Below are 57671 nucleotides of genomic sequence, written 5' to 3'. Positions count from 1 at the left end.
CCCGAGGAGGTTGCCTCCGTCGCAGCATTTCTTGCGGGCGACGGTGCTTCCTACCTCACCGGGGCCGCAATCCCGGTCGACGGTGGTTACACGGTCGCGTAAGCGTCACCGGTCCGAAACTCGCGCGCGCGACGACACTCCGGCCGGTCGTCAGAAACAAATGGGGAGCCAGCTATGAGTCGTCGCAACAGCATCGCCATTCTGATGGTCGTCGCGACTGCCGCCGGCGGGCCCGCGCATGTGTCGGCTCCGCCCGCGCAGGCCGCGCCGGCGCCTGAGGTGGAGTACATGTACGACGTATCGGTACGACGGCACTACAATTTCCCCAACGCCGATCCGATTGGCTACGGCCACGGGATCTGCGACAAAGTCAGTCGCGGCGAAGGTTACGCCCAGGTGATGGACGAGGTGAAGGCCGACGTCACCCCCAACGACGAGTTCGCGGCAAACTACCTGGTGTCCTACGCAGTCAATCTCCTCTGCCCTGACCAGATTTGGCAGCTCAGAAAGTCGGCGGCGCATTATCAACCACCGGCGGGTTGATCCCGGTGTTGCAGTCTTTACGGACACGATCCAGCTGGGAGCAATCGGGTCAAGGCTCGTGGCGGGCGATGAGGGGCCAGCGATTTTCGCCTGCCATGGCCTGCGGTCTGTCCGATCGGAAACGGTGGGCGAGAAGTCTGCTGTCTAGAACGCCAGCTCACCGGCTTCGAACCGCCGGCGGAACTCCTCGGCTTCTGGGCCCGTGAAAACAATCCGCCCGTCGGGATAACTGACCATCCCCGAATACTCCGGCAGTTGCGCCGGAGTGTCATCGGCGAGGATGAGCATAGCCTGATCCCGATCGGTGTCCGTCAAAGGGCGGGTCTGGACGGTAAACTCGACCATATTGCCATCTGGATCATTCATGTAGATCGACGTGATGAACTCGTGCTCGACCAGGCTGACCGCGACCCCGTGATTGAGCAGGCTCTGCCGCTTCTTTTCCAGCTCCTCGAGCGTCTCGAGGCCGAACGCCACGTGCACGATGTACCACGGAAGTCCAAGGCCGGTCGAGTATCCGGTCTTCCAGTCACCATCCTGCAGTCCATTCAGGTGCAGGTCCCATATCGCCAGGGTCGAGCCGTTCCCGCAGTCGTAGAACATGTGCTTGGTCCAGCCCGTGCCCGACCCGCCGATGGCTTGTCGCTTTACCCCGGCGATTAGCTGGAAGCCCATCGCCTCCGTGTAGAACCTATGAGCTCGGTCGAAATCCTTTGTAGCGATGGCAAAATGGTGAATACTCATCAGTTCCTCGTGGTGGTGTGATCGCTGCTTGGCCGGCCGGGCGGGTTCCACAGCCGACACGACGTCCATCGACCGGGTACCGGATAGGGCACGTTAGGCATTTTGTGACTGTCGGCCTCGGCAACCGCCGCTGGCTCATCGTCCGAATTCGTAGGACGACGTCGACGGCGAAGGTACTGCAGTGTCTCGGGCCGGCCCGCCACCGCGCGTCGACCGCAACCCCGGTTTGCCGTCATTGGCATAAACTAACACTGATCGGTTATTTTGGTCAAACGTTCCTCCCCGCGCGGGCACTCAGGCAAATGCACCTGGTCCTCAGGTCTTGCCGGCTCGGTCTCGGGGGGAAGGCGTGGGCGAAAGCCGCATGAGGATTAACTGAACGACGATTGGTTGTATAGTGCCGGTGGGCAGGGGAAGACGATGACAGGCAATGACGCAATCGCACCGCTTGCGGGTGTGCGGGTGCTCGAACTGGGCAGCTACATCGCGGCACCGACGGCTGGGCGGATGCTGGCCGATTTCGGCGCTGAAGTTATCAAGGTGGAGCGGCCGGTGAGTGGGGACGAGCTGCGAAACTGGCGGCTCTACGCCGGCGACACGTCGATGCTCTACCGCACCATCAACCGCAATAAGAAGTCGATCGTGCTCGATCTCAAGAGCGCCCGGGCCCGGGACATCGTCTTGGATCTGGTCCGGCACTGTGACGTGCTGCTGGAGAACTTCAGGCCGGGAACGCTCGAAAGGTGGGGTCTGGGCCCGGAGGAACTCGACAAAGCCAGTCCCGGCCTGATCATCACCCGCATCTCGGCCTTCGGTCAGACGGGGCCGCTATCAGGCCGACCGGGGTTCGCGGCGGTTGCCGAAGCGTACGGGGGATTGCGGGAACTGGTTGGTGACCCGGACCGTCCGCCGGTTCGCGTAGGGGTCTCTATAGGCGATTCGATTGCCGGCATCTACGCCGCATTTGGCACTGTGATGGCGCTGTTCCAGCGAGAGCGCGCGAACGTCTCTCTAGCCGAGAGGACCATTGACGTGGCGCTCAGCGAATCGGTGCTCTCGGTCATGGAGTCACTGATCCCCGACTACATCGCTTACGGTGTCAACAGGCAGCGGGTGGGCGGCCGCATGGAAGGCATTGCGCCGAGTAATGCGTATCCGTGCGCCGACGGGACGAGCATCATCGTGGCCGGCAACGGCGATGCGATCTTCGCACGCTATATGCGCCTGATCGGTCGCCCGGATCTCGCGGAAGATCCCGAGCTGCAGACCAACGCGGGCCGATGGAGGCGTCGTGACGAACTCGATGAGGCCATCAGCCGGTGGACGATCCAGCATGATCGCGACATGGCGCTGAAGCTCTTGCAGGCGGCGGACGTTCCGAGCGGGCCCGTATACACCGCCGCTGACATCTGCACGGACGAGCAGTACGCCGCGCGGGACATGATTCAGCACTTCGAGATCGACACGGGTTGCGCCGAACCGAAATCAGTGGGATTTCCGGGCATAGTCCCGGTGATCGGTCGTGCGTCGCTACCGATCCGCAGCGTGGGACCTGACCTGGGCGAACATACCCACGAGGTGCTTTCGTCACTGCTCGGAATGAGCGATGACGCGATCGCGGAGCTTGCATGACTTCACCGCCGCGAGTTGGGCACTTCAAGCTGCGTGACGTGACTTTGCGCGACGGGCTTCAACTTGCCGGCAAGGCTCTGCCCACAGAGCGCAAGGCGCAGATCGCCAGAGGCCTGCTCGCGTTGGGCATTCCGGCGCTGGAGATTGGCTCGATGGCCCGCGCAGACCTCGTCCCACCGCTCGCCGACTCGCTGGACCTGATCGCGATGCTGACACCCGAAGAGCTGCTGCGGTGCTGGGTATGGGTGGCAACCCCGCGCCATGTCGAAAAGGCGGCCGCCGCTGGGGCGCGCAACTTCCAGTACTGCTTTTCCGCCTCGGACTCGCACAACCGGGCCAACATCGGACGCGACACCGAGGACAGTCTTACCGCGATGCCGGACGCTGTCCGGCTCGCGCACGCGGTGGGCGGAAGCATTCAGTTGTGTATCGCCACGGCCTTTACCTGCCCATTCGAAGGCGCTGTGGATCCCGAGCGGGTAGTCGGTATCGTTGCGGACCCTCGCGCCGACGGGGCGGACGACGTTGTGGTCTGCGATACCGTGGGCCAGGCCGTTCCCGGCCAGGTGGTCCAGCTCGTATCGGCGCTGCGTACACGAACACCACAGCGCCGCATCGTCTTTCATGGACATGACACCTGGGGAATGGGCGTAGCCAACAGCCTCGCCGCGGTCGCGGCCGGCGCGACCATGGTCGACGGTTGCCTGGGCGGTCTCGGCGGCTGTCCATTTGCCCCCGGCGCGAGCGGAAATACGGCGACCGAGGATCTGCTCTTCGCCAGCAGACCCGACTGGTTTACCCCCGCCACGTTGGCTTCGATGGTCGAACTGACCGACAGTCTGCTCAGCGAGATCGGCGAACCTAATCGGTCACGAACGGCTCAAGGAGCGCGTTCCAAAGCCAATGCCTTCGACTGGGTGATTCGGTGAGTCCCGCACCCCTTGAGACGTTGTAACCGTTGACGGTCGACGAGAACTGCGGCTCGGTGTTGCCCCACCGAGCGATGGGTGCGGGCGCTTCCGGCTGCGCGAAGGCACGGTCTCGTCGACGCGGAGCGGAACTCAGTCTGTCCGCGGCTGACGTCCGGCTCGACGGCGTGTGGTGCGTTGCGCGGGGGCAAACCCGCCGCCCACCGGGCCTGCGTCGAAGTCGCCAGGAGAGCGGCCAAGCCGAGGCTCGGCTTGTCCGGAGGAGCTGGCCGGAGCCTCGGCATCGGTTGCGCCTACGGGCGACTCGGCCGCGGTGCGGTGAATAGTCTCCATGATTCCCACCAGGACCACGTCGAAGAGTTCGTCGTGTGACGAGCCGCGCGTGACGGCAGCCAACTGCAGATGCGGGTGGCGGGTGTCGTGAATGGTGTTCAGCACGGCCTCTCCACTTACCTGGCGCACGGCAGTCCCGATGACAAACCTCTCGGTGGCCTCGTAGAGCGGCAAGATGACCTCCGCCGGCACCCCACGACTGACCAGTTTGCGGGTGATGACCTCCAACGCTTCGGCGCGCACGCCGAGGGTGCGTCGTTTGACGATGATCGGGATGAGGCCGGGATGCGCGAGCAACAGGTCAAGGAGTTGCCGGGCACCGTCGAGCATCCAGCGTTTCCAGTCGCTGCCGTCCGACCTGACGTTGATGGGTGTTCGGGCCAAGGCGAGTTCGGTGACTTCGACCAGTATCGCTTCCTTGTTGGCGAAGTGGTAATACAGCGAAGCCCCATTCACCTTGAGTTCGGCCGCCAGTCGCCGAATGCTGAGCGCCTCCAGGCCGTCGGAGTCGATGATGCGCAGCGCGGCCTCAAGCGCTACCTCGCGCGAGATCAACGGAACCTTGGGGCGGGCCATCTATGTCCTTGTAGGCGTGGGCGAGCGAAACTCCGGCGGCCGGTACGCCTCGTCGTCTGGACCCGAAGCCAGTAATCCCACGGTCTGAGTCCATACTGCGGAGCGCATCGCGCCGGTGCGGTTACAACGTCGATGTGCCACGGCGCGTAACGAGCTTAACCAAGCCTAGCTAGATAACACCACCTCGGATGGCGGACTTCACAGCGGGCGCCTCGGCCCCGGCTCACCCCGGGGACGAATCGCCGCACGTCAAGGTATCGCTTGGTGTCACCATTCATAAGCAAGGAGATGGTTCGGGAGCCTCCTAATCAACTGGCCGCCAACGTCACAACGCATCGACGAACCGAAGTGAGCGCCGCCCGACGCCATGCGAAAACTGTCGTCTCGTGCAGCGGCATCTACCGCAGGCGTGGCTGCACAGGATGTCCAGCCACGCGACGGACCAACAGTTTCGCGAAATACTTGAACATCCAAATCCATGACTGTTAGATTACAGCGACATAAATCAAAGACAGTTTGGTTTCCGGGCGACGCCGGCCCCGCCCTCCGCCGGCGGCGGGTCTTGCCGGGCCCGGGGTACTAATCGCTCGACAGAACAGAAGGCAAAGAGATGATCTCATCAGACACCGTCGCCAGGCCGGTGCGCGGTATCGGTGGCTTCTTTGCGATGGCGTTGGACACCTTGGTGTGCATACCCCGTAGACCCTTCGCTTGGCGCGAGTTTCTCTATCAGTCATGGTTTGTTGCGCGAGTATCCCTGCTGCCGGCGTTGATGTTGGCTCTCCCGTTCACTGTGCTGCTGGTGTTCACCTTCAACATCTTGCTGATCGAATTCGGCGCGGCCGACTACTCCGGCACGGGTGCGGCGTTCGGCACCGTCACGCAATTGGGGCCTATCGTGACCGTTTTGGTTGTCGCCGGCGCGGGCGCCACATCGATGTGCGCGGACCTGGGCGCCCGCACCATCCGCGAAGAGCTCGACGCGATGCGAGTGATGGGTATCAACCCGATACAGGCGCTGGTGGTGCCACGGGTGTTGGCGGCGACCTTCATCGCGGTGTTGTTGTCGTCGGTGGTGATCTTGGTTGGCATCGTCGGTGGGTTCTTCTTTTCGGTCTTCGTCCAGCATGTCACCCCAGGCGCCTTTGCCGGCGGTATGACGATCATCACCCATTTGGCCGACGTGGTCATCTCACTGGTCAAGGCGGGTTTGTTTGGCCTGGCCGCAGGGCTAATCGCTTGTTATAAGGGCATTTTCGTCGGCGGGGGACCCGCTGGTGTGGGCAACGCCGTCAATGAAACCGTCGTCTACACCTTTGTGGCGTTGTTTGCCATCAACATCTTGGCCAGCGCGGTGGGAATCGAGGCCACGCTGTGAGCGCAAGCGCGGTGAGTACCCAGTTCCCGCGGCTTCGCCGTGCGATGCGCACGTGGGCCACCGGCTGGAATCGCGTTGGCGTGCAGACCCAGTTCTATGGCATGACCCTTGGGTCGATACGAACCGCATTTACGCAGTACCGGATCGAAATCTTGCGGTTGATTGCCCAGATGGGCCTGGGAACCGGGGCGCTTGCGGTGATCGGTGGCACCGTCGTGATTGTCGGATTTCTGACGCTATCGACCGGAGCCCTGGTGGCCGTCAATGGCTACAACGAATTCGCCCAGGTGGGTACCGAAGCGTTGACGGGATTCGCGTCGGCTTATTTCAACGTGCGTCTCATCGCCCCGTTGACCGCCGGTGTTGGGCTGGCCGCCACCATCGGAGCCGGTGCGACCGCGCAGTTGGGTGCTATGCGAATCAACGAGGAGATCGACGCTTTGGAGGTGATGGGGATCCGCGCCATCGCCTACCTGGCGTCGACGAGGGTGGTGGCGGGAATCATTGTCGTGATCCCGCTGTACTGCGTGGCTATGCTGATGTCGTTTCTTGCTGCCCGCGTTGGCACCACGGCCATCTATGGGCAGTCAACTGGTGTATACGACCATTACTTCAACACGTTCCTCGACCCTGTCGATCTCATCTGGTCGTTCCTGTTGGCGCTGACCATGGCCACTGTGATCATGCTGGTGCATACCTATTACGGTTTCAACGCATCGGGCGGGCCGGCCGGCGTGGGAGAGGCTGTCGGCCGCGCCGTGCGCACCTCGTTGGTGTCGTCTGCGCTGGCGGTGTTGCTGGTTTCGCTCGCTATCTACGGACAGTCCGGCAACTTCAACCTTTCTGGATAGCGTATGGAAGCCAGAAGAACCCGCGAAGGATTGAGCCGGATCCGGCCGGCGTGGTGGACGCTGATTCTCCTCGTCTGTTTGGTTATCGCGCTCTGGTTGTGTATGGCGTTGTTCGCCGGAACGTTTCGCAGTTTTGTTCCGGTTACCCTGACGTCGGACCGCTCCGGTTTGGTAATGGAGTCCGGCGCGAAGGTCAAGATGCGCGGAGTGGTAGTGGGGCGGGTCGCCGGCGTCGAAGGCGGCCGGCAGGCGGTGAGTCTGAGACTCCAGATCTTCCCGGACGATGCCAAGCGCATTCCCGAGAATGTGGGGGCCGAGATTCGGGCGACGACGGCCTTCGGCGCCAAATACGTCGAATTGTTGCCGCCGCAGAATCCAAGCCCGCATCGCTTGGCGCCCGGAACGGTGCTGCGGTCACGAAACGTCAGCATCGAGGTCAACACCGTCTTCGAGAGTCTGGTCGGAGTGCTGCATCAAATTGACCCGCCAAAGCTCAATGCCGTGTTGGGCGCGCTCGCGGAGGCGGTGCGTGGCGAGGGCGAGCGGATAGGGACCGCGACAACGGATGCCAATCAGGTGCTGTTGGCCCTCAATCCCCGAATGGACACCGTGCGGCGGGATTGGAGCTCCTTCAAAGGGTTCAGCCAAGCCTATGCTGCCGCCGCTCAAGACATTCTGACGACCATGAACGCAGCGAGTACCACAGCCGCAACGATCAATGACCAGGCCACGGCTCTGGACGCGCTGTTACTCAACACGATCGGCTTCTCCCGCTCGGGGACGGATTTGTTAGCGCCCAATGAGAACAACTTGGTGGAGTCGGTCAACGCGCTCGAGCCGACAACCGGCCTGCTCCTCAAGTACAACCCCGAATATACGTGCCTGTTGGAGGGCGCAAAATGGTTCCTCGACAACGGGGGTGCCGCCGCGTTGGGCGGTAACGGGAAATCCGAAATTGCCGACGCTGCACTACTTTTCGGAAAGAATCCCTATCGCTACCCGGATAATCTGCCCATTGTCGCGGCCAAAGGCGGACCGGGTGGTAAGCCTGGGTGCGGGTCCCTTCCGGACGCCACCAAGCAATTTCCGGTGCGGGCGTTGATCACCAATACCGGCTGGGGCACCGGAATGGACATCCGCCCCAACCCGGGCATTGGCACGCCTTGCTGGGCGGATTGGTTTCCGGTCACGCGCGCCGTGCCACAGCCGCCAAGCATCCGACAGTGTCTGCCCGGACCTGCTCCCGGACCTATCGCTTACCCGGGGGCGCCACCATACGGGGCTCCACTGTTTCGGCCGGACGGTACCCCCTTGTGGGCGCCGCCTCCGCCGGGTGCGCCACCACCGCCGGTGCCTGGAGTGTTGAATCCTCCGCCGCCGTATGGCACGGGAACCGGACCCGCGCCCGAGTCGCCGGCTCCCCAGGGGGTGCCCGACTCCGCGTCCGTCTCCGCCATAGCGCCGCCGGACCTACCGGCCTCCTGACCCTCAACACCACCTAAGGACACAACGGTGAGAAGCAAACTGGGGAGCGTCGTTTGGCGCCTCGGCATCTTCATCACGGTCTGCTGCCTGGGGACCTTCGTATTGCTGGCGTTATTTGCCCAGCTGCGATTCCAGGACGAGAGCACCTACACCGCCGACTTCAGCAACGTCAGCGGCCTCCATGAGGGCGACTTCGTCCGCATCGCCGGCGTCGAAGTGGGGAAGGTCAACCACATGTCTTTGACCCCGGACAATCTCGTTGCCGTCCAGTTCTCTGCCGATAAATCCGTGGTACTGACCGACGCGTCACGGGCGGCGATCCGTTACGACAACCCAATCGGCGGCCGCTTCATGGAACTGCTCGAGGGCGCCGGCACTGGCAGCCCGATCCATCCCGGTCAAACCATTCCCGTGAGCCGCACAGAACCGGCGCTGGACCTCGACGCGCTGTTGGGTGGCTTCCACCCTTTGTTCCGGGCGCTGGATCCCGACCAAGTCAATGCGCTGTCTGGACAGCTGATCGACGCATTTCAGGGACAGGGCGCCACGATCAGCTCCTTCTTGGCGCGCACTGCGGCCGTCACCGGAACGCTGGCCGACCATGACGCGCTGATCGGCCAGGTCATCGTGAACCTCAACACCGTGCTCGGATCATTGGGCAATCAAAGCGGCCAGTTCGCCAAGGCGGTCGACTCGCTGTCGCAGCTGATCGCCGGGCTAACGTCACGCAAGACAGATATCCGGAACGCCGTCGCATATGCCAACGCCGCCGCGGGCTCCATCGCCGGGCTTCTCGAGCAGGCCCGGCCGCCACTGAAAACCGATGTGGCGCAGTCTGATCGGGTGACGAGCCTCGTGTTGGCCGACCATGACTACTTCGATGATCTACTCAACACGCTGCCTGACGCATACCAGAAGTTGGCACGCCAGGGCCTAAACGGCGACTACTTCGCATACTACCTGTGCGACCTCCTGATCAAGGTGAATGGTAAAGGTGGACAGCCCGTTTACATCAAATTGGCCAGCCAGACAACGGGACGGTGTACTCCCAAATGAAGTCCTTTTCGGAACGAAATACCCTGCTCATTGGCGCCGTTGGGATAGTGCTTGTCGCTGCGATCGCCCTCATGGCCCTGGAATACAAGCGCCTGCCCTTCGTCAACAGCGGAGAGCAATACTCGGCCTACTTCGCTGAAGCCGGAGGACTGAACACGTCTTCCGCGGTGCAGGTGTCGGGCTTGCGGGTGGGCCAGGTGACCGACATAGAACTCGACGGCCCACGTGTACGAATCACTTTCACCGTCAACAAGAACGTACGGCTGGGCCGGACCACTGAGGCGGCTGTCAAGACGAAAAGTCTCCTTGGCGCCAAGGTTCTGGAGGTCACCCCTCGCGGTGACGGAACGTTGACGGAGCCGATCCCCTTAGAGCACACCACGTCGGCCTACCAACTACCCGATGCGTTGGGCGATCTGGCCACCACCATCCACGGGCTCAGGACCGACCAGCTCAACGAGTCGTTGGCAACGCTGTCGGACACCTTCAAGGACACCGCACCTGATCTGCGGGCCGCGGTGGCGGGGACGGCGAAGTTCTCCCAGACGCTCGACCAACGCGACAAGCAGCTGCGCGGCCTGCTGGAAAACGCGAACAAGGCAACATCGGTGCTTGCACAGCGCAGCGACGAGGTCGTCGGGCTCATCAAGAACACCCAAGCTCTTCTTGCTGAGCTGGGAACGCAGAGAGCCGCTTTAGAACATATCGCGGGCAACATATCAGCACTGTCGCGTGAAGTTACAGGTTTGGTCGCGGAGAACCGAGCGACCCTCAAGCCCGCGTTGGACAAGATCAACGGGGTTCTGACCATCATCGACAATCGCAAAGAGCGCATCCAGAAGTCCATCAAGTTACTGAATTCCTACGCTATGTCGTTAGGCGAGTCGGTGGCCTCGGGACCGTACTTCAAGGCCATCCTCGTCAATCTGCTGCCCGGACAGTTCATTCAGCCCTTCGTCGACGCCGCGTTTTCTGATCTGGGGTTGGACCCTAACGTGTTGCTTCCGTCGCAACGCATCGATCCGCCGACCGGGCAACCCGCCACTCCGCCGTTGCCCGTTCCGTACCCGCGCACCGGCCAGGGTGGCGATCCGAACATCAACCTGCCCGACGCCATTACGGGCAAGCCGGGTGACCCTCGCTACCCGTACCGCGAACCACTGCCGGCACCACCGCCCGGTGGTCCGCCGCCGGGGCCGCCCGCCGCCGCGCCACCCGGGCTGGCCTCCACTCCTGCACTCACGCCGTCGCCAATCTATGTGCCGGCGCCCGGCGAGGTGCCTCCGCCGCAGCCGCACGGGCAGGGCTGACATGACCTCTCGCAACCTGCGCGTCGGCCTGGCGATCGGGCTGGGGACCATCCTGGTGGCAGGCACGGCGGCGGCCGCCACGCTGCCCACGGCCGACCGGACCCACGTGGTGGCCTACTTCGACAACAGCAACGGCATTTTCCCCGGAGACGAGATACGCATCCTCGGGGTGCCCGTGGGGAAGATAGACACCATAGAACCGCAGCCTGACCGGGCCAGGATTTCTTTCTGGATCGACGACAAATACCGCGTCCCCGCTGATGTCAAGGCAGTGATCATCTCGCCTCAACTCGTCACCGCGCGCGCGATCCAACTGACGCCCGCCTATACCGGCGGGCCCCGGCTGCGCGACAACGCCGTAATCCCGCAGAACCGCACGGCAGTCCCGGTCGAGTGGGATGACGTGCGGCAGCAGCTGGAAAAACTGACCCAAAGTCTTCAACCGACCGAACCCGGGGGGACTAGCCCGCTGGGAGCTCTCATCAGCACCGCGGCCGACAATCTCCGTGGCCAAGGCGCAGACATCCGCGGCACGATTATCAAGTTTTCACAGGCGGTTTCGACGCTGGGTGAGCACAGCAACGACATATTCTCAACCATCAAGAACCTGTCAATCCTAGTTTCAGCGCTGCAAAGCAGCACCGACCTGATGGCACAACTCAACCGGGACCTGGCATCGGTGACCTCGCTGCTGGCCGACGATCCCAATAAGGTCGGTCAAGCGGTGAGCGACATCAACAGGGCCGCTGGTGATGTGCAGAGCTTTATCGCCGACAATCGCGACTCGCTGGGGACCACGGGCGACAAGCTGAGCACCATCAGCAAAGCGGTCGCGGAAAGCATCGACGACATCAAGCAAGCGCTACACGTCACGCCAAATGCGTTCCAGAATTTTGTGAACATCTTCGAGCCGGCTCAGGCCTCTGCGACCGGTGTTCTGGCGGCCACCAACTTCGGCAACCCTATTTCGTTCCTGTGTGGTGCCATTCAAGCGGCGTCGCGGCTGGGAGCCGAACAGTCTGCCAAGCTGTGCGTACAGTACCTGGCGCCGATCCTCAAGAATCGCCAGTACAACTTCCCGCCCCTCGGTGAGAATCTGTTCGTCGGTGCGCAGGCGCGCCCCAACGAGGTTACTTACAGCGAAGATTGGATGAGACCCGACTACCGACCCGCACCGCCGCCCGCCAGCGCGCCGTCCCCCGAGCAGCCAACTCCACCAGCAGAAGCCACGCCGCCGACGGCACCGGAATCGCCGCCGGCGGTGGCGGCGGGTGCATCGCCGGGGCAGGGAGCGTCCCCGCCCGCGCCTGATGTCGCTGCCGGGCTACGCGATCTCATGGTCCCGTCGGGAGGCGGATCATGAATCGATTCGCGCGCTCCCGCGTCGGGTTGGGATTGCTTGTAGCATTGCTCACCGCGGCGTCCGGATGCGGCTGGCGAGGCGTGAACTCGCTCCCGCTGCCCGGCACCGAGGGGCACGGGCCCCGTTCTTACAAGGTCCAGGCCCAGTTGCCGGAAGTCACTAATCTACAACAGAACTCGCGAGTGCGTGTCGGTGACGTCACCGTCGGGAACGTCAGCAAGATCGAGCGCCAAGGCTGGCACGCGCTGATCACGATGACGCTCAACGGTGACGTCGAACTGCCGGCCAACGCCACGGCCACCGTCGGACAGACGAGCTTACTGGGCACACTACACGTTGAACTTGCCCCCCCGAAGGATGTGGCGCCGAAGGGTAAGCTCCACGACGGTTCGCTGATCCCGTTGCGAGCCGGGGGTTTCTACCCCTCCACCGAGCAGACTCTGGCTGCGGTCTCGGCTCTGTTCAACGGCGGCGGGCTGGGCCAGGTCCAAGACATCACCAAGGCATTTAGCACCGCGTTCGCCGGTCGTGAGCAAGACTTGAAAAGCCTTATCACCCAGCTTGATCAGTTCATCGGGCACCTCGATGAGCAGAAGCATGACATCATCGCCGCCACTGATAGTTTAAATGGCCTCGTTGGTCAATTCGCGGATCAAAGACCCGTGCTGGACAAGGCGTTGCGTACTATCCCCGACGCGCTGGCGGTCCTCAAGGAACAGCGCGAGGACCTGACTAACGCACTGGACCAGTTCGGCAAATTCAGCGCCGTGAGCGCAGACGCTATCAACAAGACCAAGGAGAACATCGTCAAGGAGCTCTCCGATATCGGTCCCGTATTGCAGTCGTTGGCCAACGCCGGTCCTGCGATGACCCGTTCACTGAGCATGCTGTCCACGTATCCGTGGCCCAAGGAGCAGATCAATAATTGGGTGCGCGGCGACTACGTCAACCTGACCGGCATCTTCGACTTGACGTTAAGTCGACTGGACGCGGGATTTCTCACCGGCACCCGGTGGGAGGGCAAATTGACGGAGGTGGAGATGCGGTGGGGCCGCACCATCGGCCAGATACCCAGTCCCTACACCGCGGGTAATCCACTGGTAGTTCCCTACAAGGTTGACCAGGGGCCCTGACGTGCGACTAGATCGGCGCATCAAGATCCAGCTGGTGGTATTCACGGCAATCGCCGTGATTGCCGGGGCCATCATGATCTTTGGCTACATCAAGGCTCCCACGCTGCTGTTCGGAGTCGATCGCTACACCGTCACGCTGCAACTGCAACGTGCGGCCGGACTGTACAAGAACGGGAATGTGACGTACCGCGGCAGCGAAGTGGGGCGCATCAAAGAGGTCCAGCTCACCGATTCCGGTGTCCAAGCTGTGCTTTCGCTCAAGTCGGACATCAAGATTCCGTCGAACCTCGAGGCCCAGGTGCACAGCCAGTCAGCGATCGGGGAGCAATACGTCGCGCTGTTGCCGCGTGACGCTACCTCACCCCCATTGAAGAACGGTGATGTGATCCCGGTCAGCCGGACCTCGGTCCCCCCGGATATCAATGGGCTGCTCGATGCGGCAAACCGTGGGTTGCAAGCCATTCCACGGGGCGACCTCGAGACCGTCATCGGTGAGAGCTATACCGCCGTGGGCGGCTTGGGGCCCGAGCTGTCCCGAATCGTGAAGGGCTCTACCACTCTTGCCAAAGACGCCCGCCAGAATCTGGATCCCTGGATGACGCTGATCGACCAGGTGCAACCTGTGTTGGACTCGCAAACCGAATCGTCGGATGCCATCCAGTCGTGGGCGGCGAATCTGGCGGTGATCACCTCGCAGCTGCAGAAGCGCGACGGCGAGCTGGCGAGCTTCTTACATAGCGGCGCGGCAGCGGCTGATGAGGCGCGCCTGCTGGTGGAGCGGCTCAAACCGACGCTGCCGCTGCTGCTCGCGAACCTGGTCACCGTCGCGCCAGTCGCCGTGACCTACCAGCCCGCCCTCGAACAACTGCTGGTCTTGGTGCCACAAGGAGTGGCAGACCTGCAAGCCGGCCTGGTCATGAACCACAACACCAAGCAGAGCTACAAGGGCCTGAACCTAGACTTCAACCTCAACCTGAACATTCCCCCGACATGCGCCACCGGGTTCCTGCCTGTCCAGCAGCAGCGCACGCCCAACTTCGAAGATTCTCCGGATCGTCCCCCGGGCGATCTCTACTGCCGCATCCCGCAAGACGCGCCGATGACCGCAGTCCGGGGGGCACGCAACTACCCATGCCTGACCCGCCCGGGCAAACGAGCTCCGACGGTGAAGATGTGCGAAAGCGACGAGAATTACGTGCCGCTCAACGATGGCAACAGTTGGAAAGGTGATCCCAACGCGACCTATACCGGTCAAGACGTACCGCAGCTGCCGCCGGGCACGCCACCCGCTCAGGGGGGTTCGCCGGGATCGCCGGCGCCCGTACCGATTCCGGCCGCCTCTTATGATCCGGCCACCGGTACCTACACGGGCCCCGACGGGCACACATACACCCAATCCGACCTCGCCCAAACCGCACCGAAGGACAGGACATGGCAGACGATGCTGTTGCCGCCGACAGGGAACTAGGCGCACCCACCGATACCGACGACAGCGGCCAGGATGCCGACCACCGCGACGCCGGGACGGACTCGTTCGGTGCCGAGGCGGAAGCCGATGCCGTCGATCAGGGCCCTCCCGCGAGACGCATGACCGGGTTCCGAACCACCGTCGCGGTGGGGCTTGCCGCCATTGTTGCTTTAGGAATAGTGGCCGGCTGGCTAAGCGTGAGCGCCCATCGGCTACATCAACGCGAGGAACAAGGTGCCGAGTTCTTACGCGTCGGTCGCCAAGGCGCGCTGAACCTGACCACGATCAGCTACGCCGATGCCGACAGTGCGGTGCAGCGCATACTCGACATATCAACGGGCGCCTTCCGTGACGATTTCAAAAAACGATCGGGGCCGTTCCTCGACGTGGTGAAGCAAACGCAGTCCATCACGGAGGGCACCGTCACCGAGGCGGCCCTGGAATCCATGCAGAACGACCACGCCCAGGTGCTCCTGGCGGTGTCGGTACGGACTACCAGCCCCGCTCAACCGCCGCAGGAACCGCATTTGTGGCGGATGCGGATAACCGTCCAGAAGGGCGGCGACGGCGCCAAGATGTCCGACGTCGCGTTTGTGCCATGACCCCGATCAGAGAGGCCGTGACTGTGCTCACCCAGACCAGAGATGGCTTACGCGCGAAGCCTGCGGAGAGCGACGCGGCCGGCGCGAGTGATCAAGCTGACGATGCAGGGGCTACAGTCGCCGAGGCGGCTTCAACGGCACCGGGCCCGGAGACGAAGTCAAAGCGGCGGCGGCGGTTGGCGGCTCGCCGGATGATCGCGATCGGTGTATTGCCCTGCATAGCAATGGCATTAGGTATCTTCGCTGGCTACGCGAAGTGGCAGTACGGCGCTTCGCGGGATTCCCAGGCCGCCGGAACCCAGGCGGTGCAGGCAGCCAAGGACGGCGCGGTGGCGCTGTTGGGATATCAACCGGACACGGTCGAACGAGACCTGACGGCCGCGCGCGAGCGGCTGACGGGTGGCTTCCGCGAAGCATATACATCGCTGACGCACGATGTCGTAATCCCCGGCTCCAAACAAAAGCACATCTCGGCCGTCGCAACAGTCCCGGCTGCGGGCCTCGTATTGGCAACCGAAAAGCGGGCTGTGGTACTGATTTTCGTTGACCAGGCGACCACCATAGGCAATAGCCCGCCGACGAACACCGCATCCAGCCTGAAGGTGACGCTCGACAGAGTCGCCAATCGTTGGCTGATTTCGGGCTTCGATCCGGTTTAGCCGGGGAACGCAAGGTATGGGTGATGATCATCTGTAGGGAAGAACCGGTCGCCGCAAATGGTGGCGCCCCCGTCGGGGGTTGGATAGACGTGAACTGCCTATCGCCGACCGGTCCAGACCTGACATACGCACAGTTGATCCCGCTGTTGTGCGGCAAACCATGACTCGGGCACGGGCGGTCGAGATCCTGGCCGGTATCACGCTGGCTGCGGGCTCGATGACGGTCGCGCCGGATGCGCACGCGGACAATAAGCGCCTCAACGACGGTGTCGTATCCAACGTCTACACCATTCAGCACCAGGCCGGATGTACGAACGATGTGAAAATCAGTCCTCAGTTGCGCCTGGCCGCCCAGTGGCACACCGACGACGTGCTCACCAACCGAAATCTGGACGGCGACTTGGGTTCTGACGGTTCCACGCCACAGGACCGCGCCAACGCCGCCGGTTTCAGCGGCAAGGTGGCCGAGACCGTGGCGATCAACCCGGCGTTGGCGATCAGCGGTGTCGAGTTGATCAACCAGTGGTACAGCAACCCCTCCTACATGGCCATCATGCAGGACTGTAAGAACACCGCGATCGGTGTCTGGTCCGACAACAGCGTGAACCGCACAGTCGTTGTAGCGGTCTACGGGCAACCGACTTGATCTCTGGACCGGCACGGACCGGCGCACAACATGATTTCGCAGTTCTCGGTAGAAAGAACGGAAGTGAAACGAATTGGATCCCAACCCGGATTACGACGCAAGTGACGAACTGGAATATGCCGTCGACTGGTTCGCCTGGATCCTCAGAGGTGTCCACCCCCCGCCGGCGTACCCGCCCGCATAGCCCGCAGAGGCGGCTGGGTGGACGCGTGGTGCCCGCGCGGTACGGCTGGCACAGGTGTCTCGCGGTCGTCGACGCATCCCCAAGGGGCCCGGCAAGGCGATCACCTACCGGGTGGTGTGCGGCCCCATGTTGATCAGCACCTGGGCACCGCAGTCCTTTTCGAATTTCACAAGAGGTGAGTTAGATGGAGCTATATCGCTGGTTGCGACGTTTCGCGTTGGCGGCTGTGGTCTCACTCGGGTTGTCGATGGGGCTGGTCGTGCCGGCCCGGGCGGCGGCGGAGTACCTCATGGTGCCGTCGGCGGCGATGGGCCGAGACATTCCGGTGGCCTTCATGGGCGGCGGGCCCCACGCGGTGTTCCTGCTCGATCCTTTCAACGCCGCGCCTGATATCAGTAACTGGGTGGCGATAGGGGGTGGCATGAATGCCTTCGCCGGGAAAGGCATTTCGGTGGCTGCGCCAGCCGGTGGAGCCTGGAGCATGTACACCGACTGGGAGCAGGACCACAGCAAGCAGTGGGACACTTTCCTTTCCAGCGAGCTACCCGATTGGCTGGCAGCCAACAAGGGCTTGGCCCCCGGCGGGCATGGAGTCGTCGGTGCTGCGCAGGGCGGCTACGCCGCGCTGGCTCTCGCCGCCTTCCACCCCGACCGGTTCCGCTACGCCGGATCAATGTCGGGGTTCCTCACCCCGTCACAAACGTTTCTCAACGGCGCGATAACCGCGGGCCTACAGCAATACGGCGGCGTCGACACCCGCAACATGTGGGGGCCGGCGCAGCTGGGCCGCTGGAAGTGGCACGATCCGGATGCGCATGCGCAGCTGCTGGCCGACAACAACACCCGCCTCTGGGTGTTCAGCCCGAGGACACTCACCGCGGCGGATCCGGCCGCGATGATCGGCTACGCCGACCAGGCGCAGGGGAGTAACCTCACGTTCTATTCGCACTATCGCGACGTCGGTGGCCAGAATGGGCACTTCGACTTCCCCACCGCCGGCGATCACGGCTGGTCCACTTGGGCGCCGCAATTGGCCGCGATGTCCGGCGACCTGTCGACGACCATCAGGTAAGGGGCGACAACGCCGCCCATGCTCCTTTCGGCTCAGCCAGCGCGCGGCCGCGGCATTGACAGTTCCCGTGGGCCCGCATACCTTACAAACCAATCTAAGCTTGGTTTCTGATGAGAGGCACGAATGACCGCCACCGTCACCCGGCCGGAGATCTCGGTTCGTCAACCCGAAAAATTCTTCGTCAATGGGTCGTGGATACGCCCCTTCTCCGGCACTCAGGTTGAGGTAATCGATTGCGCCACCGAACAACCGGTGCTGCGCTTCGCGGCGGCAACAGCGGGGGATATGAGCGCCGCGATACAGGCCGCGCGTGATGCATTCGACCGCGGCCCGTGGCCGTCGCTGCCCGTCGCCGAGCGGGCTGATTATCTACGCCGCATCGCGGCGGGAATCGACGCCCGCGCCTCTGACCTCAGCGCGGTGTGGAGCATGCAGAGCGGGGTATTGCATGCCGTGGCCCGCGACTACAACGCGTTCAGCGCCGACGTGTTCAACTCGTATGCTGCCCTGGCCGGGACTTTTGGGTGGGAGGAACGACACCAGCCGACCGCGGGCGGGTCTTCCGGCTATCTCGTGCGCGAGCCGGTTGGTGTGGTAGGTGCGATCGTGCCGTGGAATGGGCCGCTGTCCCTGATCGCCCATAAGGTGGCGCCCGCATTGCTGGCCGGGTGCACCATCGTGCTCAAGTCCTCTCCCGAAGCGCCGGCTGAGGCCTGGATCATGGCCGAAATCGCCGAGGAGGCCGGGTTGCCGCCCGGCGTCCTGAACGTGATAATGGCCGACCGCGACGTATCGGAGATGCTGGTAACCGACGCTCGCGTCGACAAGATCAGCTTCACGGGATCCTCGGCGGCCGGCAGGCGCATCGGCGCATTGCTTGGTGGCCGCATGGGCCGGATGACGCTCGAGCTGGGTGGTAAGTCGGCCGCAGTGGTGCTCGACGATGCCGAGGTGACCACCGTGGCCGCGGACGTCGCCGCCAACATCTGCTTCCTGACGGGGCAAGTGTGCGCGGCACTGACTCGCGTGGTCGTGCCCAGGCACATGCACGATGCGGTCTCGGAGGCGCTGTCGACAGCCCTTGCCGCGGTGCGCATCGGCGATCCGTTCGACCAGGGTGTGGCGATGGGCCCCCTGGCCGGTGCCCGTCAGCGTGCGCGGGTAGAGGGTTACCTCGAGCAAGGCCTCGCCGAGGGCGCCACACTTGTCAGCGGTGGGCGCCGCCCCCCGGATCTCGATCGGGGTTTCTTCATCGAACCAACGATCTTCGGCCACGTCGACAGCTCGTTGGCTATCGCCCAGGAGGAGATCTTCGGCCCGGTCCTGACGGTGATCCCCTATGACACCGAAGACGACGCGGTCCGGATCGCCAACGGCACACCGTTTGGTCTCAATGCTTCGGTGTTCACCCCGGACGTGGACCGCGCTTACCGGGTCGCGCGCCGTCTCCGCTCGGGAACCGTTGGTCATAACGCCACACGCATGGATTTCGGCATCGCCTTCGGCGGCATGAAGCAATCCGGGGTGGGACGCGAAGGCGGCCGCGAAGGGCTGCTCGCGTATACCGAGGCCAAGACGGTGATCTTGGACGGCGAACGTTCTGGCGACTGAGATGTGATCGCCGCCGGTCCCGTGGCGCACTCGCATGATTCGGCGGCGTCGTGTCCTGTCCGGTGGCCGCCGCGGGGATCGCGCGGTGGGGAGCACGCCAGCCTCGACTAGCGTCGCTGGGTTCGATCGATCGCCAGACCAAGCTTTTCGAGGTCCCACATTGCCGGGGTCACGCCTTCTGCGCGTAGCAGATGCTTCTGCACACGGGCTGTCGCCTCGGTCAGCGGAAGCGACGACCGGATGTCGATGTAACGCGGCATGGCGAAATAAGGCACTGCAGTCCTGAGGAATTCGAAGATTTCCTCAGGACTTGTGGTCGCGCCCGCCTCAAGCACGATCGATGCCTTGATGTCGTCTTCGCCCAGCGGTGAGGGCACCGCCGAGACCGCGACCTGGGAAACCTTGCTGAATTGGCCGATGGCCGCTTCCAACTCGAAAGACGACACGTTTTCACCACGCCGGCGCAGCGAGTCTTTCTTGCGGTCGACGAAGGTCAGCACGCCGTCGCTGTCGATGATCGCCATATCACCGGTGTGATGCCACGAGTTGCGCCAAGCGGCGGCGGTGGCCTCAGCGTTGTTCCAATATCCCGAGTAGATGCAGTGAGCGATCCGTGGTCGCACGACTATCTCGCCCGGCTCGCCGGGGGCCACGTCGCGATCGTGGTCGTCGACGATCCTGACTTCGACATGCGGACCCGGCCGCCCGAGGGTTCCCGGTCGGCGGGTTTCGGTGAGGGAACCGAAGGCAATCCCGAGGCCCTCGGTCTGGCCGTACATCTCGGCGCCGACGCGGCCGCCGAAGCGTTGCTCGAAGCCGAGCTGGGCGTGCAGCGGAAGGCCTGGGCAGGCAACCAGGCGAACCGACGACAGCGGGGCATCGCCAGGTTTGGCTTGCTGCGCGAGTACCGCCATCGCCATTGGTGGCAAGAGCCAAAGCAGTGTTGCTGATTCCTCCCGCGCGCGGCGCATGAATGTGCTTGCGGAAAAAGACGTCTCGAAGCACACGGCGCCCCGCGGGGCGACGAGGCCCTGCATCAGCACATTGTGGGCTGCCCCGTGGAACAGTTGTAGCGGCGTCAGGATCCTGTCGTCCGCGGCGAGCCAATGGTGTTCGAGGAATACCTTCGGTGCCACCGTGTAGTAGGCATTGCTGAGCATGCAGCCCTTCGATGGACCGGTGGTGCCCGAGGTGTACAGAATCGACACGAGGTCCGCGTCGGTCAGATCGACCGCTGGTGCTTCGTCGGCGGTGTTCTTCAGCGAAAGGTAGGGAAGAACGGGAATTGCGAGATCGGCATCATCATCGTCGAGTTGGTCGACCAGGACGATCTGCTCGAGGGCTGTCTGGTCGAGCAGCGGGGTAAGTGACCGCAACCCAGCGCGGTCAGTTATCGCCACCCGGCTTTGACTGTCCCGCACCTGGTAGGCAAGGAATTCGCCCTTGAGGTAGATGTTTACCGGTACCTGGACCACGCCCGAGCGTGCGCAGGCAAAGAAGACCTCGACCATTTCCTGACGGTTGGGCAGCATCACCAGCAGGCGGTCGCCCTTGCGCATCCCCAGACCCAGCAGCCCGGCGGCCACCCGGGCAGACAATTCATTTACCTCCGCGGCGGTAAGCCACTCGCCACCACACTTGACCAGCCGTTGGAGGGGATCAGCCGCTACCCGTGCACGGAGTGCGTCGGCGACCGTGTAATCCATGTGATTGGCCTCCCTGCCATCGAACGGCGTGGTACCAGGATTGCTCCAACCGGAGTAAATCCAACATCGATCGGTTCGTGGAAGATAACGCCTCCGATAGTAGGGCATCATCACGTTCCGTCGGACAGCCGATCCGCGTTGGTTGCCGAGTCCAAGGACACGTCACGGGCTGCGCGTCACACCGCCGAATGCGGGGAGGTCGTCGAGGGCTGAGGCTTCAGCTACCGCCATAGCCACCTGGTGGGCGAGGCAATCTCACGGCCGACGATCGACTGGTCGCGGGGGCTTCCTCCCTCCGTGGTGCGATGGCGCCGCTGCGAAGGCGGTCCCAACGTCGTCACCCAGGTGTCTGTCAGGCCTGCGTCTTCGGCCCGCTCGGCTCGCCGGGGCTCTTCAACGGCTCGCCCCGATGCCCGCTTCTACGCGCGCCGTGCAGACGATGATGTGGAAAAACCAAACGCTGTGGGATAATATCCTGGGTCATGAAGACCACGCGAACGCCCTTTCTTGTTGTCAACAAAGAAAAATCGCCGCGTAAAGACGTCTATGGCTCGATAGACGACTCGGTGGTGCGTCAGGCGCAGTTGATACGCACCGACGAAGACTCGAGGACCGCGTTCGTGGGGATGCATCCGATAGGCTCGCCGGCCTACCTGCCCGCGTTTTCCCATCTGGCCCGTCTCGGACTGCACGTCGTTGCAGGTGGGACTCGTTACACGACGGGAGATGCCGGCCTGCAGATGGAGAACGCACTGCTCGACCTGGCTGCACTGATACGAGAGACCAAGGAGCGCTTGGGTTACGAGCGCGTCGTATTGGTCGGGTGGAGCGGTGGAGGCTCGCTTATTGCGGCCTATCAGGCTGAAGCGGAGCACAAAACGATCACCCACACGGCCGCGGGCGAACCTTCGGTGATTGCCGACACCGAGTTTCTGCGCGCCGACGGCGTGGTGTTGATGGCTAGCCATCGAAGCCGACACCATCTGTTGACCGACTTTCTCGATCCGTCCATTCAGGACGAGGATCGACCGGACGAGCGGGACCCAGAACTCAACATCTATGACCCGGCGAACCCGAATAAGCCCCCCTATTCGCCTGAATTCGTGCAGAAGTACCGGTTGGCGCAGCTGGACCGCAATCGCCGCATCACCGCCCGTGTGCGTGAGCGGTACGACCGCATGCAATCGACGGGTCGCCCTCACGACGAGTACTGCTTTGTGGTGCACGGCACAATGGCCGATCTGAGATGGCTGGATCCTGCGATCGATCCGAACGACCGGGTGCCCGGCTGGTCCTACCTCGGCGATCCACGCATCGCCAACGATGCGTCATCAGGCCTTGCCCGGTTCTGCACGACACGAGGATGGCTGTCGCAGTGGAGCATTGACGATGCACAAGTTGACGCCATCGATGCTGCGCCACGCATCACGGTGCCTGTGCTGGTCGTGACGAACTCTGCGGACGACGCATGTCCCGCCTCGCATCAACGAGACTTCTTTGAGAGGGTCGCTTCGGAGTCGAAGGTTTCGGCAGTGATCAAGGGCGCGAACCACTATTTCAGCGGCGACGGGGAGCAGCGACAGTATCTCGACGAAGCGGTGGAGTCGGTGCTGGCATGGGGCACGGACAACGACCTACTCATCTAGGAGTAGGCCTGCCTCACTTGGGGAATCGTCGCTCCTTCGGAAGTGACCCATTGTCCGCTGAGCAGCGATCAGTCCGGTCGACGGGAGCTTCCCATCGGCTCGTAGGGCTTCATCCGTCTCAGGTCGGCGACCTTCGGCTCGTTCGCAGTGTTCAGGGTTTCGGGGCGGATCGGGCGGCACCCGGGCGTGCGATGTCATCGGTGGGGCAACCGCACGGCGGCATACCGCGTGTTGCGCACCCGCGCCTCATCGGAGCGTCATTGTGATATGGCTTCGACTACGGGATCGAGTTTGAGGGGGCGGGCAGCCTCAATCATGATGATTTCCCACTCGATTCGCGGATGGTCGGTTCGCTCACGCCGGGACTTTATTCGTGCGCGATCCGGAAAACCGTGGTGGATCCCCTGTGGGTCGTGACTCACCAGGCCCGGTTTCATCGGCCGCCCGAGCGACTTGCCCCCATGGATCAAGGCGATCTCGTCGTAGTCGGCGTTACGGTGAAACCAGGGGATCCGCTCGACACCGTCAACCGATTCAAACGGCCGGGGCAGCAGGTTGATGATGTTTATGCCCTCCGCGACAAGGAACACATGCATGGAAGGCGGCAGATGCAGCGAATCCGACATGATCACGTTCCAGTCCCGAATGTTGAAGGCGAACGGAAAGTAGTCGCCCTTCCAGCCCTCGACGTCACATGGATGATGGTCGACCCAGATCGAGGAATACTCGCCGTCGTACTTGACCGAAATTTCGTGTTCTGCCGTCGCTTCTGCCACCGGCGTGGGCTCGGGCACCCGGATTACGTCAGGATCGAACGGCGCATGCCGACCCAGACCCACGTACGTAGGGGCACGAAGCTCGTCCACAGTCTCGATTCCGAAAAGGAAGGTCTCGTCCCCGTCGACCACCCACCGATGTGTGATGGCCTTCGGAATCACCACGTAATCACCCTCGCCATAAGTGATCGGGCCGAATTCGGTTTCAACGGTCCCCGTCCCGCGATGGACGAACCAGCACTCGTCGCCATCGACATTGCGCCGGAAGAACGGCATCGGTTCGCGTCGCCGGGAAAGCCAGATGCACGCATCAGCGTTGTAGTAGAGCCTCTGAGCCGTCCCTCGCGGGTCTGCCAAGTCGGAAGGCGTGATGTCGGACAACATTACGTTTGTCGAGCGGAACCGTCCCACCGTGCGAAACGTCGTCGGGTCATTGGCCCGATACAAGACTGCCTCACGTCCGTCAAACCCCTTGCGGGTAAGTTCGTCGTCTTTCAGAAGGTCTTCGCCGGACGAGACAGTCGGCAGGTCCCGGTGCGCCTGCCGACTCGTTCGGCCCTTGCTGAACTGGATGAGCGTTCGCATAGCGCGAAAGTATCACCGGCGGCCCAATTTAGCCAGCAGCGTTGGATTATGTGTGATGCGACCAACCTTTGTTCGGCGCCGGCGAGCAGGGATTCGTCGGCATTAACCAAACACCGCTTGACCCTAGGGTTTCGACCTCTCTAAACTCGAACCGTGAGACCTGCCAAGGCGATGCAGACTGACATTTCCCTCGATGCGAGAATCGCCGCGATCGAAGACCATATCGCGATCGCCGAGCTGACCTCGACCTACAACGACGCCTGGGATAACGGGGACGTTGAAGGATGGGTGGACACGTTCGTCCCGGCCGGGGAGTTCATTCAAAAGGGCGTGCCTGAGACAAAGGGGCACGAGGCGCTGCGGAAGATGGTCTCCGCGATGATCCCGGCCGGACTCGTCCACTTGACCATGAACCATCGCATCACGATCGATGGAACGCACGCGCGCCAGCAGGCCAGGGTGATCCTTGGACGCCGGTCGGAACGCAGGGAACCGGGTTCATCGTCATGGGTAACCTCCGGCTCCTACGACGACCGACTCCTGCTCACCGATGACGGCTGGCGATTTGTCAGCCGAACGTTCCGGCCGGACGCCAGTCTGGCCGGGATGCCCAAGTGGTGGTAGCGGCGAGCTGATCGCTGTAATGCGTTGCGTCGAAAGGGTCGACGGCCTGTCACCCTTAGTGCCGGTGCGTTCGCCTAGGGTGTATTCGCCGGCCGTCGACGTCGTGAGGCCGAGACGGCTCGCCGGGCAGATTTCTTCGCGCGGGGAGAACCGTCGGGGGAGACCGCTTGGTCCTGCTGCGCGTGCTCGCCCCCGGCCGGATGTTCGGTGGCAGTGCGGGCGACGGCGTCCATGATCCCAAGGGCTACGACGTCGAAGAGTTCGTCGTCAGTCGATCCACGGGTGACCGTCGCCAATCGGAGGTGGGGGTAGGCTTCGTCCTCCTTGGTCGTCGGTGGCATCGCCTCCCCGTTGACCTGACGCACGGCGGTGCCGATGACGAAGCGTTCAAGGGCCTCGTAGAGTGGAAGGATGATTTCGGCGGGCACACCCCTGCCGATGAGCTTGCGCGTGATAGTTTCCAGAGCTTCAGCACGGACGCCAAGAGTGCGACGCTTGACGATTATCGGGATCAGAGCGGGATGTGCGACGAGAACGTCGCGCAGCTGGCGAGTTCCATCGAGCATCCAAAGCTTCCAGTCGCTGCCGTCCGACTGAACGTCGATCGGAGTTCGTTCGAGGGCGAGTTCGGTGGCGCCGACGAGAATCGCTTCCTTATTGGCGAAATGATGGTAAAGGGAGGCGCCGTTCACCTTGAGCTCAGCGCCCAAGCGGCGGATACTCAGCGCGTCGATGCCATCGGTGTCGATGATGCGAAGCGCCGTCTCGAGTGCCTTCTCGCGTGATATCAAGGGAACTTTGGGGCGAGCCATCTAATGTCCTTGTGCGCTTGCTGGTCACTCCCGGTGGGCCACCGACACGCCCCCACGGTTGAGACCGCAGTCATCGAAATCTGACATCATAGAAATCTGACACTATGAGATTAGCACGGTGAATTAGCGTTGTAGTGCGCCGTACAACATGCTAACCGCCTAAATTCTGAATGCCTCCCCTTAACCAATCGGTGTTGTTGTCGTCTGGTCCGGGCTCGACCGAGCTTCGCGACGTTCGAACGGTGCGCTGCGCCGGCGCGACGATCGGTCCCGGCGGGCGACACGGCTGCCGATCGCGCCGCCCGCGATGTCCGACCTGGCGAAAGCGCCGGCACCGGCGGTATGCCCGACCGGGCACCTCGCCGAGTGAGGCCACCGAGGAGTCGATGCGGCAAGTCGGTGTAAGTGAGGCGAAATAAGCGCCGTTTGGTTCACGGTAGCGATACTGAGCAGGCAAGCGGGCCCGGGCTCGCGGAGGAGCTGGAACGCCGGTGGTGAGACGCGGCCGGACAATCATGATCCAAGGCCGTGAGGCCGCCTTGGCCAGGGATGCGGGAAGCCTGGCCGCAGTCGAGGCAGCGCAACCGAATTCAATGCGCGGGCACGGCGGTAGCGGCCAGGGTCCGGGATCGCGTATCGAGCGTCAGGGTTGTGCGATGTCGCATCCGACTCCACAATCGACGTTTGCGTCCATGGCGGGGTGTACGTGGCCGGCCTAACGTTGGAATGCGCCGTTCCGTGTCACGAAAGCGAGCCCATGACGAAGGTAGCGAGCCCGGCGTGTGACAAAGGCGCCGACCGGCACGCCTTCGAACCGCGCAGCGATATCGAACCCCAGATTCGCACCATCGACGCAGCCCTCCGGTCACGCGCCGCGAAAGACCCAGACGCGCCTTTCCTGAAGTGTGGCGGCCGGTGGACATCCGCTGCCGAATTGGACGGCGTATCCGACGGGCTGGCCGCCGGTTTGGCCGAGCTGGGGATCCGACGCGGCGACCGGGTGGCCACATTGTGCACAAACCGCGAGGAGTGCATCGAGCTCATGTTCGCCTCCGCGAAGCTGGGCTCGATATTGGTGCCGCTCAACCCGTTCCTGCGTGGCGAGTTCCTTGCTTACCAGCTGGCCGATTCGGGAGCCAAGGTCGTCGTGACCGATGCGGCCGGGTATCAGGAGGTCATATCGTCGCCAGTTGGGGTGCTGGAGCGGATCGTCCTGCTCGACGACGTCCCCGCGATCGGCGATGCGACCGTAAGCTGGGGCCAGCTCGGGGCCTCGCGACGGCAGGCCCCCGACGTGGACCTCACCCCAGCCGATCTCATGGCCATCATGTATACGTCTGGTACCACCGGACTGGCCAAGGGCTGCATGTTGAGCCACGGTTACTACACCTATTACGCCGCGCCATGGGCGGAGCGCGGTTGGGTGATCCCGGGCGACCGTATCTTCACCGCGTTTCCGCTATTTCATAGCGGTGCTCACATGGCGGTCATGTTCGCGCTGATGCTCGAAGGTGCGTCCGCGTGCATCGAGACCAGCTTCTCGGCATCGACCTACATTTCCCGGGCCGCCGAGGAAAACGCCACGTGCCTGTTCGGCATCGGCGTGCATGCACTGGCGATCCTGCGGCAACCGGCGAGACCTTCGGATGGTGCGCATCCCTTCCGGATTGCGGGGTTCCCGCCAATGCACCCGGACGATCAGGACCGTTTCGAGGATCGGTTCAAGACGCCGGTTATCGCTGAAGGCATCGGCCAGACGGAGATAACGCCGGGCCTGCTCGACTACGTCGAGGGCCCGCGCAGGCGCGGTGCCAACGGCAGGCCCTGCCACCACGTTGACGTCGAGCTCTTCGACGAGCACGGGCTCGCGGTCGGTGACGGCGAGATCGGGGAACTCGTCATTCGACCGAAGCTTCCGGACGCCATGTTCTCCGGCTACTGGAACAAACCGGAGGCCACCGTACACGCGTGGCGGGGATTGTGGCACCACACCGGCGACTACTTCACGCGCGACGCGGAGGGCTTCTACACGTTCGTCGACCGCAAGGCCGATGCTTTGCGCCGGCGCGGCGAGAACATCTCCTCACTCCAGCTCGAAGAGGCCATCGCGGGGCACCCGAAGGTTGCGCAGGTCGCGGTGTGTGCGGCTCCCTCCGAGCTGGCCGACATCGAGATCAAGGCTTGCATCATCCCGATCCCGGGAGAGGAGATCGATCCGGGGGAGCTCTTCGCTTTTCTCAAGGAGCGATTACCCTACTTCGCGGTTCCGCGATACGTCGAAATTCGTGAGAGTCTGCCGGTGACACCGGCGACCAACCGGGTGCAGAAGGCCGTCCTGCGGGCGGAGGGGATCACTCCCGGAACGTGGGACCTACACCGGCTGGGCTTCGCCATCGGACGTGACGAGCGCCGAGGGTAGGAGTCGCGCCATACCGGAACGCTTTTCGGCACCGCGGTTGCCGGAACCGGCCACGTTTAGCCAGGTTTCTGCTAATCACCGACGAGTCGTCGAGGGGTCTGCGACAAATAGTGCCGGAGACCGCGAAAAACGCTGGTGTCCAAGCGATTCGGTTCTCGATATCGATTGCGTCGAAAATCTTCGCGCGGTGGCCCGCCAGCGCCTTCGCGGCTTTGTCCGATGGCGACCATGAACCTCGACACGCACCGCGTCGGCGTGGCTGCTGTTGTCATGTGACGCGTCTTCTCGAATGAGATGAGCGGGATGTGTGTCGGTGCCGTCGGATCTGGTGACCGGCTCAGCCACCATTCGTGCGCGCGTGCGGGTCCGACCGCTGGTTGGGCAAACCGGGCTAGACGGCCTGGATTCTGGTCCCGCGGCGCAGTGATCGATTGGAGCCCTTGGCGAATGATCGCCGGTCAGCGCTAACGCTGACGTCCGGGCCGGCCGATGCAATGGCTAGGTCATGCTCAACATCTGCCGCATGTTGTCGCCCATGATCATGTTGACCTGATCCGCGGGAACGCCTTCGAGCTCTTCGAGGAAGTCCAACGGCTCGACAACGCCCTCGGGATGCGGCCAGTCCGAGCCGAACAACACCCGCTCGGGGCGCATGTATGTGAGCGTTTCGGGGATGCTCTGCTCGTGAAACGGCGTGACCCAAAAATGCTCGTGGAACACGTCAACCGGGTCAGACCCGAACAGCTGGGGCACGCGTCCGTAGGCGGTCTCTAGCCGCCGCAGTAGGTCGGGCACCCAACCTGCACCCAATTCGAGGGCGGCAACTTTGAGGTTCGGGTGCCTGTCGAAGACGCCATGGCAAATCAACGCGGCCGCCGTGTCGAAGATGGGCCGCTCGAGGTGCAAGGACAACACCTCGGCGAAGGTTCCCGAGGCGAAAGTGCTGATGCTGCTGTGTTCGCCGTAATCCTCGGCATATATCCCATAACCGGAGTCAGCGGCATGGAAACAGATCACAACCCCCGCCTCCGCGGCCCGGGCGAAAAACCGGTCGTGGGCCTTGTCCCCGGGGGAGCGGTTGCCACTGATCGCGCGTACCGGCCCCGGCCGCAGGGTAATCGCCCTGGCGCCGCGCTCGATAGCCCAATTCAGCTCGGACTCGGCCGCCTCCGGGTCGACCAGGCTAAGCATCGGCGCGCAGATGAGCCGGTCGTCGCGGCCGAGCCCCCAGTCCTCTTCAAGCCAGCGGCTGCCGGCGCGGATCAGCGCGTTCAGAGCCGGCGGGTTGTCATACAGCAGCTCTTCTATTCCGAGCGACAACGTCGGAAGCAGCAGAGCCGAGTGGAGACCCTGCGCGTCCATGGTCTTGACCCGGGCTTCGCGCTCGACCCACTCGGGACGAAGAGCCTCGAGCTCACCGGCGAGTTCCTTGCCCGACGCACCCCCCTTATTCCTTGCCTTGAGGTAGTCGACGAGTGCCCCGGGGCTGGCAACCGGGTTGAACGTGGGATTCGGGATCATCCTGAAGAGCTTGCCGCCGATGACGAGGTGGGCCCGCCCGTCGTCAGTGCTCACCCAGCGATACTCGGAGCGATATTGCGGATCCAGGTACCGGGTGTAGGCGTCGCGGGGCTCGTAGTAGTGCTGGTCGGCGTCGGCGACCGGGAACGTCGCTTGTAGCTGCGCCGTCATGTCTCTCCCTCTCAGGTCAGCGTGGGTAGGTCAACTGCGGTGAAGTGCTGCAGCGGTGCGTCGTTTCGAGCGGTGCCCGGTCGTCGCGGTTGCGCTTGAGTACCGGCCTCACCTTGGAGTAAATCTCGGGTGAAGTCGGCCCGGCGAGGGGCGCAACGGACGGAGTCATGGCAAATAGCGACAACGAACGGCCCGTGCACGTGGATTTGGCGGCGCCGTGCGGCGTCCCCGGGGACAATCGAGTGGTCATGATTCGTTGCGTGATCGCGGTACCGAGACACGCGACACTGAGCAGTGTCGCGCTGGCGGCCGACCTTCTGGGCGTCGCTGCGGTCACTGCCGGCGGGCCGCCCGGGCCCCATTCGACAGTGATCGCATCCGTCGACGGCGGCGATGTCCAATTCGGCACGGCGACTCTCCGTGCGACCTCCGTCCTCGCGCGGACGACAGAGTGTGACGTGATCTGGGTTGCCGGATTCTGGGGCACCCCGGCACGCGGCATCGACGATAACGCTGAACTCGTGGCCTGGTTGACGGCGCGCCATGAACAAGGATCGCTCATCGCCGGTCATGGGCCGGCCGCCTTTTTGCTCGCGGAGGCCGGCCTGCTCGACGGCCGGCTTGCCACCGCATTTATCTCGCAGGCGGCCGAATTCGCGCGCCGCTTCCCGGCCGTTGATCTGCAACCGAGCCGATTGATCACCGACGCAGGCGGCGTCTTTTGCTGCGTGGGCATGAATTCGGCCGCTGACCTGCTGGTCATGCTCATCGAACGGACCTTCGGCCGCCAGGTCGCACGATCGGTCGCCCAATGGGCATTGAGCGACTCCCGGCGAAACTACGAGACGGGCATGACCGCCTTTGGTGGCCAGAAGTACCACGGCGACAGTGACATCGCGAAGGTGCAGGGCTATCTCGAGCAGCACTTTACCGAGCCGCTCGCGCTGCGTGATGTGGCGAGAACGTTCGGTATGAGCGCGAGGACTCTGACCCGCCGGTTCAAGGCGGCGACGGGGGAACGGCCCCGCGACTATCTGGGACGGTTGCGGGTCGAGGCAGCCAAAGACTTGCTGCGTGAGACGCAGCTCAGCATCGCTGAGATCTCCTCGCGTGTGGGCTATCGCGACGCCGGGGCGCTATACAGCATGTTCGCCAAGCACGACGGGACTCGACCATCCGATTACCGCCCCATCACGCGCCTCCCGCCCGGGCCGTGAACGTGGCCTGCCGGCATCGCCACCCGTTTGAGCAGTGCACGCGCCGGCTGCGGCGTACCCAACTTGCCTGCCCACAGCGCTTTCTGGTCCGAACGTGCTGCAGGCGACGTCCGTTTGGGGCGTGCCCGACGGCGGCGCAACGTGGCGTGCCCCGCTGGGCCGCGCGGTGTTGACTCGTCCGCGAGGGCTGTTACCATACGCCGATTGGTTATCGGATTCCACCGCGGAATGCTACTGGGCGGAGTGCAGACAGTGAATCTCAAAGACGTAGCTATCGTGGGAGTCGGGGCAACTGAACAGGCCAAGCGGATCCAGGGAGAGACGCTGTTCGGCCTCGTGGTCAGCGCCATGGATTCGGCGTTGGACGATGCCGGCTTGACTCGCGATGACGTGGACGGCGTCGCACTCGAGTGGCCCCGGCCAGGGCGGCCAGAATTAGGGCGTACGGGAGACGCGGCGTCCTGGGGTCGCGTCCTTGGCCATGATCTGTCCTGGATTTCGGATAGCTTCACCGACGTGGCAGGAATCCGCGGTGTGCTCAAGGCGGCCTCGGGCATCGCTGCCGGCTTGTGCGAGGTGGCGGTCGTGGGCGGGGCGCAAACCGGGATGTTCAGTTCCGGGCCGGTAAATGTCCCTGACCCACTGGAGTTCAGCGACATCTGGGATGCCTACGTTGTGCCGTTCTTCGCGTTGGTCGCACAACGGCACATGTACGAGTTCGGGACGACCCCCGAGCAGTTGGCGACCGTGGCCGCGACGATCCGCAATTACGGCTACACCAACCCCGAAGCGGTAATGTACGGGAAGCCGCAGATCACAATTGCTGATGTGCTTGCATCGCGGATGGTCGCCAGCCCTTTTCACCTGCTGGATCTGTGTGTGTCCGCGGAGGGCGGCGGTGCGGTGGTCTTGACGTCGGTCGAACGCGCACGCGATCTCAAGCAGCCAGCGGTGGCCGTCCTGGGTGGCGGAATGCAGTTCCATGAGGCACCTTACAAGAATCCCCCGATCTACCGGACCGTCGGTCGCGTCGGCGCCGCCGCCGCTTCCCGGATGTTCGCCCAATCTGGTTTGTCGATCGAGGACATCGATGTGATGGCGTTGTACGACCCCAATTCCTTCGAGATCATCCGGACCCTGGAGTGTCTGGGCGTATGCAAGGAGGGGGAGGGCGGCCCGTATGTCGAAAGCGTTGGGATTGGTCTTGAATCACCGCTACCGGTAAACGTCGACGGGGGCCTTCTGTCGTACGCGTGGAACGGCATGCAGCACCAAACGCTGCGCATTATCGAAGTCGTTCGACAATTGCGCGGGACCGCGGTGCACCAGGTGCCCAACGCTCGGGCAGGCGTCGCCGCCAACGCGGGATCGGGTGCGAGCCATCAGGAAGTCATCCTCCTCGGAAAGGTCTGATATGCCTCCGAAGCCAGTGCCGAACGAGCTGAGTGCCGCTTTCTGGAACGCTCTCGAAAAAGACGGCAAACTCACCGTGCCCGAGTGCGTTTCGTGCGGTGGGCGTTTCTTTGTCCCCGAACCGCTGTGCCCGTACTGTGGTAGCGGCGACTGGCGGTGGGTCAACAGTCAGGGAATCGGCTCGGTCTATTCGTTCACGGTTGTCCACCAGACCGTGAGTCCTGACCAGCCGACCCCGTTCGTGCTTGCGATCGTGGAGCTCGATGATGGTTGGTCGATGCTGACTCATGTCGTCGACTGCGAAGTGGACAGCGTGCATGTCGGCACCAAAGTCCGCGTGTCCCCTCGCAGATACGACAACGGCGCTACGTTGCCCACGTTCGTCCTCGCTGAATAGTCTGCACACCACTTGCCGCACCATGTTGAAGCTCTCATTCGGAAAAATGCCAGGTAGGGGAACGCCGGTGTGGGGTCGCGCGCATGACGCATAGCCTCACCGCGCTGGTGATCGGTGGCACCGGCCCGACGGGGCCGTTTGTGATCGCCGGTCTTCTGCAACGTGGGTATCGGGTCACGATGCTCAATCGTGGACACCACGAGACCGGTGCGGTGCCAAATTCGGTTGAGCGCATCTACGCCGATGCGTTTTCAGCTGATCAGCTATGCAGTGCATTGTCGGACAGGACTTTTGACCTTGCACTGGTCATGTATGGCAGGACTCGCGACACCGTTCGGCTGCTGCAGGGCCGCGTCGGCAAGCTGGTCACCGTGGGGGGAAACCCCGTCTATCTGGGTCACGGCACGCCGGCAGCGCGCGATCCCGCCGGCTTGCCCGTGCCGGCTCGGGAGGGCGACCAGCTCGCCGACAGCGAGCCGGGCCCACAGACCAACACGAAGATCGCCCGGATGGTGCTCACCGAAAAGACGATATTCGAGTGTCATCCGACGGCGACTCACTTCAGGTATCCAACGATTTATGGTCCGCGGCAAGTGATGCCACGTGAATGGATGGTTCTTCGTCGCCTGCTCGACGGTCGGCGCCACATCATCCTGCCCGACGGTGGCCTGACGCTACGAACCGTCGCCTACTCGGAGAACGCTGCGAGCGCGCTGATCGCCGCCGTCGATCGGTCAGAGTTGGCGGCCGGCCAGACATACAACGTCTGCGACGACTGGACTCCGACACTGCGGCAGTTCGTGGAAATCCTCAGTGCTGCCGTAGGGCGCGAGATCGAGATTATCGACATGCCATTCGATCTGGCCACCCCGGCATGGCCGCTGATGCTGTACGCGGACCCATTTCATCGACTCACTCCCCATGACAAGGCCTTCTACCAGCTCGGGCATGTCAATCCGGTCTCCGTGCACGAAGGGTATGCCCGGACGGCGCGTTGGCTCTTGGACAATCCGCCCGAGAATGCCGCGTACATTAGCCGGAGCGGGGACCCCTTCGACTACGAGGCCGAGGACCGTCTCATCTCGGCATGGCAGAGCGCTCGTCGCGGGCTTGCACCGTTCGCGCAGCAAGCATCGACTGGTTACGTCGACCGCTACAACGCGGCATTTGACGCCGGCGAGGGCGGACCGCGGGAATGGGTGCTTTTGCCGCGTCAGTGACTCTCGTCGATTCTCGAACGTGGTTGACGTTATTTATCAATCACCGTATGGTTAATTGGTCTTTCCAGACATTGCAATTTCCATCGTCTTCCTTCGGCCTTGACGCGAAGATCCCTTCCTGCGCAGGAGGTCCAGGTCATGCCAGAGCAGCTGGCACCGCACGATCAATGGCAAGAAGCCGAATGGGATGCGGTCGCCGACGTTGTCGTGGTGGGAACGGGGATTGCCGGCGGTGCGGCCGCTGTGGCGGCCGCCGGCTCGGGCTCCTCGGTGCTGGTCCTCGAAAAGGCCGCAGGCGTCGGCGGCACCACGGCGCTGTCAGGGGGCGCGATCTGGATTCCCGACAACTTCGCCCTGCACGAACACGGGATCGAAGACGACCGCGACCGACTTATCCGGTACATGGCCCGAAGCGCATTCCCGGCAAGCTACATTGCCGACTCCCCCACCCTTGGACTCGCGGCTGAGGACTACTGGCTGATCGAGACCTTTTTCGACGAGTCCGCCGCCGCCGTCGACGAACTCGTCGCGGCCGGAGCGCTGCAACTCGAGGGTTTCGACATGCCCGATTACTACTCGGACCTGCCCGAGGCAGTGCAGTGGGGTCATGCACTCGCTCCCAAATTGCCCCCCGACTGGCGGCCCGGAGGGCCAGCTGGCGGAATGCTGGTCGTTCAGCAACTTCTGAGCGGATCCGAACGCCTGGGAGCCAAGATCCTGCTCAGGCACACGGTAATCGACCTGTTGAAGAACACGGATGACGAGGTCATCGGTGTCGAGGCGCGACGTGGTCGGCAGACCCGACTCATCGGCGCCAGGAAAGGCGTGGTGTTCGCCACCGGAGGCTTCCTCCACAACACCCGACTGGTTGCGGATTTTCTTCGCGCTCCCGTCCTCGGGGGAGTGGGAGCACCCACCGCGACAGGCGATTTCGTTGCGATCGGCGCACGCGCGGGCGCCCAGTTGTCGGCGATGAGCCAGGCTTGGTGGGATCAAGTCGTGGTCGAGCTGGCGCTGCGCAATCGACAAACGGCACGCGACGTCCTGCACGTCCACGGGGATGCCATGGTTGTGGTGAACAGCCGGGCCGAGAGGGTGCTCAACGAGAAATCGCCCTACTCAGAACGGGGTCTGGCCCACTTCTTTTGGGACTCGGGCCGGCACGAGTATCCCAATCGCATCCTCTTCATGGTCTTCGACGAATCCGTCCGCCATACGGACAGCCGCGGTCTGCCCGCACCGGCCGGTACTCGCACCGGCCGCTTCCCGGTGCCGTACCCGGACGAGTCACCGGAATACCTGATTTGCGGTGAAACACTCGAGGACCTCGCGGCCAACATCGGCACACGGCTTGCCGCCCTCGCGCCGCAGATAGGTGAAGTGCGCCTGGCGTCAGACTTCTCGGCTCGACTGCGTCAGACAATCGAGCGCTTCGGCCAGTATGCCAGGGCGGGGTACGACCCCGAGTTTCTGCGCGGTGAGACCGCGATCGAGAAAGCCTGGGAGGTCGGCGATTCGGCATGGCCGAACCCTGCCATGGCGCCATTCGGCGGTGGGCCCTACTACTGTATCCTGCTCGGCCCCGGCGCCCTGGACACCAAGGGCGGCCCACGCATAGACGCGGCCGCGCGGGTTGTCGGCTGGTCTGGTCAAGCGATCCCAGGACTGTTTGCCGCCGGCAACTGCGCCGCCAGTATCACTGGCCAAGCATATTGGGGACCCGGCACGACACTGGGGCAGGGCCTGACGTTCGGTTATATCGCTGGAAGAAATGCGGCCGCCGAGAAGGTCCGATCCTCGGCCCTGCTGGGAACGGAGATACAGAATTGATCGGCCACGGGCCAGATGGCTTCATGCTGTGGGTCGAGTTCGAAGTCGACGACCCGACCGAGTTCGCCGAGGCGAGCCGTGCCGTCCGAGACAGCGTTGCGCGCAACGAACCTGGTATCAGCGGTTATGACTGGTATTGGGATGACAGCCGCGGCCGGTGCCATGTCCTGGAGATCTATGACACTTCGCAGGCCTTCATCGACCACGTCAAGGGTGAGGCCGCGGTCGTCCTACTGCCCGGCCTCGAACGGCATGCCAAACTCGTGCGCGTCGAGGTCCATGGATGTCCCTCCGAAAAGGCGAAGAAGGTGCTGATTCGTAACGGCGGCATCATGTTCCACAGCATGTAGGGCGGAGGCGGCTACCGTCATCGGTGGCACGGGAAAGCATCCGTTCACGGAGGGATCGCCCACGCCACCGTCACTGGCGGCGCCCAAAGCCCACACGCTGCGACACGCTGCGATAGCCTGGCCTCCAGTTGGGTCCTCCGCTGCGGGCACCGTGCATTCCCTTACCAGACAGCATCACTCACGTCGGTAATGCGCTCAACCGCTGCCGATAGCACCCCGCCGCCGGTGGTCGGTCAACCGTTCACCGGTAGACCATGCCTCCGTCGATCTCCCACACCTGTCCGTTGACCCACTCTCCGTCTTGGGACATCAGGTAAGCGACCGCAGCCGCGATGTCCTCGGGGACGCCTACCCGAGGGCTGTGCGTCGAAGCGCGAAAGGCGGCCATGCTCTCTTCGGTCTGGGCCCGGCGCGCAGCCTCGGTGAGCACAATCCCCGGCGCGATGGCGTTGGCGCGGATACCGTCTCGTCCATATCGAGTTGCCAGATGCCGCACCAGCGATTCGATCCCTGCCTTGGACGCGGCGTATGCGGGTTGAGCGGGGAGACCCTGCTGGGACGCCGAGGAGGACGTGCAGACGATCGCGCCGCCTCCCGCGGCGAGCAGATGGGGCAGCGACTCCCGAATGATGACGGCATACCCCACCAGGTTCACCGAGAGCGTCCGGGTCCACGTGGCGACATCCATCTGAAGCAGCGCGCGGTCGGCCTTGAGGTGCTCGGGCCTCAGGTCTGCCGCATTCGCATGCACCCCGTGCAAGCCGCCGAGCGTCTTCGTCGTCGATTGAACCAGCTTCTTGATGGACTCTTCGTCACCCTGGTCATAGCACAGGCCTATCGCGCGACCGCCGGCGCTCTCGATCTTCCCGGCGGTATCCCGCGCCGCGTCGGCGTCGAGATCCCCCACGGCGACCGTGGCGCCCTCTTGCCCCAATCTGCACGCGGCAGCGGCGCCGATACCCGATCCGCCGCCTGCTACCAGGATGACCTTGTCGTCGAGCGCTCTCATCGTTTGCTCCGTCTTGGGTGCCGTCTGGTGCAGGGTGGGCCGAGCAGCACGGCGCCGCCCAAGGCGAGGTTCTCACTCCCGGTCTCGGTGTTCAGCTGTTCTCCTCGGCGATGATGATTGCGCGTTCTGGGCAGTTCAACGCCGCCAGTGCAACGGCTTCCCGTTCGTTATCGGGCACTACGCCGTCTCCGGCGGCGGTGACATATCCGAGATCGTCGGATACGAAGACGTCGGTGTCGAACAGCAGGCAGCGGTTATGCCCCTGGCAGGCGCCGCTCACGGTTACCTTCATAGGTCTTCCCTCCCGTCAGGCCGGGGGGTACACCAGCCGCACGGTACGCGGCCCCCAGACGTGCCCCGTGGCGAACGTAACGCTGTCAGGGTCCTCCAGCTCGAACTCCGGTATGACCTGCAACCATTCCTCGAGGGCTATCCGCAGCTCCAAGCGGGCGATCGGCGCGCCGACACAGCGGTGGATTCCGGAACCGAAGGCGATGTGGCGGTTTTCGGCGCGGTCGACGACGAATTTGTCTGCGTCAGGAAACGCGTCGGGGTCTCTGTTCGCTGCCGGCCAGGAAAGCAGCACCATCGACTCCGCCGGTATGGTCACCCCACCCACGCGGGCGTCCCTGGTCGTTTCACGGCTGAGGGCAACCGGCGAGTAGAACCGCAGCGCTTCCTCGACGGCTGTCGGGATGAGTTCCGGTTCCGAGACCAGGCGCCGCCGGTCTTCCGGGTGCGTTGCGAGGTGCAGGAATGTGCTGCTCAGCACGGTCCACGTGGTGTCCAGGCCGGCGAGCAGCACGACCATCAGCAAGGCGACGAGGTCCTGACCTTCCAAGCGCCACCCGTCGACTTCGGTTGCCATCAACGTGGAGATCAGGTCATCGGTGGGCTGCTCGACGCGCCTGGCAACCTGTTCGCCGAGGAACTGCCCGAGCTCGCCGACCGAGTGCAGCATGGCATCCTGGTCGATCGATTCGATGCAGTCGTGCGCCCACTGGGTGAACTTATCCTCCATCTCGGACGGAACTCCCATGAGCGCGCACATGAAGCGGAGTGGGATGCGCTTGGCGTAGACCCGAGCGACGTCGCAGTGTGTGGTGCCGCGCAGGGGTTCCAGGGTTTCCTGCACGATCTTGCGAATCGTCGGCTCCCATTTTTGGGCGCGGACCTGGGTGAAGGCGGGGAGTAGCAGTCTGCGGTAACGGGCGTGCAGGGGTGGGTCAGCGGTGACAGGCGGCCGGTCTTTGAACTCGGGACCGAATTGGGTCTTCGGGATGACGACTTCCCGCGAAGAGAAGGTATCGGTGTCCCTGGTGACCGCTGCCACGTCGTCATATTTGGTGACGATGTAGAAGCCGTCATCCATGTCACTGTGGGCGACCGGGCACTTACTCCGGAGTTGGTCGTATGCGGAGTGCGGGTCGCGCATCGTCTCCTGGTTGTAAAGGCTGAACGATCGAGCGACCTCTTCGACGCTCACCATGCAACACTTCCTTGCGTGCTCGGAGGGCGGTAGCCCGTAGGTGGTTATTGGTCCGCAGCCCACCAACAGTGGTCGCGAAGCCCAACTGAGGCCCAGGGCAGCGGAGCTCGCCAGTCAGTGCGGCGCGGAACGTGTTACTCAGAGCACGTTAATCCAACGTCGATTGATTGTACAGTAGTTCGAAGGTGTTTTGATCGCGTTGTGTCCGGCGATTCGCCGTCAGCGAGCGACATCGAGTGCGGCAGCGACGATGCTGTCGGTGTCGATGCCGTGGTGGCGATACACCTCATCGAGGGAACCGACCTGACCAAACTGGCTGACACCCAACGCCGTAGCACGCACCTGGTTAATCGACGCGAGGAACGCCAGCGTGTGCGGGTGACCGTCGAGGACGGTTACCAACGGCGTGGCGCGGTGTGCGGGAAACGTCTGGTCGAGGATCCAGGTTTCCCCCGGCGCGCGGCCCTGTCGGGCTTGCAGTGCTTTGAACAGTAGCCCCGCACTGGTGACGCAGACGACGTCTGCGCCCACGCCCATTCGTTCGAGGCGTTGCGCCGCGGCGATCGCCTCGGTCATCATCGCGCCCATGGCCGCGATCGTGACTATCGGGCTCTCCCGGCGAACAAGCGGGTATCCGCCCGCCACCACCTGTCGGCGCCGTCGCTCGCGCGCGGCCGGATCGGCGGGAACAGCGGCTAACGTCTGGTCCACTGGCCGGGTGGACAACCGCAGGTACGCGGAGGTTCCGTCCGGTCGACCGAGCCGGGCAAGGCTGGCCAGCAGAGTCCACTCGACATCGATCGTGAACGCGGGTTCGTAGCTGATGCACCCGGGCTGCTCGACGCCGACCGATGGCGTCGTGATCGATTGGTGGGCACCGCCTTCGGCGGCCAGGGTGACACCGGATGGAGTGCCGACGAGGATCGACTGGCCGCCCGCATAGATGCCGTAGGACCACGGCTCGAGCGCACGCTCGACGAAGGGGTCGTAGAGGACCCCGATGGGGAAAAGCGGTTGGCCCCAACGGCTCCACGTGGCGCCCAGTTCGCCGATCAGACCGACGAGATTGGTTTCGGCGATCCCCAATTCCATGTGTTGACCGGTCGGTTTCTCGCGCCAGTGGATCAGCGTTTCACGGTCGTCGGCAAACCAGTTGCGCCGCTCCGCCGCCGACCACACACCGACCTTGTTCACCCAACCACCAAGGTTGGTGGTTGAGCTCACGTCGGGGCTGACGGTGACGATCCTCTTTGCGGCCTCGGGAGCTTCGCGGGTCAGATCCATCAGCGTGCGACCGAGGCTCGCCTGGGTTGTCGCAACCCCCCTCGGTGTGCGACCCATGTCGTTGGGCACTGCCGGTGGCGCCGCTGCGCAAACCGGAGGCCGCCGAAGGCGCTCCGCGGTTGCGGCGCACGCGCGTCCCGCCGCGCTATCCACCGCGAAGCGCTCCCATGGAAAGGCGGCATCCGTTCCCATCGACGCCGCGAGCGCCTCGAACTCTTTCACGGTGAGAACGGAGGAATGATTCTGTGGGTGTCCTTCTATTGGAAGGCCATAACCCTTGATGGTGTAGGCGACGATCACGGTGGGGCGGGTGTCGTCGATAGCGCGGTAAGCCGCCCGCAGGGCGGCCAGGTCGTGGCCGCCCAGATTGCGGATCGCCGCCACCAGCGTCGCGTCATCGAGTTCACCGACCAGGCGATTGATTTCATCGCTGCCCGTGCCAGTGCCGGGTAATCGACCGCGAACCTCGTGGGCACTGCACCGCAATAACCTCTGGTACTCGGGATTGGACATTTCCAAAATTCGGGTCCGCAACTGTGGCCCGCCCGCCCGCGTGAAGAGCTCTTCGAGGAGACGACCGAATTTCACCGTGATCACTTGCCAACCCGCGGCGTCGAACATCTTCTCCAGCCGGCGTGCCGCAATGTTGGGTATGACGCGATCCAGGGATTGCCGGTTGAGATCGACGATCCACACGACCTCGCCCAGATCGCAGATTCCGGGGTCGAGGATCGCCTCCCATACCGCACCCTCGTCGAGTTCGGCGTCGCCAACGAGCGAATACTGCCGCCCGGTCCCTGTCGCGCCGCCGAATGATTGCACATACCTACGGGCCACAGCACCCCAAATCGGCGCGGTAGCTCCGATCCCGACAGAGCCGGTTGAATAGTCCACCGGGTCGGGGTCCTTGAGCCGACTCGGATACGACTGCAGACCGCCGAACTGCCGCAACATGGACATGTATGACTCGTCGAGCCCGCCGAGCAGATAGTTGATGCTGTGCAGCACCGGAGATGCATGTGGTTTCACCGACACTCGATCACCCGGCTGCAAGTGCTCGAACCAGAGTGAGGTCATGATCGATACCATCGATGCGCTGGATGCCTGGTGACCCCCGACCTTGAGCCCGGAGGGATTAGGGCGCACCCGGTTGGCGTGGTGGATCATTGCTGTGGAAAGCCAGAGCACGCGCTGCTGGATCAGCTGCATCGTGTTCAGGTCGATTGCCGAACCGGTCGAGAAGCCTTGACGGGCCGAGTGATGGCCCCGGGCCGTTGTGACCGTCACGCAAGTCTCCTCACTCCGCGCCTGCCGTGGAATGTGCGGCCCCTGAAGCCTCTCCGCCAGTGCGAGGCATGGGTAGCGCAGCATACCAAACAACGTATGGTTAATGTCGCATTCTGGCTCGCCGTCACAGCTTGTTCAATCGCCGGGCCCGGCGGAGAAGGTGCCCACGACGGAGCGCAACGTCATTTCGAAGTGGGCCGCATCCATCCAAGAGCCTTGACCATGGGCGTCCGCGGAGCTTAACCTAACGGCGACAGATATAGGGAGTTCACGACCGTCGTCCGTATTGATCATCCGGCGCCGGGGTGGCCAGGAGCTGGCGAGTCGCCTGGAGTGAGAGAGGGAAACGTACTTCTCCGACGCGGGCATGGCCGTATCCTTTGCCCGAAGCGCAACGCGCCCTTCATGCAGCGATGAACGACGAACACACAGAGGGAGACTCGACGTGGGACAGATCGATCAGTCGGTCCAAGCGCAGAAGGCGCGCTGTCCAGTCGTCCATTGGGAATTCGGCGAGGGCCCCTTGCCGGCCCCGGCGGCGCATGACCGGATGAAGCGGTTCGGTCCCGACCAGCGGATCGTTCGGGTGGACGAGGCCCAGGGTTACTACCTGGTCACCGACCAAGAGCTCACCGCCGAGGTGTTACGTGATCCGTCCCGCTTCTCCAATAGTGCGGTGATTCCGATTGAGCCGGACCCGCCCTACGCGTGGATCCCGTTGATGGTCGACCCGCCGCAGCACACCGCGTGGCGGCGCCTGCTCGCGCCGTATTTTACACCGAAACAAGCCGAGGGGATGAGCGACGCCATACGCCGGCGCTGCGCCGACATCATCGATGGCTTCATCGAGGAGGGAGAGGCCGAGTTCGTCGACGACTTCGCCCGGCGGTTCCCGACGAGCGTCTTTCTCGAACTGTTCGGTCTTCCGCACGAGGATCTGGACCAGTTCCTCGAGTGGGAGTTCTTGATCATGCACCCCGACAACGAGGTCGATCCGGACCGCGCGAAGTTCCTTGCAGCGCTTAATGACGTCACGGGCTACTTCTCGGAGCTGATCGGTAAGCGTCGGGCGGAGCAAGACACTACCCGCGACGACCTGCTCTCGATCGCGCTCGGCTGGGAGATCGACGGCAAACCGATCCCCGATCAGGACCTGCTCTCGCTGTGCCTCTTCATGTTCATCGCCGGGCTCGACACCGTTACGTCCCAGCTCGGCTACACCTTCTTTCACCTGGCGAGCAATCCGGCTGACCGAGAGCGGATCGTGGCCGAACCGCAGATCCACGCCCGCGCGGTCGAGGAGTTCTTGCGCTATTACACGATCATCGCAACGGCGCGCAAGGCCGTAGTCGACACGGAACTGGGCGGTTGCCCGATCAGGGCCGGTGAGATGGTGAGTCTGCCGCTGGCGGGCGCTAATCGCGACCAGCAAGCCTTCCCGCATGCCGACACCTTCGATCTCGACCGGGAGGTCAACCGCCACTTGGCTTTTGGCGTTGGACCGCACCGCTGCCTCGGGTCCCACCTCGCCCGTGTCGAGCTACGGATCGCGCTGGAAGAGTGGCACAAGCGGATTCCCGAATACTCCATAGCCCCGGGTACGCAGGTGCTGGAGCGAACCGCCGGAACGTGGGGGATCGATAGCCTGCCGTTGCGCTGGACGGTCTGACCGGGCTCGGCCGGACCCCCTCGTCACGACCATCGCTCGCGGAAAGCCTGCGCGACCAACTCGACCGTCCACTCGGGTTGGCGGGCGGCGGGCCGGCGAGGCGAGGGAGGATCCAGCACCGACAGCCGCTCACCGCCGGTGAGCACGACCTGGCCGGTGACGCTGGACGCCAGATCGGAGAGCAGGTAGACGACGGCGGGTGCGTTGCTTTCGGGAGACTTGTCGCCGGCGGGTGTGTCGGGGAAGTGCTGCGCGACCTCTGCGGCGAGTGGTGTTGCCGCATCGGGGGATACGGCGTTGACGCGGACTCCCGACCCCTTGGTGGCGGCCGCCCAGGAATAGGTGAGCGAGGTTATCCCGCCCTTGCTTGCGGCATACGCGGCAACGGTTGGGAGGCCCAACTGAGCGCCCGATGTGACGTTGACGATCGACCCCCTGCCCTGCAGGAGCATCGCCCGTAGGGCATGCACGCCGCAAAAGGCGGTGCCGAGGAGGTTGACCTCGATCACGTGGCGTAGATCGGCCTCGGTCGCCTCTTCCGGTCTGCCGACGGCGATCACGCCGGCGTTACTGACCAAGCCATCGATCGACCCGTAGCGGGCGATGCATGTGCCGATCAACCGCTCGGCGCCATGCCAGGATGAGACATCGGAACTATCGGCGATCGCCTCGGTCACCTCGCCGAGCTCGACGGCTATCTGACGGGCCGCGGCCGCGTTGATGTCGTTGACCACCAGGCGTGCGCCTTCGGCGGCGGCCAGGCGAGCGAATGCGGCGCCCAACCCCCTTCCGGCACCGGTGATCACCACCGAGTGTCCGGCCAATACCCGGCTACGGGTCTGGTCGGTCATCGCGGCGGGGCCATCTCACCCGTGATGACGCGGGTCGGTTGGTCGAATATCAAATTCGCTCTCGTTCGACGGTGGACGAATTCCGCACCCACCAACACCGTATGTACGTGCAGGGTGTCCATAACCTCGGTGAAGCGAACGACTTTGTGATCCCGAATCCGGAACGACCATATGTAGTGGTTGTTGTACAAACCACCGTTACGCAGCGGGATCCTCGACTCGGCTTCGATCACAACCCGCTCCGCCTCGGCGGTGACGGCACCGATGGCCATCGTGAACTCACCGGGTGCGAATTGCTCACGTCGTAGGCTGTCCATGAAAGAGACGAACTCGCCGATGTTGCGTGTCCCGCTCGCACGCATGTCGCCCGAGAGCGTTGCCACGAAATCGGGATGAGTCAGTTTGCGGAACGCCGAGCCGTCGCCTTGGAGCAGCGCTCGCGTCCATTCCAACGCGATGTCCTTGTTCAGTTCAATGTCGCTGGCCGCCAAGGTCATTGTCCCCGCCGCCCTTCGCGGCACCGGTATGCCGGGGAGGCGCCCGCACTGCGGTGGGCGTCACCGGGCACGCCGGGTGCACACCCGGCGGTCGCGGTCCGGTCGGTCGGTGGGTGCGAGGTCATGCGCGCCGGGCCGATCGAGCCACCGACAGGCCCAACTGTTCGAAGTCCACCATGTGCGGCTGGACCCCCTCGGCCCGCAGCACGTGCTTTTGCACGCGGTCGGTCGGTGTGAGTGGAAGCGACTCCCGGACGTCGAGATATCGCGGAATGGCGAAATACGGGAGGGTCTGGGCGAAGAACTCGTAGAGCTCGCCGGGAACGATCGTCGACCCCGGCGTCGGTACGACGCTGACCTTGATCTCGTCGTCTCCCACCACGGCGTGCACCGCCGTGACGGCGACGCGCTGAACGTCTGGGTGCTGTGCGATCGCCGTCTCGAGTTCGAACGAGGAGACGTTCTCACCGCGCCGACGAACAGCGTCCTTCTTGCGGTCTGCAAAGACAATGTTGCCGTTGGCGTCTGCCGTCACGTAGTCGCCGGTGTGGTGCCACAGGTTGCGCCAGGCCGCGACGGTGGCCTGCGGATTGCGCCAATAACCGGAGAAGGTGGTCAATGGAGCGCGGGGCCGGATGAGTAGTTCGCCCACCTCGCCCGGCCCGACAGGTTGGTCGTCGTCGTCGGCGACGCGTATCTCGAAGTTCGCACACGGCGTGCCCATCGTCCCGCGCGCCGCACGGTCCTCCGGCCTGGCCAGGGTCACCGCGGCCACCTCCGTCTGTCCGTAGCCGCCGCCGACCACCGGGGAGCCGAAGCGGGTCTCCCAGCGCTCTAGCAGGGCGCGGTCCGCACTGTGCCAAATCGCCAGGCGCAGTGGCCACGCCGTGTCCGATCTGTCTGGGGGCTGGGCCAACATCACTGCCGCCATGGGCCCCACTCCCCAGGTGATGGTCGCCTCTGCGGCGGCCGCCTGGTCAAGAAATCGACTGGCAGAAAACTGTCTTTCGAAGCACGCCGAGACGCCCTCGACGGTAAGTGCCTTCATCAGGACCACCTGCGCGGCGGAGTGGAATAGGGGCAACGCGGTGAAGATCCGGTCACCCGGCGCAACCCAGTTGTGAAGTAAGAACGGTTCGGGCAGTTGCAGGTAATAGCCGTTGCTGAGCATGCAGCCCTTGGACGGGCCCGTCGTGCCCGAGGTGTAGACGATGCCGAAGATGTCGGTCGGCTTCGAGTGGGCCCGTAGCTCGCTCACAGGCGGCACCATGAGGGCCGCGAAGTCGGCGACCTCGACCGTCGCCGGCAAACCGAGGCCGGTGTTATCCGCCTTGTCGATGAGCACGACGTGCGCTATATCCGTACCGGCAAGCAACGGCGCGCCGGTCGCCGCGCCGGCGCGGTCGGCGACCAGGACGGTGGCGCCGCTGTCGACGAGTTGGTGCCGGAGGAAGTCGCCCTTGAGGTAGATGTTCAGCGAGACGTTGACCGCCCCAAGGTATGCGCACGCCATGAAGGAGACGATCAGCTCCTCGCAGTTAGGCGCAATGTGGGCGACGGTGTCGCCCGGTTTCACCCCGCGTTGGGCGAGTCCAGCGGCGAAACTGCGTGCGTCATAGTCGATCTCGGCAAATGTCCGCCAGCGTTCGCCCGCTTTGATGAACGGCCGCTGTGGTGTTGCGGTAGCGCGCCAGTCCAATGCCGCGTAGATGGATTCCATGCCGAAGGCATGGCCCCCATGGGGGAGATCGGATGGTGGGCGCCGACTCATTGGCAGTGCCTCCTCAATGCACGTAAGGGACCGGACGTAATCCCATACGCTATATGAATCAAACAATGATTGGTATATGCTCTGGCATCGATCCCGACGGGAAGGGCGGAGCGTGGTAGACGAGCACCCAGATGCCGACCGAAGGCCGTTGCGCGGCTTGAAGATAGTTGAGTTCAGCTCAATCGCTCCCGCGCCCTTCGCCGCCATGATCCTGGGGGACTTCGGCGCCGACGTCGTACTCATCGAGCGTCCGGGCGGTACGCGGGCGGGCATACAGGTCGACGGGCCGCCCATTCTCTCGCGGGGCAAGCGCTCGATCATATTGGACCTCTCCGTCCCCGACGACGTGGAGGTCGCCACCCGAATCGCGGAACACGCCGACGTGCTGGTGGAGGGCTTCCGGCCGGGGGTCATGGAGCGGCTCGGACTCGGTCCCGAGGTGCTGTGTGAGCTGAACCCGCGGCTCATCTACACCCGGGTCAGCGGCTGGGGACAGTCCGGTCCTTACGCGCACAACGTCGGGCACGACATCAACTACATCGCGCTCGCCGGCCCGCTCGGGCAGATCGGCGCCGAGGCTCCGGTCCCTCCGGGCGCATTTGTGGGCGACCTGGCCGGTGGTTCACTGACCGCTGTCATCGGCGTGCTGCTCGCATTGCAGGCGCGGCACAAGACGGGGCGCGGCCAGGTGGTCGACGCCGCGATCATGGACGGGGCGGCGCAGTTGATGGCGCCGATGCTCGAGCTCCATGCCTGCGGTGTCATCGGGCCCCGCGGCACGAACGTCGTGGACGGCATGGCCCCCTACTACGGCTGCTACCGCTGCGCGGACGGCGGCTGGTACTCGGTGGGCGCGGTCGAAGCCAAGTTCTATGCCAACCTGTTGCGGGTCCTCGGGCTTGACGACGAAGACGTCGCCGACCAGAACCGACAGGAGCGTTGGCCGGTGTTGCGCGCGCGCATCGCCGAGATCTTCCTCACCCGGACAAGGGACGAGTGGAGCAAGGCGCTCGAGGACGAGGAGATCTGCGGTGCCCCCGTCCTCGACATCGAGGAGCTGCCCCTGCACCCACATCTGAAGGAACGCGGCTTGTTTGCCCGCACAGCGCGGGGGATCGAGGGACGACCGTCTCCGCTGTTGTCGGACACGCCCGGGTGGCCCGGACCCGCGCTCGAGGAGTCGGGCCAGCACTCCGCCGAGATCAGGGCGCAGCTGTTCCTGGCGGGCGGCGAGTTCCCGGCTCGCCCGTGAATCATCACGGCGGCGCCCCGGCCTTCCGGAACGCTGTGGGACGGCCCCCGACGTGCTTGCCGAACAAGTCGTAGAAGGCGCCCAGGTCACGGTATCCAACGGCGCCGGCGATCTCGGCCACCGTCATGCGCGTGCTCCGGAGCAGGTCTTTGGCGACTTCGACACGAACCCGGGCGAGATACTCACTCGGCGGCATCCCGACCGCCGCCCGGAACCGTCGGATCAGTGTCCTGGTACTCATCGCGAACATCGCCGCGATCTCGGCAACGGTCACCGAGCTGCCGTAGTTCTCTTCGATCCAGAGCTGGATGTCAAGCACCTGGGTGTCGGCGTGATACTTCATTCCGTCGAACGCGGTCGTGACCGCCCGATAACTGCGCGCGGAGTCGACGAGCGCCCATGCCCCCACCGAAGTGGCAACGGCACGGCCATACAACTTGCCGACCAGGGTGACCAAAAGATCGGCAGCCGAGTTGAGGCCGACGCAACAGTAGACCCCGCCGGCATCGGTGATGAGCCGCTCGGGCCGCAGATCGACCTCGGGGTGTCGTCGCCGGAACTCGGCGGCCAATGGCCGGTACGTGGTCGCCAGCCTGCCGGTGAGCAGGCCCGCCTCGGCAAGCAGGTATGTTCCCGGCCCGTGCCCGGCGATGAGGGCGCCGCCGCGGTGCTGCTCGGCCAGCCAGGGTGCGACCTCGGCGTTCTGCTCGGCGCCGACCGCCAGCGGCGTGGCATAACTGGCCACCCAGACGAGGGTGCAGGAACGGATCTCCGCGATCGCCGCGTCACACGGGATCGTCAGGCCGCCGCGGCATGTCACGGGTGCGCCGTCCAGTGACGCCAGCAAGACGCGATCCGGCTCGCCGCCGGCAATCCGTGCAGCGCCGGCGCTTGCCGGGGCCAGAATGTCGTTCGCCAACGCAACACTGCTGGCGATCGCCGCCGCCGGCGCGAACACCACGAGGTCGGCCATGGTGCCGGACGCTACGCGAGGCTGCCGATGTGGCGCAATCGGCCAGTACATCGTCGTCCGCGGCCATGGTCTATCAGCGCCGGGTTGCTTAGCGTTGACACCACTCCGAGGGAAAGGATTCCATGGTGGAAACCGTCGCAACGCTGCCCGTGATGCCAGCGGGGCTCGAACCGCTCGCCGGGCAGATCATCGACGTCGACAGCCACGAGATGATGCCGGTCCAGGAGTGGCTCGACTACTTCGGGCCAGACGTGCAGCCCCTCATCGATGCCTGGACCGCGACGGGCGAGGCCGCGGGACCGATGGACAAGAACCATCCGAACGACCCGACCTATGCCGGCGACGTCAAACCGATCGACGACGACATCGTCAACGTCAAGGGCGTGACCGCCCCGGGCGCCGTCCTGACCAGCAGGCGGCTGGACGTGATGGACAAGATGGGCGTCAGCAAGCAGCTGATGTTTCCGGGCAGCGTCGGTCTTTATGGGACGATCCTGCGGGTCGAAGCCCACGACCACTCCCTGTTTCCGACGATCGGCCCGACGACGGAGAGGCGGATCGACGTCGCCAACCGGTGCATCGCGCGGTACCAGGAATGGCTGGAAGGCCTGGCCTCCTTTTCGCCACGCGTGCGTCCGGTGGCGCCCATCGCCGAAGACACCGTCGACGGCATCATCGCGACGGCGCGACGATTGATCGACAGTGGGCTGCGGGCGATCTGGCTGCCTGCCGGTATCCCGCCGGGCGGGGTGTCCCCGGCGCACTCCAGTCTCGATGGGCTGTGGGCGATGTGCGCCGAAGCCGACGTCACCGTCACCCTGCACATCGGCGGCGAGGGCAAGCTGCTCGAAAGCGATGCGTGGGCTCGGGCCGAGCCGTTCGAAGGGTTCCGCTCGCTTGGCGAGTTCAGCGTCGATCCTTATTCCACATCCATGCTGCACATTCCGTTCCAGAACTTCCTGACGGCCATGGTGACCGGCGGAGTGTTTGCCCGGCATCCGCGTTTGCGGTTCGGCGTGATCGAGGTGGGCGGCCATTGGATCGGGCCGCTGATGGAGAACATGGACATGTGGGCCAAGAACATGGGTCACATGTCCGACAACCCGCACAAGCTGACCGAGCTGCCGTCGACGTACGTCAAGAACAATGTGCGGGTGTCCTTCTTCCCGTTCGAGCCGGTCGACGTGTATTTGCAACGCCACGACGTTGCGGACGTGCTGGCCTTTTCGACCGACTACCCGCACGTCGAGGGCGGCCGCAACGCGGTCACGAAGGTGTACGGCAAGGTGGAGCCGTTCGGTCGGGACGTCGTCGAGAAGATCTTCCGCGACAACGGCAAGTGGTTGCTGCCCTGACCTTGCTAACCACTCACCGTTTGATTAGCGTGTCCGGCGGGCGGCGCCCGGCTCGGGGTGTACGTGCGGCCGGCTCGGGCGTTGATGCAAAGCCCGGGGGTCGTTGACTTGGAAGGAAACATGAAAGTTGGTGTCAGCAGCGCCTGCCAGGGCCATGGGCGTTGCTTGATATTCGACCTCGCCGTGCTCGAGGCCGACGATCTCGGTTTCGTCCAGGTGGTCGGAGACGGCACCGTGCCTGACGGCGAACACGAAGCCGTCCGACTGGCGGCGGCGAACTGCCCCGAGCGCGCCATCGCAGTCGAGGAAGCCTGACCGCATCGCATGTACGACAGGCTGTTCGTCCCACTGAGACTCGGTAATGTCCTGTTGGCCAACAGGATTGCGCGCTCCGCACACTTGACCGGGATGCCCTGGCTGGACGTTGACGACAGCATGCTGGCGTATCACGAAGCGCGGGCAAAGGGCGGGGTGGGGATGAGCATCCTCGAGATCAGCGGGGTGCATGAGACGTCCCCGTCGGCCATACCTGCGTACCGGGACGACGTACGGTCGGGGCTGTCCCGGCTGGCGGACATGGCGCACAGTCACGGCATGGTGCTGTTCCAACAGCTCTGGCATGGGGGAAGTTCGGCGCCGAGGACGCTGCGCTACGCGCCGCGGTGGTCGGCTAGCGACGTACCGAATCCCGCCTCCGGGGCCGTCGCCGAGCCGATGACACAGGCGATGATCGACGAGATAGTCGAAGCCTTCGCGATGGCCGCACGACGGTCGATGGACGCGGGCATCGACGGGGTGGAGTTGCACGCTGCGCACGGTTACCTGTTCAGCCAGTTTCTGTCGCCATTGACCAACAACCGGACCGACGGCTATGGCGGCGACCTCGTGAACCGCGCACGTTTCCTGCGGGAGGTGATCGCCGCGGTACGCGCCAGCACGGCGCCCGAGTATCCCATCGCCGTGAAGTTGTCCTCGGCGGACGACACCCACGGTGGCACCGTCGTGACGGAGACGGCGGAGGTGGCGCGACTGCTCGGTCGGACGGTACAGCTCATCGACGTGTCGACCGGCTCTTATTACAACCCCGCGCTGACCTCGGCCACGATGGAGGCCCCGCTCGGCTACGAATTGCCGGTCAGCGACATCGTCACCGCGGCCGCCGAGGTTGACACCATGGTCAACGGCCGGATCATGACGCTCGAGCAGGCCGACGCCATCCTCGCCGAGGGGCGTGCATCGCTGGTGAGTATGGTCCGCGCGCTCATCGCCGACCCCGAGCTCGTGCGCAAGACGATGGTGGGGCGCGAGGCGCAGGTACGGCCCTGCACGTCGTCCAACCAGGGGTGCCTGGGCAACATGGCCCGAGGCCTGCGATGCGTGAACAATCCCGAAGCCGGCCTCGAACTGGATCGTCGTCAGCTGATATCGGGACGGACCCTGTCACCGCGGCGCGTGGTCGTGGTCGGGGGAGGTCCCGCAGGGCTGGAGGCCGCGCGCACGGCCGCCCTTGTGGGGCACGAGGTGACCGTGCTCGAGATGCGTCCCCAGCTCGGTGGCCAACTCGCGATCGCCTCGAGGGCTCCGTATCGCAGCGATCTGACCGCGCTGGTGCGCTGGTACGCCGATGAGTTGGAACGTCTGGGCGCCGCGGTTCGGCTGCGATGCCCGGTGGATCACGAGGACGTCCTCGCGCTGTCGCCCGACGTCGTCATCGTGGCCACCGGGTCGTCGCCACGCGACGACGGGTTTCAAATCGCCCGTCCGGCATCGCCCCTCGCCGGTCATACTCGTTCCCACGTTCACACCTCATGGGAGGTGCTGTCGTCACGCTGGCGTCCTCCCGCCGGTTCGAGTGCCGTCGTCTTCGACGACTTGGCCGAGCATGAAGGCGTCGCGGTCGCGGAACACCTGCTGGCGATGGGCTGCCGAGTCGTTTACGCCACCCGGTTCAGCGCGCTCGGTGAACGCGTCCCGGGGCGCAACCTGACGGCCGGGCTGGCCTACCGACGACTGCGCGTGGCGCTGACCGGCATCCTCACCGATGTCGTTCCGATCGAGATCCGTTCCAAAGCAGTCTCTTTCGAATATCTGCACGGTGGCGCCGGTCCCGAGGTGGACGCCGACATTGTCGTGCTGGTCGGCCGCAACCGGCCAAACCGAGAGCTGTATGCGGCCCTACCGGCGGAAGGCCCGACCCGGATCGCCATCGGGGACGCCAATGGGTCGTTCGGTTGGCAGCGCGCGGTCCAAGAGGGCCGGCGAGCTGGACTCGCAGTCGGCGTGACGGCGACAAGTGCCGCGACAGCGTGATGAGTCGGGCCCAAATCTCTGCCCTCGACATACGTCTTGGAATCGCTGAGCCAAGCTAGACCCTCCGATCACGAAGGACGCCATGTTGTTACCCGACGACTTCCAACAGCTGATCTACGCGGTCGAGGACGGGGTGGCGCGAGTCACCCTCAACCGTCCCGAGGCGAGGAACGCGTTCACCCCGCGAATGTACGAGGAACTTCGCTGGGCCGTCCGTAATGCGAACGTGGACGACTCGGTGGACATCATCGTGATCACGGGGGCCGGCAGCGCCTTCTCGGCGGGGGGTGACCTCAAGGAGTCGTACCGGCGAATCAGCGAAGGCGGTGTGCTGGCCATGCACCAGTTCTTCGACAATCTCCCGTATTACGACATCAGGGACACCGACAAGACCGTCATCGCCGCGATCAATGGCGCCTGCTATGCGGGGGGTCTGGTGACGGCGCTGTGGTGCGATCTCACGGTAGCGTCGGACAACGCGAGATTCGCTCTGACCGAGGCAAAGATGGGCACCGCCGACGGGTTCACGCCGTGCCTGTTGTTCGGTCGCACGCCACTGCCGAAAGTCAAGCAGATGCTGTTCACCGGCAAATCGATCAGCGCCGTGGAGGCCGAACGCTACGGGATCATCGGCGAGGTGGTGCCAGAGGGGCAACTCGCCGGCCGGGTGGAGGAGCTCATCGCGGAGGTGCGGGCGACGAGCCCGTTGGGCCGGGCCATGTACAAGCGCATGCTGAACGGATTGATACCACGGCCGCTCAATCATGGTGGGGAGGAGACGTTTGCGAGCATGGCTGCGGCGATTCAGGCCAGCGGCTTCGCCGGGAACGCACGGGGTCACTGATCGACACCCGTCGGCGCAGTGCGTGACACCAGCGCCTCAAGCCTCTCGCCGCAGGTCCAACGCGCCTCACGACAGTGACCGCTGTCGTATCAGTCGTCAAACAGAGCGGGTGGTGATGGTCAAGACTTGGTCGGCGGATAATCCGAAGGCGGTGCTGATGCCCCGCAAGCGCGCCGCGATCGTCAACGCCGCCCCCTCTCTCTTCCCAACTATCGCCGCTGCCCCCGCTAATCGCATTATTGCCCAACCCCGTTCGACTCGCACCGCTCTGAAACCGCACTGAATCGCCGCGATACGGGCGGAGTGGCTAGTGACGTGGATCGCGCACAAGTCGGATAATTGGAATGCTGCGCCGCGCCTTCCTCTTATAGTCGGCAAACGGAGGCTGGAGGGCGATCGCAATAGCAAATAGTCGTTCGCGTTCGGAGTGGTCTTCGACGGGAACCGCCGTGGCCCGGTAACGTCCAGATCCGACCTCGGCGATGACTTTCGGGTTGGCGAGCATGTTGTAGTACCAGGCGGGTGTCATCGGTGATCCTGCTGCGGAGGCGATGACGAAGACATCATCCCCATCGCGGAAGTAGGCCAACGGCAAAGTTCTTGGCGTGCCAGTTCTGGCCCCGGCGACGGTGACGAGCATGAGGTCCACCCTCGCCAGATGACCGCCGACCCTGCCGCCATTGGCTCGAAATTCTTCGATGACCGCCGCGTTGTGTTCCCACATCGTCGCCCGCCTCACTTCTCATCGGTACAGCGGCAGTTGTTGTCCAGTCCGGGTCGCTCTGTAAAGCAATGGAGCTCGCGGGGATCCGGTACCCCTCATTCGTACCTGACCCCATGCGGGGCGCCCACCCCCGCGCGTTCACTGGTAGTCGTTGGGCCACCCTAAAGGTGAACCCTGCGGGTTAGTTTTCTCGTTGCATGGGTGTGACGGAGACGCTCTGTCGACGATTTCAGCAAGGAGACACCGGTGTGCGATGGCGAGGGGCATTTCGTCCTGCGAGAAACGCAGATGGTGCACGCCATGCTGCGGCGTGAGTTCGCACCGGCCCCCGCGGCCATCCGCGCCGTTGGCAGTGGCTCCGACGACCGCGCGAGCGTCGTTGCCCGCTTGGATCTGATCACGGCGATCCGGAGATCGGCTACCAGGCGGCACACATCTTCGCTGAGCACTCAAGCCGGGTCCACGGCACGCCTACCCCCGCCCTCTGACGAGGGTTTGTGACGATGACCGACTACGGCCACCCGCTCGTGTTCGGGACGCTGCTGGAACCGCCCCCCGGTCGACCGCTCGAAGTGACGCGATTGGCCGAGGTCACTGAGCGCGCGGAATTGGATCTGGTGAGTTTGTCCGATCACCCTTACTGGCCCGACCGACTGGACACCTTCGCGCTGCTCGCGGCCATCTGCGCGGTCACCGACCGGGTGCGGGTGCTGTCCAATCTGGCGAACCTGCCGTTGCGCCCGCCCGTCATGCTCGCCCGCAACGCGACGACGCTGGATCTACTCAGCGGCGGGCGCTTTGAGCTCGGCATCGGCGCCGGCGCCCAACAGATGTGGGATGCGATCGTCGCGGAGGGTGGTCCGCGCCGCGGCCCCGGCGAATCGGTCGATGCCCTCGACGAGGCCATCCAGATCATCCGCGCTCTCTGGACGCAGAATGAGCCGGTCCACTTCCGCGGCAACCATTACCACGTCGACGGCGCCACGCCGGGACCGCGACCGTCACATGACATCAATGTGTGGCTGGGCGCCTACCAACCGCGGCTGCTGAGAATGGTCGGCCGTCGGGGTGACGTCTGGATCTCCAGCTCACCGTTCCTGGGACCGGATCAGCTCTCCGCGGCTAACAAGATCATCGATAACGCGGCGGTGGCCGCGCGGCGCGAACCGGCGACCGTGCGCCGCGCCTACAACATCGCCGGGGAATTCACCGCCGCCCAAGGCGGCTTCCTGCACGGCCCGCCGGCCAAGTGGGCCGAGCAGCTGACCGACGTCGCCCTGGCCGAGGGCGTCAGCGTCTTCATCCTCTTCCGTGTGGAATCTGCCGACGTCATCGAAAGATTCGCCGCCGAAGTGGTCCCTGAGGTACGGGAGCAGGTCGGCGCGGAACGCTCGGATTAACTTAAGCGGCAGCACACCAGAGTTGACATAGGGAAGCCTTGTGCCGACCACCTTCGTCCTCGTTCACGCGGCCTGCCACGGCGGCTGGTCGTGGCGTCCGGTCGCCGAGTGCCTACGCACAGGTGGCCACACCGTCTATGCACCCACACTCCCGGGTTTGAATCCCGAGGACCGGCGCGCCGACATTCACCTGTCGGACGCCGTCGACTACCTCGTCGACTATGTCGAAAGCCATCAGCTGACCGACATCGCCCTTGTCGGACACAGTTGGGGCGGCTTTGTGATCTCCGGGGCCGGCGTTCGGCTCGCCGCTCGCATATCCAGGCTGGTGTATTGGAGCGCTTTTGTCCCGGCGAGCGGCGAATCCATGATTGACCTGTGCCCGCCCGCCTACGGAGAGTTGTTCCGGGCGAGCGCCGCCGCATCCGACGATAACTCCGTCATCTTCCCATTCGAGATCTTCGCGTCGGCGCTCATGCAGGACGCTACTGCGGAAACCCAACGCATCATTTACCCGCTGCTCGAACGCCAGCCGTTGCACACCATGACCGAGTCGCTCGAGCTGGAACAGTTGCAGCAGCTGCAACTTCCGTCGAGCTACGTCATCTCCAAAGATGACATCGCCTTGCCCGCAGGCGAATTCGGGTGGATACCGCGCTTCCCCGACCGTCTGCACGGCGCGCCCGTCATTTACACGCCGGGAAGCCACGAAGCCCAGCTGACGCAAGCCCCTGCACTCGCCGGTGCACTCACTCGGGCAGCCACGCTATGAATGGCTGAGCTGCAGCGGCAAGACCAAACGGCTCACATGGAGGCGAGCTGGCGCAGCTTGGCCTCGGAAGACGAACCCGGATCGGCCCAGTAAGGTACGAGCAGATGGCCGGTGTCTGGAAGGACCAGTTGCTGGTAGTGCAGATCAATCGGACCGACCTGCGGGTGGTTGATGAGCACGAACCCGCGGGGGTCGCGCTTGACCTCCTGGCGCGCCCATAGCTCGCGGAATTGAGCGCTTCGGTTGCTCAGCTCGCCGATCAAGTCGATCAGTTCCGGGTCGTCCCGATCGGCGCCCAGCAGGGAGCGAAGATACGGTACCGCTCGCGTAGCCAGATCGTTCCAGTTGCGGTAGAACTCGCGCATCTCCGGTTCGAAGAACAACGCACGCAGCGAGTTGTGGCCCGGACCGAACAGCGGTGAGAGTGACAACGCCAGCCGGTTGGCGGCCACGACCGTCAGCGTGGGGCTGCGAAAGACATGCGCGGGCGTGAGCGGCCAGCTGTCGATCAGGTGCTGGACCGCGGGGTGGAGCTGAGGACCACGTTCTGGATGCCGCTGACCGGACTCACGGCGACCAGCCAGCTGGCGCAAGTAGGCCGCGGCGTCGGAATCCAGTTGCAGGGCACGGATAATCCCGCGGATGACGGCCTCGGACGGATGTCGATGCCGGCCCTGCTCCAGGCGCTGGTAGTACTCGACGCTGATGTCCGCCAGCCGCGCGACCTCGTCGCGGCGCAACCCGGCCACCCGACGCCGCCCATTGGCCGGCAGCCCAACACTGTCGGGCTGCACCGCTTTTCGGCGCGCGCGCAGGAATTGCGCGAGCGCATGCCTATCCGGCACCGTGATGAGCCGATGGCCATCCTTGCTGTCCATCACGACCCTGCCTAGCTCTACACAACTGTCCCTGGTGGATCACAGGACAACGGCAAGTCTAAGCAGCCCAGGTCCGCGGTGCCCGTCATCGTCCAGCCGTCGTGGTCTACGCGCTTGTGCAATAGCGTCGTGGCGCGAGTGTCACGACGCGGCGCACAATCTCCGCAGCGGGTAGGCTGCCGCGGATCAGTCCAGCGGGTCGGCCCCCGGAAGGGATGCACTCGTGCCCTTTGCCCATCAGGGTCCCTCGAATGTTTGGGGGCCGAGTTCACCGACGAGGTCGGCCAGGCTGCCACCTCGGCCCTCCCGCTGCGCCGCCAGGACTGGCGTACTACGAAGCACCCGCTGGTTGCCGTACCGCGCCGTTACCGTGTCCTCAGCGGCGGCGGCGGCGGCGTCGACGACCACCATCTTCTTCGAGTCATGACTTCCCGCGAACTCGGTGGGGAGAGGGTTCCACGGTTCACCGCCTGCGCTCCCAATGCCGGCACGGCCGCGAGCCCTCGACCGTCGGCGATACCACCGGTGGCAACCACGGGGATAGTGCCGGCGATGTCGATGACCTGGAGAACCAGAGCCGGCCCAGCATGCAAACAAGCGGAGGCGTATGGGAGCGCTTCTCAGCGCAGGAATAACACTTCCGACGGTTGGTCCGCGAGGCCATGTCGGTTGCGTCCACCAAGGTGGTGTATGAGTCGGGCCAGGAGTTGAGGACCGGCGTGTCGTAGCCGAGTGATTGAAGGTCATCGCGTGATTCTTCGAGAGACCGACCAAAGTCACTCGAGCAAAGGAATCAACGCGATGACCAGTGCCCACGATATCGACCTGCCCGCGGTGTTGGCCGAACGACTCACTAGCTGCCACCCCGACGTGCTGCGCGAGTTGTTGGCCACGTTCATCCATACCCTGATGGGTGCCGAAGCCGATGCCCTGTGCGGTGCCGGATACGGCCAGCGCAGCGCCGAGCGGACGAATCAGCGCAACGGCTATCGGCAACGCCAGTTCGACACCCGCGCAGGCTCGTTGGATCTGGCGATCCCCAAG

Annotated in this window: 52 protein-coding genes and 1 pseudogene (2 of these 53 cut by a window edge); 35 read left to right on the top strand and 18 right to left on the bottom strand. The window is 64.1% G+C overall.

All coding sequences use genetic code 11. The annotated features are described in order from the left end of the window. A protein-coding gene (locus G6N56_RS08645) for an SDR family NAD(P)-dependent oxidoreductase (RefSeq protein ID WP_085254900.1) crosses the window boundary here: on the top strand, positions 1 to 102 show its final stretch. The gene continues 654 nt to the left of window position 1, outside the view; 102 of the gene's 756 nt are visible here — the last part of the coding sequence; the start codon falls outside the window, past its left edge; its stop codon occupies positions 100 to 102. Between the two features lie 102 nt (positions 103 to 204). Next, complete coding sequence (locus G6N56_RS08640) at positions 205 to 543, top strand: DUF732 domain-containing protein (RefSeq protein WP_408632696.1); 339 nt, start codon at positions 205 to 207, stop codon at positions 541 to 543. 144 nt (positions 544 to 687) lie between these two features. On the opposite strand, the gene G6N56_RS08635 is transcribed toward G6N56_RS08640, so the two are convergent. Further along, positions 688 to 1356, bottom strand: a complete 669-nt coding sequence (locus tag G6N56_RS08635) for a VOC family protein (protein ID WP_197746663.1) — start codon at positions 1354 to 1356, stop codon at positions 688 to 690. Between the two features lie 351 nt (positions 1357 to 1707). On the opposite strand from G6N56_RS08635, the gene G6N56_RS08630 reads away from it, so the two are divergent. Together G6N56_RS08630 and G6N56_RS08625 are read left to right on the top strand one after the other, a co-directional pair. Beyond that, a complete protein-coding gene (locus tag G6N56_RS08630; protein ID WP_085254902.1) occupies positions 1708 to 2919 on the top strand; it encodes a CaiB/BaiF CoA transferase family protein in 1212 nt (403 codons plus the stop codon). Beyond that, entirely contained in the window at positions 2916 to 3848 is a 933-nt protein-coding gene (locus tag G6N56_RS08625; RefSeq protein ID WP_085254903.1) for a hydroxymethylglutaryl-CoA lyase-like TIM-barrel protein, read from the top strand. The genes G6N56_RS08630 and G6N56_RS08625 overlap by 4 nt, the downstream gene beginning before the upstream one ends. Before the next feature lie 132 nt (positions 3849 to 3980). On the opposite strand, the gene G6N56_RS08620 is transcribed toward G6N56_RS08625, so the two are convergent. After that, positions 3981 to 4757 (bottom strand): TetR/AcrR family transcriptional regulator, encoded by a 777-nt coding sequence (locus tag G6N56_RS08620; protein WP_085254904.1) that lies wholly within the window; start codon positions 4755 to 4757, stop codon positions 3981 to 3983. Between the two features lie 610 nt (positions 4758 to 5367). Here G6N56_RS08620 and G6N56_RS08615 point away from each other — a divergent pair. The 13 genes and pseudogenes from G6N56_RS08615 (at position 5368) to G6N56_RS08550 (ending at position 19575) form a co-directional block, all read left to right on the top strand. Beyond that, on the top strand, positions 5368 to 6135 hold the full coding sequence (locus G6N56_RS08615; protein WP_180150505.1) for an MlaE family ABC transporter permease: 768 nt from the start codon (positions 5368 to 5370) through the stop codon (positions 6133 to 6135). A 44-nt stretch (positions 6136 to 6179) separates the two neighbouring features. Beyond that, positions 6180 to 6986 (top strand): ABC transporter permease, encoded by an 807-nt coding sequence (locus tag G6N56_RS08610; protein WP_085254905.1) that lies wholly within the window; start codon positions 6180 to 6182, stop codon positions 6984 to 6986. A 3-nt stretch (positions 6987 to 6989) separates the two neighbouring features. Beyond that, the gene (locus G6N56_RS08605) at positions 6990 to 8471 is read left to right on the top strand and encodes an MCE family protein (RefSeq protein ID WP_085254906.1); all 1482 of its coding nucleotides are present in this window, start codon (positions 6990 to 6992) and stop codon (positions 8469 to 8471) included. A 27-nt stretch (positions 8472 to 8498) separates the two neighbouring features. Then, positions 8499 to 9527 carry an MCE family protein gene (locus tag G6N56_RS08600; RefSeq protein WP_085254907.1) on the top strand — a complete coding sequence of 343 codons (1029 nt, stop codon included), beginning with the start codon at positions 8499 to 8501 and terminating at the stop codon, positions 9525 to 9527. Then, positions 9524 to 10837, top strand: a complete 1314-nt coding sequence (locus G6N56_RS08595) for an MCE family protein (protein WP_085254908.1) — start codon at positions 9524 to 9526, stop codon at positions 10835 to 10837. Before G6N56_RS08600 ends, G6N56_RS08595 begins: the two co-directional genes overlap by 4 nt. Before the next feature lies 1 nt (position 10838). Then, a complete protein-coding gene (locus G6N56_RS08590) occupies positions 10839 to 12200 on the top strand; it encodes an MCE family protein (protein WP_085254909.1) in 1362 nt (453 codons plus the stop codon). Next, positions 12197 to 13333, top strand: coding sequence for a virulence factor Mce family protein (locus G6N56_RS08585; RefSeq protein ID WP_085254910.1), 1137 nt, complete (start codon positions 12197 to 12199; stop codon positions 13331 to 13333). The genes G6N56_RS08590 and G6N56_RS08585 overlap by 4 nt, the downstream gene beginning before the upstream one ends. Before the next feature lies 1 nt (position 13334). Continuing rightward, positions 13335 to 14801, top strand: coding sequence for an MCE family protein (locus tag G6N56_RS08580; RefSeq protein ID WP_085254911.1), 1467 nt, complete (start codon positions 13335 to 13337; stop codon positions 14799 to 14801). After that, positions 14765 to 15403 carry an Rv1363c family protein gene (locus tag G6N56_RS08575; protein WP_085254912.1) on the top strand — a complete coding sequence of 213 codons (639 nt, stop codon included), beginning with the start codon at positions 14765 to 14767 and terminating at the stop codon, positions 15401 to 15403. Before G6N56_RS08580 ends, G6N56_RS08575 begins: the two co-directional genes overlap by 37 nt. A gap of 23 nt (positions 15404 to 15426) precedes the next feature. Continuing rightward, positions 15427 to 16062 (top strand): hypothetical protein, encoded by a 636-nt coding sequence (locus tag G6N56_RS08570; protein WP_232069253.1) that lies wholly within the window; start codon positions 15427 to 15429, stop codon positions 16060 to 16062. 217 nt (positions 16063 to 16279) lie between these two features. Then, positions 16280 to 16892 (top strand): annotated as a pseudogene (locus G6N56_RS08565) (CAP domain-containing protein). A gap of 247 nt (positions 16893 to 17139) precedes the next feature. Then, on the top strand, positions 17140 to 17964 hold the full coding sequence (locus tag G6N56_RS08555; protein WP_232069323.1) for an alpha/beta hydrolase-fold protein: 825 nt from the start codon (positions 17140 to 17142) through the stop codon (positions 17962 to 17964). A gap of 123 nt (positions 17965 to 18087) precedes the next feature. Next, positions 18088 to 19575: an aldehyde dehydrogenase gene (locus G6N56_RS08550; protein ID WP_085254916.1), complete on the top strand. Its 1488-nt coding sequence runs from the start codon at positions 18088 to 18090 to the stop codon at positions 19573 to 19575. A gap of 107 nt (positions 19576 to 19682) precedes the next feature. Here the strand turns inward: G6N56_RS08550 and G6N56_RS08545 are convergent, their stop codons facing one another. Then, positions 19683 to 21281 carry an AMP-binding protein gene (locus tag G6N56_RS08545; RefSeq protein WP_158090700.1) on the bottom strand — a complete coding sequence of 533 codons (1599 nt, stop codon included), beginning with the start codon at positions 21279 to 21281 and terminating at the stop codon, positions 19683 to 19685. Positions 21282 to 21763: 482 nt separating this feature from the next. On the opposite strand from G6N56_RS08545, the gene G6N56_RS08540 reads away from it, so the two are divergent. Next, positions 21764 to 22927: an alpha/beta fold hydrolase gene (locus G6N56_RS08540; protein WP_085254918.1), complete on the top strand. Its 1164-nt coding sequence runs from the start codon at positions 21764 to 21766 to the stop codon at positions 22925 to 22927. Between the two features lie 257 nt (positions 22928 to 23184). Here the strand turns inward: G6N56_RS08540 and G6N56_RS08535 are convergent, their stop codons facing one another. Beyond that, positions 23185 to 24288 carry a homogentisate 1,2-dioxygenase gene (locus G6N56_RS08535; protein WP_085254919.1) on the bottom strand — a complete coding sequence of 368 codons (1104 nt, stop codon included), beginning with the start codon at positions 24286 to 24288 and terminating at the stop codon, positions 23185 to 23187. Between the two features lie 153 nt (positions 24289 to 24441). On the opposite strand from G6N56_RS08535, the gene G6N56_RS08530 reads away from it, so the two are divergent. Then, the gene (locus tag G6N56_RS08530; protein ID WP_142280511.1) at positions 24442 to 24912 is read left to right on the top strand and encodes a nuclear transport factor 2 family protein; all 471 of its coding nucleotides are present in this window, start codon (positions 24442 to 24444) and stop codon (positions 24910 to 24912) included. Between the two features lie 74 nt (positions 24913 to 24986). On the opposite strand, the gene G6N56_RS08525 is transcribed toward G6N56_RS08530, so the two are convergent. Further along, the gene (locus G6N56_RS08525; protein WP_085254921.1) at positions 24987 to 25724 is read right to left on the bottom strand and encodes a TetR/AcrR family transcriptional regulator; all 738 of its coding nucleotides are present in this window, start codon (positions 25722 to 25724) and stop codon (positions 24987 to 24989) included. 757 nt (positions 25725 to 26481) lie between these two features. Between G6N56_RS08525 and G6N56_RS08520 the strand changes: the two genes are divergently transcribed. Then, positions 26482 to 28143, top strand: coding sequence for an AMP-binding protein (locus G6N56_RS08520; protein WP_142280512.1), 1662 nt, complete (start codon positions 26482 to 26484; stop codon positions 28141 to 28143). 498 nt (positions 28144 to 28641) lie between these two features. On the opposite strand, the gene G6N56_RS08515 is transcribed toward G6N56_RS08520, so the two are convergent. Continuing rightward, complete coding sequence (locus G6N56_RS08515; protein ID WP_085254923.1) at positions 28642 to 29835, bottom strand: amidohydrolase family protein; 1194 nt, start codon at positions 29833 to 29835, stop codon at positions 28642 to 28644. Positions 29836 to 30002: 167 nt separating this feature from the next. On the opposite strand from G6N56_RS08515, the gene G6N56_RS08510 reads away from it, so the two are divergent. The 6 genes from G6N56_RS08510 (at position 30003) to G6N56_RS08485 (ending at position 36262) form a co-directional block, all read left to right on the top strand. Then, the gene (locus G6N56_RS08510) at positions 30003 to 31052 is read left to right on the top strand and encodes a GlxA family transcriptional regulator (protein ID WP_085254924.1); all 1050 of its coding nucleotides are present in this window, start codon (positions 30003 to 30005) and stop codon (positions 31050 to 31052) included. 360 nt (positions 31053 to 31412) lie between these two features. After that, the gene (locus tag G6N56_RS08505; protein ID WP_232069251.1) at positions 31413 to 32465 is read left to right on the top strand and encodes a thiolase family protein; all 1053 of its coding nucleotides are present in this window, start codon (positions 31413 to 31415) and stop codon (positions 32463 to 32465) included. A gap of 16 nt (positions 32466 to 32481) precedes the next feature. Continuing rightward, positions 32482 to 32862 (top strand): Zn-ribbon domain-containing OB-fold protein, encoded by a 381-nt coding sequence (locus G6N56_RS08500; RefSeq protein WP_197746662.1) that lies wholly within the window; start codon positions 32482 to 32484, stop codon positions 32860 to 32862. Between the two features lie 83 nt (positions 32863 to 32945). After that, positions 32946 to 34082: a Rossmann-fold NAD(P)-binding domain-containing protein gene (locus tag G6N56_RS08495; protein WP_085254926.1), complete on the top strand. Its 1137-nt coding sequence runs from the start codon at positions 32946 to 32948 to the stop codon at positions 34080 to 34082. Positions 34083 to 34220: 138 nt separating this feature from the next. Then, a complete protein-coding gene (locus G6N56_RS08490) occupies positions 34221 to 35912 on the top strand; it encodes an FAD-dependent oxidoreductase (protein WP_085254927.1) in 1692 nt (563 codons plus the stop codon). Continuing rightward, entirely contained in the window at positions 35909 to 36262 is a 354-nt protein-coding gene (locus G6N56_RS08485; RefSeq protein ID WP_142280513.1) for an antibiotic biosynthesis monooxygenase, read from the top strand. The genes G6N56_RS08490 and G6N56_RS08485 overlap by 4 nt, the downstream gene beginning before the upstream one ends. Before the next feature lie 241 nt (positions 36263 to 36503). Here the strand turns inward: G6N56_RS08485 and G6N56_RS08480 are convergent, their stop codons facing one another. The 4 genes from G6N56_RS08480 to G6N56_RS08465 form a co-directional block, all read right to left on the bottom strand. Further along, entirely contained in the window at positions 36504 to 37271 is a 768-nt protein-coding gene (locus G6N56_RS08480; RefSeq protein ID WP_085254929.1) for an SDR family NAD(P)-dependent oxidoreductase, read from the bottom strand. Between the two features lie 91 nt (positions 37272 to 37362). Further along, positions 37363 to 37563: a ferredoxin gene (locus G6N56_RS08475; protein ID WP_085254930.1), complete on the bottom strand. Its 201-nt coding sequence runs from the start codon at positions 37561 to 37563 to the stop codon at positions 37363 to 37365. 15 nt (positions 37564 to 37578) lie between these two features. Then, entirely contained in the window at positions 37579 to 38760 is a 1182-nt protein-coding gene (locus G6N56_RS08470) for a cytochrome P450 (RefSeq protein WP_085254931.1), read from the bottom strand. 219 nt (positions 38761 to 38979) lie between these two features. Then, entirely contained in the window at positions 38980 to 41415 is a 2436-nt protein-coding gene (locus G6N56_RS08465) for a thiamine pyrophosphate-binding protein (RefSeq protein ID WP_085254932.1), read from the bottom strand. 361 nt (positions 41416 to 41776) lie between these two features. Here G6N56_RS08465 and G6N56_RS08460 point away from each other — a divergent pair, with 361 nt between their 5' ends. Continuing rightward, the gene (locus G6N56_RS08460; RefSeq protein WP_158090701.1) at positions 41777 to 43000 is read left to right on the top strand and encodes a cytochrome P450; all 1224 of its coding nucleotides are present in this window, start codon (positions 41777 to 41779) and stop codon (positions 42998 to 43000) included. Positions 43001 to 43023: 23 nt separating this feature from the next. Here G6N56_RS08460 and G6N56_RS08455 read toward each other — a convergent pair whose 3' ends face one another. The 3 genes from G6N56_RS08455 to G6N56_RS08445 form a co-directional block, all read right to left on the bottom strand. Further along, complete coding sequence (locus G6N56_RS08455) at positions 43024 to 43851, bottom strand: SDR family NAD(P)-dependent oxidoreductase (protein ID WP_085254933.1); 828 nt, start codon at positions 43849 to 43851, stop codon at positions 43024 to 43026. Then, complete coding sequence (locus G6N56_RS08450) at positions 43848 to 44348, bottom strand: nuclear transport factor 2 family protein (RefSeq protein ID WP_085254934.1); 501 nt, start codon at positions 44346 to 44348, stop codon at positions 43848 to 43850. The genes G6N56_RS08455 and G6N56_RS08450 overlap by 4 nt, the downstream gene beginning before the upstream one ends. Positions 44349 to 44469: 121 nt before the next feature. After that, positions 44470 to 46068 carry an AMP-binding protein gene (locus G6N56_RS08445; protein WP_158090702.1) on the bottom strand — a complete coding sequence of 533 codons (1599 nt, stop codon included), beginning with the start codon at positions 46066 to 46068 and terminating at the stop codon, positions 44470 to 44472. A 208-nt stretch (positions 46069 to 46276) separates the two neighbouring features. Between G6N56_RS08445 and G6N56_RS08440 the strand changes: the two genes are divergently transcribed. Then, positions 46277 to 47371, top strand: coding sequence for a CaiB/BaiF CoA transferase family protein (locus G6N56_RS08440; RefSeq protein ID WP_158090703.1), 1095 nt, complete (start codon positions 46277 to 46279; stop codon positions 47369 to 47371). A gap of 4 nt (positions 47372 to 47375) precedes the next feature. Here the strand turns inward: G6N56_RS08440 and G6N56_RS08435 are convergent, their stop codons facing one another. After that, complete coding sequence (locus G6N56_RS08435; protein ID WP_158090704.1) at positions 47376 to 48344, bottom strand: GlxA family transcriptional regulator; 969 nt, start codon at positions 48342 to 48344, stop codon at positions 47376 to 47378. Positions 48345 to 48469: 125 nt separating this feature from the next. On the opposite strand from G6N56_RS08435, the gene G6N56_RS08430 reads away from it, so the two are divergent. The 4 genes from G6N56_RS08430 to G6N56_RS08415 all read left to right on the top strand — a co-directional run bounded on the left by G6N56_RS08430 (position 48470) and on the right by G6N56_RS08415 (position 52853). Continuing rightward, entirely contained in the window at positions 48470 to 49699 is a 1230-nt protein-coding gene (locus G6N56_RS08430) for an amidohydrolase family protein (protein WP_158090705.1), read from the top strand. 120 nt (positions 49700 to 49819) lie between these two features. Then, positions 49820 to 50014: a ferredoxin gene (locus tag G6N56_RS08425; protein ID WP_085254985.1), complete on the top strand. Its 195-nt coding sequence runs from the start codon at positions 49820 to 49822 to the stop codon at positions 50012 to 50014. A gap of 9 nt (positions 50015 to 50023) precedes the next feature. Then, positions 50024 to 52009 (top strand): oxidoreductase, encoded by a 1986-nt coding sequence (locus G6N56_RS08420; protein ID WP_085254938.1) that lies wholly within the window; start codon positions 50024 to 50026, stop codon positions 52007 to 52009. Between the two features lie 82 nt (positions 52010 to 52091). Then, on the top strand, positions 52092 to 52853 hold the full coding sequence (locus G6N56_RS08415; protein WP_085254939.1) for an enoyl-CoA hydratase/isomerase family protein: 762 nt from the start codon (positions 52092 to 52094) through the stop codon (positions 52851 to 52853). A gap of 307 nt (positions 52854 to 53160) precedes the next feature. On the opposite strand, the gene G6N56_RS08410 is transcribed toward G6N56_RS08415, so the two are convergent. After that, positions 53161 to 53577 carry a nitroreductase/quinone reductase family protein gene (locus tag G6N56_RS08410; protein ID WP_085254940.1) on the bottom strand — a complete coding sequence of 139 codons (417 nt, stop codon included), beginning with the start codon at positions 53575 to 53577 and terminating at the stop codon, positions 53161 to 53163. Positions 53578 to 54080: 503 nt separating this feature from the next. Between G6N56_RS08410 and G6N56_RS08405 the strand changes: the two genes are divergently transcribed. Together G6N56_RS08405 and G6N56_RS08400 are read left to right on the top strand one after the other, a co-directional pair. After that, positions 54081 to 54977 (top strand): LLM class flavin-dependent oxidoreductase, encoded by an 897-nt coding sequence (locus tag G6N56_RS08405; RefSeq protein ID WP_085254942.1) that lies wholly within the window; start codon positions 54081 to 54083, stop codon positions 54975 to 54977. A gap of 40 nt (positions 54978 to 55017) precedes the next feature. Continuing rightward, complete coding sequence (locus G6N56_RS08400) at positions 55018 to 55749, top strand: alpha/beta fold hydrolase (RefSeq protein ID WP_085254943.1); 732 nt, start codon at positions 55018 to 55020, stop codon at positions 55747 to 55749. 32 nt (positions 55750 to 55781) lie between these two features. Here the strand turns inward: G6N56_RS08400 and G6N56_RS08395 are convergent, their stop codons facing one another. The 3 genes from G6N56_RS08395 to G6N56_RS29445 form a co-directional block, all read right to left on the bottom strand. Continuing rightward, on the bottom strand, positions 55782 to 56627 hold the full coding sequence (locus G6N56_RS08395; RefSeq protein ID WP_085254944.1) for a helix-turn-helix transcriptional regulator: 846 nt from the start codon (positions 56625 to 56627) through the stop codon (positions 55782 to 55784). A gap of 237 nt (positions 56628 to 56864) precedes the next feature. Next, positions 56865 to 57038: a hypothetical protein gene (locus tag G6N56_RS08390; RefSeq protein WP_163645066.1), complete on the bottom strand. Its 174-nt coding sequence runs from the start codon at positions 57036 to 57038 to the stop codon at positions 56865 to 56867. After that, positions 56993 to 57220: a nitronate monooxygenase gene (locus tag G6N56_RS29445; protein WP_142280515.1), complete on the bottom strand. Its 228-nt coding sequence runs from the start codon at positions 57218 to 57220 to the stop codon at positions 56993 to 56995. The genes G6N56_RS08390 and G6N56_RS29445 overlap by 46 nt, the downstream gene beginning before the upstream one ends. Positions 57221 to 57428: 208 nt before the next feature. Between G6N56_RS29445 and G6N56_RS08380 the strand changes: the two genes are divergently transcribed. Next, positions 57429 to 57671, top strand: partial view of an IS256 family transposase gene (locus G6N56_RS08380; protein WP_085254945.1) — the start only. The gene runs 1011 nt beyond the window's last position; only the first 243 of its 1254 coding nucleotides appear in the window; it begins with the start codon at positions 57429 to 57431; the stop codon falls past the right edge of the window.

The sequence above is a fragment of the Mycobacterium saskatchewanense genome (assembly GCF_010729105.1).
In the GTDB taxonomy this organism is placed as follows: domain Bacteria; phylum Actinomycetota; class Actinomycetes; order Mycobacteriales; family Mycobacteriaceae; genus Mycobacterium; species Mycobacterium saskatchewanense.
The sequence above is the reverse complement of the archived record's forward strand: the minus strand, read 5'-3'. Positions and strand labels throughout refer to the sequence as shown.

Bases quoted from the DNA above. Each gene is read 5' to 3' on its own strand.
- G6N56_RS08640 (WP_408632696.1), top strand. From the start codon at position 205: ATGGTCGTCGCGACTGCCGCCGGCGGGCCCGCGCATGTGTCGGCTCCG.
- G6N56_RS08635 (WP_197746663.1), bottom strand. From the start codon at position 1,356: ATGGACGTCGTGTCGGCTGTGGAACCCGCCCGGCCGGCCAAGCAGCGA.
- G6N56_RS08630 (WP_085254902.1), top strand. From the start codon at position 1,708: ATGACAGGCAATGACGCAATCGCACCGCTTGCGGGTGTGCGGGTGCTC.
- G6N56_RS08625 (WP_085254903.1), top strand. From the start codon at position 2,916: ATGACTTCACCGCCGCGAGTTGGGCACTTCAAGCTGCGTGACGTGACT.
- G6N56_RS08620 (WP_085254904.1), bottom strand. From the start codon at position 4,757: ATGGCCCGCCCCAAGGTTCCGTTGATCTCGCGCGAGGTAGCGCTTGAG.
- G6N56_RS08615 (WP_180150505.1), top strand. From the start codon at position 5,368: ATGATCTCATCAGACACCGTCGCCAGGCCGGTGCGCGGTATCGGTGGC.
- G6N56_RS08610 (WP_085254905.1), top strand. From the start codon at position 6,180: ATGCGCACGTGGGCCACCGGCTGGAATCGCGTTGGCGTGCAGACCCAG.
- G6N56_RS08605 (WP_085254906.1), top strand. From the start codon at position 6,990: ATGGAAGCCAGAAGAACCCGCGAAGGATTGAGCCGGATCCGGCCGGCG.
- G6N56_RS08595 (WP_085254908.1), top strand. From the start codon at position 9,524: ATGAAGTCCTTTTCGGAACGAAATACCCTGCTCATTGGCGCCGTTGGG.
- G6N56_RS08590 (WP_085254909.1), top strand. From the start codon at position 10,839: ATGACCTCTCGCAACCTGCGCGTCGGCCTGGCGATCGGGCTGGGGACC.
- G6N56_RS08585 (WP_085254910.1), top strand. From the start codon at position 12,197: ATGAATCGATTCGCGCGCTCCCGCGTCGGGTTGGGATTGCTTGTAGCA.
- G6N56_RS08575 (WP_085254912.1), top strand. From the start codon at position 14,765: ATGGCAGACGATGCTGTTGCCGCCGACAGGGAACTAGGCGCACCCACC.
- G6N56_RS08555 (WP_232069323.1), top strand. From the start codon at position 17,140: ATGGGGCTGGTCGTGCCGGCCCGGGCGGCGGCGGAGTACCTCATGGTG.
- G6N56_RS08550 (WP_085254916.1), top strand. From the start codon at position 18,088: ATGACCGCCACCGTCACCCGGCCGGAGATCTCGGTTCGTCAACCCGAA.
- G6N56_RS08545 (WP_158090700.1), bottom strand. From the start codon at position 21,281: ATGGATTACACGGTCGCCGACGCACTCCGTGCACGGGTAGCGGCTGAT.
- G6N56_RS08540 (WP_085254918.1), top strand. From the start codon at position 21,764: ATGAAGACCACGCGAACGCCCTTTCTTGTTGTCAACAAAGAAAAATCG.
- G6N56_RS08535 (WP_085254919.1), bottom strand. From the start codon at position 24,288: ATGCGAACGCTCATCCAGTTCAGCAAGGGCCGAACGAGTCGGCAGGCG.
- G6N56_RS08525 (WP_085254921.1), bottom strand. From the start codon at position 25,724: ATGGCTCGCCCCAAAGTTCCCTTGATATCACGCGAGAAGGCACTCGAG.
- G6N56_RS08520 (WP_142280512.1), top strand. From the start codon at position 26,482: ATGACGAAGGTAGCGAGCCCGGCGTGTGACAAAGGCGCCGACCGGCAC.
- G6N56_RS08515 (WP_085254923.1), bottom strand. From the start codon at position 29,835: ATGACGGCGCAGCTACAAGCGACGTTCCCGGTCGCCGACGCCGACCAG.
- G6N56_RS08510 (WP_085254924.1), top strand. From the start codon at position 30,003: ATGGCAAATAGCGACAACGAACGGCCCGTGCACGTGGATTTGGCGGCG.
- G6N56_RS08495 (WP_085254926.1), top strand. From the start codon at position 32,946: ATGACGCATAGCCTCACCGCGCTGGTGATCGGTGGCACCGGCCCGACG.
- G6N56_RS08490 (WP_085254927.1), top strand. From the start codon at position 34,221: ATGCCAGAGCAGCTGGCACCGCACGATCAATGGCAAGAAGCCGAATGG.
- G6N56_RS08480 (WP_085254929.1), bottom strand. From the start codon at position 37,271: ATGAGAGCGCTCGACGACAAGGTCATCCTGGTAGCAGGCGGCGGATCG.
- G6N56_RS08475 (WP_085254930.1), bottom strand. From the start codon at position 37,563: ATGAAGGTAACCGTGAGCGGCGCCTGCCAGGGGCATAACCGCTGCCTG.
- G6N56_RS08470 (WP_085254931.1), bottom strand. From the start codon at position 38,760: ATGGTGAGCGTCGAAGAGGTCGCTCGATCGTTCAGCCTTTACAACCAG.
- G6N56_RS08465 (WP_085254932.1), bottom strand. From the start codon at position 41,415: ATGCTGCGCTACCCATGCCTCGCACTGGCGGAGAGGCTTCAGGGGCCG.
- G6N56_RS08455 (WP_085254933.1), bottom strand. From the start codon at position 43,851: ATGACCGACCAGACCCGTAGCCGGGTATTGGCCGGACACTCGGTGGTG.
- G6N56_RS08450 (WP_085254934.1), bottom strand. From the start codon at position 44,348: ATGACCTTGGCGGCCAGCGACATTGAACTGAACAAGGACATCGCGTTG.
- G6N56_RS08445 (WP_158090702.1), bottom strand. From the start codon at position 46,068: ATGGAATCCATCTACGCGGCATTGGACTGGCGCGCTACCGCAACACCA.
- G6N56_RS08435 (WP_158090704.1), bottom strand. From the start codon at position 48,344: ATGGCCGACCTCGTGGTGTTCGCGCCGGCGGCGGCGATCGCCAGCAGT.
- G6N56_RS08425 (WP_085254985.1), top strand. From the start codon at position 49,820: ATGAAAGTTGGTGTCAGCAGCGCCTGCCAGGGCCATGGGCGTTGCTTG.
- G6N56_RS08420 (WP_085254938.1), top strand. From the start codon at position 50,024: ATGTACGACAGGCTGTTCGTCCCACTGAGACTCGGTAATGTCCTGTTG.
- G6N56_RS08415 (WP_085254939.1), top strand. From the start codon at position 52,092: ATGTTGTTACCCGACGACTTCCAACAGCTGATCTACGCGGTCGAGGAC.
- G6N56_RS08410 (WP_085254940.1), bottom strand. From the start codon at position 53,577: ATGTGGGAACACAACGCGGCGGTCATCGAAGAATTTCGAGCCAATGGC.
- G6N56_RS08405 (WP_085254942.1), top strand. From the start codon at position 54,081: ATGACCGACTACGGCCACCCGCTCGTGTTCGGGACGCTGCTGGAACCG.
- G6N56_RS08395 (WP_085254944.1), bottom strand. From the start codon at position 56,627: ATGGACAGCAAGGATGGCCATCGGCTCATCACGGTGCCGGATAGGCAT.
- G6N56_RS08390 (WP_163645066.1), bottom strand. From the start codon at position 57,038: ATGGTGGTCGTCGACGCCGCCGCCGCCGCCGCTGAGGACACGGTAACG.